This window comes from Jiangella gansuensis DSM 44835 (assembly GCF_000515395.1).
GTDB classification, from domain to species: Bacteria; Actinomycetota; Actinomycetes; order Jiangellales; family Jiangellaceae; genus Jiangella; species Jiangella gansuensis.
In genome coordinates, this window is record NZ_KI911782.1 from 113,868 (window position 1) to 169,700 (window position 55,833).

Here is a 55,833-nt window from a genome sequence, read left to right on the forward strand (position 1 = left end):
TCGAGGCCAGCCACCCGGGCACCACCCTGCCGCAGAATCGGCGGCGCGGGAACCCATGATCGCGTCAGCGCGTTCGAGAACGTGAGTCATCTCCCGAGGTGGACGCTGTTCGCCGGCAATCCTCCGGCGATTAACAACGGCGACACATAACAGCGGTCACGACACCACCTTGTAACCGCCTGCGCCGTCTCACGAAACTCCAGCGGCCCACGCTGTCGGCGTTCGGATGTCGCAATGACGCGGCACGCAGACGGCAGGCCCGGTACGCGGTCACCCACGTGAACCGCGGGTCGGCGCCGTTCTCGGGATGGGAGGGACGGCACTCCATGGATACCGGAGATACCGCCTGGATACTCGTGTCCACGGCACTTGTCATGCTCATGACTCCGGGCCTCGCGCTGTTCTACGGCGGTATGGTCCGCGCCAAGAGCGTCATCAACATGATGATGATGAGCTTCGGCGCGCTCGGTGTCATCAGCGTGCTGTGGGTTCTCTACGGCTACTCGATCGCCTTCGGTGAAGACCTCGGCGGCGGCCTCTTGGGCAACCCGGGCGAGTTCTTCGGCCTCTCCGGGCTGATGGACCCCGAGGCATTGTCCGGCACGATCCCGACGATGCTCTTCGTCGGTTTCCAAGGCATGTTCGCCGTCATCACCGTCGCGCTGGTGTCCGGCTCCATCGCCGACCGGGCGAAGTTCTGGACCTGGCTGCTGTTCGCGACGATCTGGGGCACGATCGTGTACTTCCCCGTCGCGCACTGGGTTTTCGCGTTCGCCGACGGCGACGGCGGCTGGATCGGCGACCGGCTCGGCGCCATCGACTTCGCCGGTGGTACCGCGGTCCACATCAATGCCGGTGCCGCCGGCCTGGCGCTGGCGCTCGTGCTCGGCCGGCGCCGCGACTTCGCCAAGGGCGCGCATCGTCCGCACAACCTGCCGCTGGTCATGCTCGGCGCCGGGCTGCTGTGGTTCGGCTGGTTCGGCTTCAACGCCGGCTCGGCCGTGGGCGCCAACGGTGTGGCGGCGGTGGCCCTGGTCAACACCGTCGCCGCGACGGGTGCGGCCATGCTCGCCTGGATCATCGTCGAGAAGGTCCGTGACGGTCACGCGACGTCGCTGGGTGCCGCGTCCGGCGTGGTGACCGGTCTGGTCGCCATCACCCCGGCGTGCTCCGCGCTGAACCCCGTGGGCTCTCTGGTCCTCGGTGTCGTGGCCGGTGCCATCTGCTCGCTGGTTGTCGACCTGAAGTTCCGGCTGCGCTACGACGACTCGCTCGATGTCGTCGCGGTGCACCTGGTGGGTGGCCTGGTCGGTACCGTCGCCATCGGCTTCCTGGCCACGGCGGACGCTCCGGCGGGCGTGGACGGCCTCTTCTTCGGCGGCGGCCTGGACCAGCTCTGGCGCCAGATCGTCGGTGCCGGCGCGGTGCTGATCTACTCGTTCGTGGTCACCTACGTCATCGGCGTGGTGCTGCAGAGGACGGTCGGCTTCCGTGTCGACGACGACCACGAGATCGTCGGCGTCGACCGCGTCCACCACGGCGAGTCCGGCTACGAGATCGGGGCCGACGAGGTCCCGGACGACGTGCTGGCTCGGGTGTCGGCCGCTCCGGCGGCGCCGGCGAGTGCTCCGGCGGCGGCTCCGGCCGTTACCAAGGAGCGCCCGGTCGCCGGGGGTGACGTCGCGACGGCGTGAGCCGTTCGCGTCGGACGAATCGACGCGCCGCGGCCCGGGAGCGAATCCCGGGCCGCGGCGCGTTTCCACGTGCAGGGGCAGGCCGTCTGCGGTCTGGCACCGCGCCGCCGGGGTCGCTAGTGTGCCTCCGATAAGAGAACCACTGGTCTGCTTGAGGGAGGTGCCCCATGGCCCGGCCGTCGGTGAAGCCGCTCGAGGTGCGCGCCCTGATCGAGCAGCAGTTCATCGCCACCATGCAACCCACCGACGTGCTGCCGTCCGAGCGCAGTCTCGCCGAGCTGTTCAGCGTGTCCCGGGCCACCGTCCGGTCCGCGCTCAAGCTGCTGGAGGACGACGGGCTGCTCCGGTCCGCGCCCGGGGTCGGCACCTTCGTCGCGGCACCGCACCTGTCCAAGGCTCCGGTTCTCACCTCGTTCACGCAGGACGTCGCGGCGCGTGGGTGGACAGCCGGTTCCCGGGTCCTGGAACGGCGGCGGGCCGTGGCCGACACCGCCGTCGCCCACGACCTCGGCATCGAACCGGGCGCGGACTACTACGAGATACGCCGGGTCCGGCTGGCCGACGACGTCCCGCTCAGCGTCGAGCTGGTCCAGTTGCCGGCCGCGTTGGTGCCCGGGCTGATCGACCGGCCGCTCGACGGCTCGCTCTACCAGGAACTGGCCGACCGCTACGGCATCCGGGTCAGCCGGCACGACCGCCGCATCAGCGCCGTCAACCTCGACGCCGATACCGCCGGACTGCTCGGCGTCCCACCGCGCACCGCCGCGCTCTACGTCACGCAGCAGGGCTACGACCAGCACGGACGCCGCATCGAACACGGCAAGTCCCTCTACCGCGGCGATCGCTACGACTTCTCGACCGTCACCTACGCACCTGGAGGCCGGCCGTGACCGTCACCCTCGGAACCCGAGGCACCGCGTGGAGCCCCGAAACCCGCCTCTACTCCGACGGCGTCGTCATCGGCGCCGACGGTGGGCCGCTCGTGGTGCCGCCACACTCCGGCCTGCGTCGGCTACCGGGGACGGGGTACCTCGATCCGTCGTCCGGCGAGCTTCCCGGAGCCGCCGTCCCGACCTCCGACGACGTCGACGCGGCCCGGGCCGCGCTCGCGGCCGCCGAGCTCCCAGGGCGCGGCACCCCGTACGCCGCGATGGCCGAGCACGCACTCGTCGACATCGGTGTCCTGACGTTCCCGAACGGCGCCGTGGTCGCCGCCGGGAGCCCGTACTGGCGATACGTATGGCCCCGCGACGCCGGGTACATGGCGGCGGCCCTCGTCCTGGCCGGCCAGCCGGACCTGGCGTTCTCACAGCTCAGCTACGTCGCCGCGATGCAGGAGAGCGACGGCACCTGGCAGGCGCGTTACCTGCCCGACGGCACCCGCGCCGTCCCCGACGACCGCGGCCTGCAACTGGACGGAATCGGCTGGACGCTGTGGGCGTCGTGGGTGCTGGCGTCGTCGGCGGGCGGCACGCCATCGGGCCGGGAGCGGCTGGCCGAGCTCGCGCCGATGATCCGCGCCGCGGTCACGGCCGCGCTCGACGCCCTGGACCCGCGGACGGCACTGCCCAAGGCGTCGCAGGACTTCTGGGAGATGGACGTCGAGGAGGCGGTGCTCGGCTCGGCGGCGCCGCTGTTGCTGGGCCTGCGGAGCGGCCGCGACCTGCTGCGCCGGCTTGGCAGCGATGGCACCGGCGTCGGCTTGAGCGAGGACGGTGTCCTGAGCGAGGACGGTGTCCTGAGCGAGCGGGCCGCGGACGCCGCGACCCGGCTCGCCGACGCCGTCCGCAGCGGGTTCGGCGCACACGGCTATGCCCGGCGCATCAGCGGGAGCGGCGGCCGGGACGCCTCGATCGCCTTCCTCCTGCCGCCGTTCGCGCCCCACGACGCCGAGGTCGAGCAGGCCTGGCGGGCCGCCGTCGCCGACACCACGGTGGCCAACGGCGGCGTCCGACCCGGCGAGGAATGGACCGACCTCGAGACCGCATGGACCCCGCAGATGTCCCTGCACGCCATGACCGCCGCGTCCATCGGTGACGCCGCGCTCGCCCACCGGCTGCTGAGCTGGCTGGACCTGCGCCGCAGCCGGCTCGGCGCGCTCCCGGAAAAGGTGACCGCCGCCGGCAGGCCGGCCGCCGTCGCGCCCCTAGGACTGACCGGCGCCACCGTCCTGATCGCCCTCGCCGCTCTCGACGGCCGCGCCCTGCCGGTCCCGCTCCCCTGACCCGACGGAAATGATCACGTTCGGCATGGGTACACCCGCGTCACCACGAATGCTTGCCTGGTGAAGCGGTAAGACGCCTGGCCGGGGGTGGCCCAGGACGGACGCCGCGGGTGACAATCGGGGGATGCGACGGTGGCGGATCGGGTTGGGCGCAGCGCTGGGGGTGGTCGTGCTCGCCGGAGGCGCCGTCGCGCTCGCGCGCACCGGTGACGACCAGCCGTCCGGCGGCGGCTCCCCGACGGCCCGCGCCGAGGCGCCGGAGCTCACCGCCACCGCGGAGATCCGCCGGTCGTTCAACCGTCCGGGGCTCGTGGTCATCGCGGTCACGAACCACGGCACCCAGGACGTACGCATCACGGCGGCCGAACTGCTCAGCGACTCGTTCGAAGCCACGGGGCCGCAACCCTTCGACTCCACCATCCCGCCGGGCGCCACCCCGCGTGACCTGCAGCTCGAGTACGGGCCCGCGCGTTGCCCGGACGGCGTGGACTCGACCACCGGCCCGGCCACGGTCGCCCTGGTCGTCGAGGCCGCCGACGGCAGCGAGCACGAGCTGGAGATGGAGCTCCCGCACCCGAACGGCACGCTCGACCGGTTGCTGCGTACCGACTGCGGCGCGGAGATCCTCGATGCGGCGGTCGAGCTGACTCTCGGCCCGCTGGAGACCGGGCCGGACGGTACGGTCAGCGGGCTGCTCAGCGTCACCCGGATCGACGGCTCGGCCGAACGGGTCGCCCTCCACGACGCCCGCGGCAGCGTGCTGTTCACCATGGTTCCCGATCCGGTCACCACTGATCCGACGCAGCGGCTGGTCCGTTTCGACGTGATGCGCTGCGGCGGCCACGCCATCGGAGACGCCAAGCGGCCGTACGGGTTCACTGCGTGGGTCCGGCTGGGCGATGCCGAGCCGATCCCGGCCGTCGTCCCGGTCGACGACGCCCACCGTGCGGTCCTGGACGCGATGCAGGCCGTCCGGTGCGAGGACGCCCCCGGAGTGACCTGACCCGGCAGCTGCTGTCGGCGTCGTGACTGTGCAGCCGCCGGTGGCGGCGTCAGTGCCGGACGTCCAGGTGGAACGCGTCGGTGTGGTAGCCCGGCCAGGCGGTGGCGCGCTGCTCGGCGGGGGTGTCGCCCATCGGGGGTACGGCGGGGAGTTCGCCGTCGACGAGGTAGCGCTCACCGCCCCCGTCGCGGACAGCCCGGACCAGCCGTTCCCGCCAGGCTCCCAGGTCCGCCGCCCCAGCCAGGTCGTGCCGCTCCCCCGGATCGACAGAGAGGTCGAACAGCTGCTCCGCCGGCCCCTCGGGGTACCAGATGTACTTGTGCCGCCCGTCGGTGACGGCGATGTAGTACGGCAGGCCGGGCGGTCCGCCGTCGCCGCCGGCAATGCCCACCACCAGCCGAGACGCCGGCGGCGCGGCCGCAAGGGACACCAGGTCCGACCCGTCGACGTCGGCACCGACGCTGCCGCCGGCGGCTCGGACGAAGGTCGGCAGTACGTCCGCCAGCGTGACCGGGGTGTGCACGACGGTGCCGGCCGGGAAGGTGGCCGCACCGGCCGGGGGTCGGACGATCAGCGGAACCCCGGCGGATGCTTCGTGGAAGAACACCTTGTTGCCGGTGCCGTGGTCGCCGAGGAACTCACCGTGGTCGGACGTGAACACGATCATGGTCCGGCCGAGCTCACCGATGTCCTGCAACGCGGCGAGCACCCGGCCCAGGTTGTAGTCGATCTGGGTGATCAGCCCGTAGTAGGCGGCCCGTGCGGCCCGGATGGTGTCCGCGTCGAGCAGGTCGAACGAACCGCGGTGGCGTTGCCGCCGGAACGCCGCCGGGGCATCGTCGCCGGCCCAGTTCCCCACCACGGGCTCCGGGATCGGCGCCGAACGGTACATCGAGTAGTACGGCTCCGGCGGGTCCAGCGGCGGGTGCGGCTTGGAGTAGGACAGCCACAGGAACATCGGCCGGGTCGGGTCGCGCCGGTGCCGGATGTGCTCGACGGCCTGCTCGGACAGCCACGACGTCAGCGTCTCCGCCTCCGCGACGGTGGCCATGCCGGGGTACAGCTCGTTCTGTCCCAACCCGTGCCGCATGGCCGCGACCGCCGTCCGGCTGGCGTGCCGGTAGTAGTCGTCGGGGAGGATCAGCTCCTCGAAGCCGTGGTGCGCCCGTGGTGGGCTGAAGTGCATCTTGCCGATGCCGACGGTCGCGTAGCCCAGGGCCGCGAGGCGAGCCGGCAGGGTCGGCGCCCCCGGCGGCAGCACGGCGCTGGTGGCACCGTTGTGGATCATGCCGTGCCGCAGGCTCGACTGACCGGTCAACAGCGACACCCGGGCCGGCACACACACCGGGGTGGGCGCGTAGGCGGCGTCGAACCGGGCACCTTCGTGGGCCAGCTGATCCAGGTGCGGCGTGCGCAGGAAGGGCGGCGCACCCGGTCCGAGGGTGTCGCGGCGCTGCTGATCGGTGGTGATCAGCAGCAGGTTCGGCCGCTCGTCGGCGGGAGCGCTGGTCACAGGTACTCGATGGTGCCGTTCTGCCGGGAACGTTCCGCGGCGAACGCCACCCAGTGGCTCTCGAGGCTCTCCTCGAACGCGCTGGGCGCGGCCTCGACCGGCAGGCCGGCCAGCCGCTGCCGAGTCCGCTCGGCGAAGTCGGCCATCAGTCCGGCGTCGCCGCCGGAGTGCCCGCCACGGTCCTCGGGGACCTGTTCCACGAAGCCGACCGCGCCGCTGGCCGGCAGACCCGCCACGTCCGGCGTCGAGTCCCGGAAGCGGACGACCTCGATACGACCGGTCTCCAGGTCGGACCTGATCTCGCCGTGGCTGCCCATGAGCGTGATGACCCGCGTGTTCTGGCTCGTGAACGCGGACACGACCAGCGACGCCGTCACGCCGTTGGCGAACCGCAGCGATGTCGTCTGGTGGTCGACGACGTCGTTGTCCATGCGATAGACGCAGCGACCGTAGTCGGTCTCGCGCATCGCCCGCATCCGGCCGGCCGGCGACGGGTCGTTGGTGATGACGGAGATCGGCCAGGTCTCGACCCCGGCGAGTTGCTCGACGTAGAACCGCTCGGCGTTGTAGGGGCAGCTGTCGGCGACCGCGCAGCCGTCGATGCACCGCTCCGTGGAGCCCGCCGGAGCGTTCTCGAGACGGAAGTGCCGACGGTCGCCGAACGACGAGACCGCGGCGTACGGCGAGTCGACCAGCCAGCGCAGGATGTCGAGGTCGTGACAGGCCTTGGCCAGCAGCATCGGGCTGGACTGCTCCGTACGGTGCCAGTTGCCGCGCACGTAGCTGTGCGCGAAGTGCCAGTAGGCGATGTTCTCCGCGTGTTCCACGCCCTGTAGCTCGCCGATGTGGCCTTCCTGCAGTAACCGGCGCAGCGTCTTGAAGAACGGCGTGTACCGCATGACGTGCGAGACGGTGATGGCGCCCGGGTGGTCCTTGGCCGCGGCCACCAGCCGGTCCAGCTCGTCCGCCGTCGGCGCTATCGGCTTCTCCAACAGCACGTCGTAGCCGAGCTCCAGAGCACGCACGGTGGGGTCGACGTGGAGGCGGTCCGGCGTGGCGACCACCACGGCGTCCCAGGGCCCCGGCTGGGCCAGAGCGGCCCGCCAGTCGGTGTAGCGGTGCTCCGGCGCTACCCCGTGCGCGTCGCCGACGGCGCCCAGCCGCTCGTCGTCGACGTCGGCGATTCCGGTCACCCGCGCCGCTTCGGGGTGGTCCAGGCACCAGCCGGCGTAGGCCTGGCCGCCCCGGCTCCCGGCACCCAGCACCAGCAGACGCACCGGCGCGTCATGGTCGTCGCTCATGGTCATCCCTTCTCGGCTCCGGCCGTCAGGCCCTCGACCAACAGCCGCTCGGCGGCGAAGAACAGCACGACCACCGGCAGTGTGAGCAGGACGGAGCCGGCCATCAGCACCGTCGTGGACACGCTGATGTCGTCGAGCTGTGCCAGTCCGAGCGAGACCGTCCAGTTGTCCCGCCTCTCCAGCAGGAACAACAGCGCGAACAGGTACTCGTTCCACGCAATCATGAAGACGTACAGCGACGTCGCGGCGATCGACGGCATCGCCAGTGGCAGGACGATCCGCCGGATCACCTGGCTGCGGTTGCAGCCGTCCACCATGGCCGCGTCCTCCAGGCCCTGGGGGATGGACCGGAAGTAGTTGCGCAGCATGTACACCGACACCGGGACCGTGGACGCCAGGTAGATGATGATCAGCGCGGGCAGCTCGCCGCGCAGCCCCAGCCGGGAGAACAGCACGAACAGCGGGATCGCCATCACGATGCCGGGGAACATGTAGACGGCGAAGAACGCCGTGTTGATCGTGTTCTTGCCGGGGAAGCGCAGCCTCGTGGCGGCGTACGCGCCCAGCACCGACAGCGTCACCGTCAGCACCACAGACCCCAGCGCCACGATGAGAGAGTTGCCGAAGAACGACAGCAGCCCGTAGCCGCCGTCCTCGGGCGAGGCGATCACCCGCTCGTAGGCGGCCAGGTTCACCTCGCTCGGGCTGGGCACCACGTTCAACGGGTCGGCCAGCACCGCCTGCAGCGGCTGGAGCGACAACAGCACCATGTAGAACAGCGGTACGACGCAGGCGACCAGCACGAAGGCCAGCCAGACCACCCGCGCGACGCCTATGACCCGGGTCTCGACCCGTTCCCGCGAGACCACCTAGACCTCCGACTCCTGCTTCAGCACGCCGTAGCGGTAGTAGACGGCGAACGCGATGATCAGGACGACCGACATCAGCAGGCCCAGCGCGGCCGCGCCGCCGACGTCGTTGCGCGATATCAGGTAGTTGTAGACCTGCACGGACACCACCTCGGTGCCGGCAGCGCCCCTGGTCAGCAGGTAGATGTCGTTGAAGTTCTGGAACGTCCAGATGAAGCGCAACAGGACCAGCAGCGCGATGACACCGGACAGCTGCGGCGCCACGATGTAGCGGAACCGCTGCAGCGGGGTGGCGCCGTCGACCCTGGCGGCCTCCTCGAGGTCACGCGGCAGCCCTTGCAACCGGGCCAGGATGAACAGGAACGCCAGCGGAAATGTCTTCCAGGCCTCGAACACGATGACGGTGATCAGCGCGATCGGCGCGTCGAAGCCGATGCCGAACAGCTCGATGCGATGGAACCGCTCGCTGAGGAACCCGATCGGCTGGTCCCAGCCGAGCACGTCGACGCCGAACACGTTGACCGGGCCGAACTGCGGGTTGAGCAGCGTCCGCCACACCAGCGCCGCGGAGACGACCGGGATGACGTACGGCACGAGCACGAACGCTCGGATGATCATGCGGCCGGGGAACCGCTGCCGCAGCGCCAGCGCCGTCAGCAGGCCGGCACCGACCGACAGCACGGTTCCGCCGATGCTGTAGATCAGCGTGGTGCGGACCATCTCCCACAGGTCCGAACTGCCCAGGACGGTCTCGAAGTTGCGCAGCGTCAGCGTGATGTCGAAGACGTTTTGCAGGTCGATCAGCCGCAGCCGCTGGAACGACATGAGGATCGTCCAGAGGAACGGCAGGACGACGACCAGCAGGACGATCAGCACCGTCGGGCTGACCAGCACCAGACCGTCGCGGGCCTCGCGACGCCGCAGTGACAGGCCGCGGCGGCGGGGCCGCGCCGGCTCCTGGCCGGGAGCCGGCGACGGCGTCCGCTCGGCGTCCGGCAGCGTGCCGGACCGGCCCGCAGGGTCGCCCGCGCCCTGCGGGGTCGTGCGCGATCCGTCTCGGCCCATCCGTCAGCCGAGCGCCGAGGCGAGCTGCGTGGCGCTCTCGTCCATCTGCGCGGCGGCCTCCTCCGCCGTGATGGTGCCGTCGAGGGCGTCGCGCAGGATGTTCGTCAGCTCGAGGTCGCCGTACATCGCCGTGACCAGGGCGCCGTAGCCCTGCGCGAAGCCCCACCGCTCGAAGCCGGTGGCGCCGGTGGCGATGGTCTCGACGGCTTCGTCGCCGTACAGCTCGCCGACGGTCACCGTCTCGGAGCCGCTGCCGACCGCGAGCTCCCGCCAGCCGTCGACGAACGAGGTGTCGCCGGCCTCGGGGCCGTTGCGCATCGGGAACCGGCCCTCGGGTGAGATGGACAGGAAGCCCATGTAGCCGTCCTCGCCGAGCAGGTACCGGACGAGCTCCTTGGCGGACTCGGTGTCGGCGGACGAGGTGATGCCGAGGTTGATGGTCAGGCCGAACTGGGTCGGCTCGTCACCCGACGGCCCCTGGAACAGCGGCAGGATGGTGGTGCGGTCCACCAACCACTGCTGGTCGTTCGCGCACTCGGCACAGGTCAGCGGGGTGTCCGGGAACAGCCCGGCCAGCTCGTCCAGCAAGTGCGGCGACCACGACGTCATGGCGGCCCGCCCGGCCAGGTAGTTCGCCCGGGTGGTGTCGACGTCACCGGCACCGGTCGGCGCGAACTCGTTGAGGTCGACGTAGAACTGGATCGCCTCGACGCACTCCGGGCTGTCGAGGGTGACCTCGCCCTCGTCGTCCACCAGCTGGCAGCCGTTGGCCAGGGCGACGTGCTCGAACACCTGCATGGTGAAGCCGTCGCCGCCGGAGCTGCCCAAGGCGAACCCGGCCGTGCCGTCCTGGCCGTTCAGCTGTTCTGCGGCGGCGAGCGCGTTCTCGTACGTGCTCGGCTCCTCCAGGCCCGCGGCATCGAACAGGTCGGAACGGTAGAAGATCATCTGGCCCCAGCCGTCGGACGGGACCGTGGCGTACTCGCCCTCGGCGTCCTCGACCCGGATGAGATCCAGTGCGCTCTCGTTGAACGTGTCGGTGCCCAGCTCGTCGATGAGTTCGCTGGCGGCGGCAGCATCGAGGATGCCCTCGTTGACCCAGCCGGCGGCCAGCTCGACGCCGTGCACGACGACGTCCGGCAGATCGCCCGCGGCGGCCGCGGACACCATCGCCTGGGACAGGTCCGGAGCGCTGACGCCGACGAGCTCGACGTCGATGCCGCTCTGTTCGGTGAAGGTTTCCAACACCGGCTGCATGGTCGCGATGCGATCCGCGGTGTCGTACACGGTCCACAGGGTGATGCTGCCGTCCCCGCCGCCGCCGGCGGAGTCGCCGTCATCGTCGTTCGAGCAACCCACCGCGACGAGCGCGATCGCCGCCACGGCGCACAGAGGCCGTCGCCACATGAAGCAGTCCTCCTCGGGTGGTCCGGACCGTCGCGCGCCGACCACTGGGCAGCAGCGCGGACGTCCTGCGAATGTGGGGCACCATGGTTCGGCGTGTGATTCAACCTGTCAACGAGTGTGCGTAGAATGCAAGAAACCCACATGCATGGCGGGTGATCTGATGGAATCGGCAACAGCCGATGAACTCGACAGGCTCGTCATCGCGGCCCTGCTGGCACACCCGCGGGCCACCAACGCCACCATCGGCCAGGCGGTGCGCAGCTCCGAGGCCACGGTGTCGCGGCGCATCGCCCGGCTGCGCCGTCAGGGTGCCGTCCGGGTGGTCGGCGCACTGGACTCGCAGCTCAGCCACCGGGCCCGGTCGGTCTTCGTGCGGCTGCGCTGCGCGCCCGGCGCCGCCGACGAGCTCGCCCGGCCGCTGGCGTTGTGGGACGAGACAGGATCGGTCAAGGTGCTCACCGGCAGCGTCGACTGCGTGGCCGAACTCGCCTACACGTCCAACGAGCACCTCTACCGGCTCATGATGCACCGGCTGCCGCAGTTCGACGGCGTCATGTCGACCTTCAGCAACCAGGTGATCCGGCGCTTCTCCACGCCGCACGGCTGGAACCCCGGCATCCTGCCGGACGACGTCGTCGCCGCGCTGCGGGCCGAGCGGCACGACCGCTGGGACGAGCAGCCCGAACCGGCCGAGGTCTCACCGATGTCCCGGCTCGACGAGCGGATCATGCGGGAACTCGTCGTCGACGGGCGGATGAGCTGGCAGGACCTCGCGCACCGCTGCGAGGTCACGCCGAGTACCGCGCGCCGCCGGGCCGAGTCCCTGATGTCCAGGGGCTTCCTGCGGATGCGTACCGTCGTCGAACCCGAGATCCTGGGTCTCACGGTGAACGCCTTCGTCTGGCTGACCATCAACCCCACCAAGATCGGGCTGGCCGGCGAGATGCTCGCCAAGCACCGCAACGTGCTGATGATCGCCGCGACCACCGGAGACCGGAACCTGTGCGGCGAGATCGCCGTCGACAACGACAGTGCCCTCTACGACTTTCTCTCCGAGACCATCGGCCACCTGCCCGGGCTGCTCCACGCCGACGTCGCCGTCGCCCTGCGCACCGTCAAGCGTGCCGGCAAGGTGGTGCCCGACCTCCAGCCCGCCGAGACCGCCACCTGACACCCGCCATCGAGCTGGCTCGCCGGTCCGGATGGTACGTACGGTTGAACACAGCCGGAACTCCGGCCGGATCCTGCGTATCTCGCGCGCCGATAGGGGCTGGCGAGGACTAATCTCGAGTCCATGCACGAAAGCAATGCTGCGCACGATGCCGTGCGCCGCGATCCCATAACCATCGTTCCGTACGACCACACGTGGGCCGAGTCCTTCGAGCAGCAGCGTCAGGCCGTCGAGCCGGCGCTGCGGCCCTGGCTGATCGGCGCCGTCGAGCACGTCGGCAGCACGGCCGTGCCGGGCCTGCCCGCGAAGCCGATCATCGACATGATGGCCATGGTGGCCGACTACGAGCAGGCCCGCGACGCCATTCCCGCCATGGAGGCCATCGGCTGGACCTTCGTGTGGGAGGACGGCGACCACGAGCTGCGGCGCTGGTCGTTCTGCCATCCCGACCCGGCGTGGCGGACCCATCACCTGCACGTCGTCGAGTACGTGTCGCAGTTGGGCCGCGACTGCCTGGCCTTCCGTGACCACCTGCGCCACCACCCCGACGACGCCGCCTCCTACGCGGCGGTGAAGCGGGACCTGGCGGCGCTGCACCATGACGACCGGCCGGCATACCGGGCGGGCAAGGCGCCGTTCATCGAGGACATCATGCGCCGCGCCTCCGTGCAGCACTGACCCGCCGCAACCGCTCACCCCCCCGTGATCATCAACCGCTGGGTGCGCCATGACGCCGCCAACGGTTGATGATCAAGGGAATGCGGCCCGATACTCTGGCGGGCGTGATGGCGACGAGCTCGGCACGGGCGGCGAACGGTGTGCTCCAGGTCGGTCCACTACATCCCACCGTCGAGCGTGAACTGACGACGCTCGGGGCGCGGCGGCTGCCTGACGGCCCCGATGCGGCGCAGTTCCTGGCCGCGCAGGGCGAGCACGTCACGGTCGTCGTCACCAGTGGCGGCACCGGGGTGGACGCCGGACTGATGGCGGCGCTGCCGAAGCTGGCCGCGATCATCAACTTCGGGGTGGGCTATGACGCCACCGACGTCGACGCGGCCAGGGCCCGCGGGGTCGCGCTCAGCAACACCCCGGACGTGCTCACCGACTGCGTCGCCGATATCGCCGTCGGCGGCCTGATCGACGCGGTGCGCGGGCTGTCGGCCGCCGACCGGTTCGTACGCCGCGGTGAGTGGGCCGATGGCGGCCGGTTCCCGCTGATGACGCGGGTGACCGGAATGCGGGTCGGGATCCTGGGCCTGGGCCGCATCGGCCTGGCCGTGGCCCGGCGGCTGGAAGGCTTCGACGCGCGGATCTCGTATCACAGCCGCAACCAGGTGGCCGGGGTCTCGTACGCCTACGCCGCCACCCCGGCCGAGCTGGCCCGCGACGCTGACGCCGTCATCGTGACGACGCCGGGCGGGGCAGCCACCCGCGGGCTGGTGTCGGCGGAGGTGCTCGACGCGCTCGGCCCGCGCGGCTACCTGGTGAACGTGGCCCGCGGCAGCGTCGTCGACGAGCAGGCTCTGGTCGCAGCGCTCTCCGCGGGCCGCATCGCGGGGGCGGCGCTGGACGTCTTCGAGGCCGAGCCACAGGTGCCGGCCGCGCTGATGGATTTCGACTCCGTCGTGCTGCTGCCCCACATCGGCAGCGGAACGCACGAGACGCGCGAGGCGATGGCACAGCTGGTGCTGCGCAACCTCCAGCAGTTCCTGACCGACGGCACACTGGTGACGCCGGTGCGGCTTTAATGGCGGAATGCGGGTAGCACTGGTCCAGCTCGCCGCCGGAACCGACGTCGCGGAGAACGTGGCGGCCGTCCGGCGGCTGACGAAGGACGTCGCGGCCGACCTGATCGTCCTGCCGGAAGCCGTCATGCACGACTTCGGCAAGCCCGACCTGCCGCTGGGTCCGGTCGCCCAGTCGCTGGACGGGCCGTTCGCTGCCGCCCTCGCCGAGCTGGCGCGCGAGCACCGGGCCACCGTCATCGGTGGCATGTTCGAGCGCTCCGACGATCCCGACCGGCCCTACAACACGCTGCTCGCGGTGGGGCCGGACGGCGCACTGCTCGGCAGCTACCGCAAGGTGCAGCTGTACGACTCCTTCGGCTACCGCGAGTCGGAGCGGCTGCGCGCCGGCGAGCCGGTCCCGTCCGTCGTCGACGTCCAGGGTGTCCGACTGGGCCTGCTGACCTGCTACGACCTGCGCTTCCCAGAGCAGAGCAGGGCACTGGTCGATGCCGGTGCCGATGCGTTGGTGGTCCCAGCGGCGTGGCTGCGCGGCCCGCTCAAGGAGGACCACTGGCAGACGCTCCTGCGCGCCCGGGCCATCGAGAACACCGCCTACGTGGTGGCGGCGGCGCAGACCGGCCGGGCCTACTGCGGCCTGAGCATGCTGGTCGACCCGCTCGGCGTGGTGGTGGCGTCCCTCGGCGACGACGAAGGCCACCTGACGGCCGAGCTCGACCCGGCCCGCATCGAATCCGCCCGTGATCGCAACCCGGCGTTGCGGCATCGGCGCCCGTGGCGGTCCGCGCCGTGACACCGTGGGCGGCGGTCGTACTCGCCGGCGGCGCCGGGCGGCGGCTGGGCGGGACCGACAAGCCCGCCCTCGTCATCGGCGGGCGGACGCTGCTCGACCGAGCCGTCGCCGCTTGTGCCGGCGCCGAGCGCGTCGTCGTAGTCGGGCCGCGGCGCCCGACGTCGTCCCCCGTCACATGGACCCGGGAGGAACCGCCCGGAAGTGGGCCGCTGGCCGCACTCGCGGCCGGGCTGGCCGCTCTCGGCCCGCCGGGTGCGCGATCCGGCGTCCTGGTCGTGCTGGCCGCGGACCTGCCGGAGGTGTCGCCGGGCCTGGTCGGCAGACTCATCGGCGCCCTCGAACCGCCGGCCGACGGTGCCGTCGTGGATCCGCTGCCCGACGGTGCCGCCGTCGTCGACCCGGATGGTTGGGTACAGCCGCTGGTGGCGGTCTACAGAGCCGCGCCCCTCGCGGCCGCTCTGGACGCCGTCGGCGACCCGCGGAACCGGCCGCTGCGAGACCTGCTGCCGCACCTGGTACTGCGTACCGTCCCGGACGCGGCCGGCGCATCGGACATCGACACGCCGGACGACCTGGCCCGATGGCAGACGGGCCCGGTAGAGGATGTGGGAACTGCCGCGAAGGAAGGGTGAGCGCGAGATGGACCGCTGGGTGAGCGAGCTGTGCGACCAGCTCGGGGTTCCCGTCGACGACGTCGACGTCGGCGCGATCCTCGACGTCGCCAGGGACGCGGCGCACAACGTCGAACGGCCCGCGGCGCCGGTGACGGCGTTCGTCGCCGGGTACGCCGCGGCCATCAAGGGCGGTGGCGCCGCCCAGGTCGCCGCGGCCCTCGATACTGCGGGCGACCTCGCCCGCGACTGGACCGAGGGCCCCGACGTCACTACGCCGGCGCTGCAGTGAGCCCGGCCCAGCAAGTCGTGGCCGCCCGGGTCCGCTAGCGTCGGCGCTGTGCAGACCAAGAGCGCTGTCCACCTGCCCGCGCCGGCGGAGGTCGTCGACCCGCTGCGGCAGTTCCTGACCCGCGTCGCGCTGGCCTTCGGCATTCTGCTGGCTACGGCGTTCATCGTCTGGCTCGACCGGGACGGCTACACCGACAACACCGACGGCAGCGTCAACCTGCTCGACGCGTTGTACTACACAACCGTCACGCTCTCCACCACCGGCTATGGCGACATCGCGCCGGTCACCGACAGCGCCCGGTTGCTCAACGTCATCCTGATCACGCCGATGCGGGTGATGTTCCTGATCATCCTGATCGGCACCACGCTGGAGACCCTGACCGCGCGGAGCCGCGAGCAGGTGCGGCTCAACCGCTGGAGGAAGAAGTTGCGCGACCACACCGTCGTCATCGGCTACGGCGTCAAGGGCCGCAGCGCGGTGGCCACCATGCTTGCGAACGAGGTGTCGCCGGACTCCCTCGTGGTGGTCGACCCCGACCCCGCCGCCATCGCCGAGGCGAACGAGACCGGCTTGGTGGCTGTCATGGGCGACGCGACCCGCACCGAGGTACTGCGCCGGGCCGGAGTGCCCACCGCCAGCCGCGTCATCATCACCACCGCACGCGACGATGCCACCGTGCTGGCCACGCTCACCTGCCGCCAGCTCAACAAGGACGCGAACATCGTGGTCGCGGTCCGTGAGGCCGACAACGTCGCGCTGGTGAGGCAGGGCGGCGCGAACGAGGTGGTCACGTCGTCCGACGCGGTGGGGCGCATCCTGGGCCTGGCCACCGTGAGCCCGGCGCTCGGCCACGTCCTGGAGGACCTCACGACCTCCGGTACCGGACTGGAGGTCGCCGAGCGGATGGTGACGCCGCGGGAGGAGGGCAAACAGCCCAAGCTGCTGTCCGACCTGGTCGTGGCGATCGTCCGCGACGGCGTCGAGTTGCCGTTCCACTCGCCGGCCATCGGGCACCTGGTCCGCGGTGACCGGCTCATCGTCGTCCGTGCCTCGGAAGAGCTCCCATGGGCCCGGCGCGAAGACATCCACCAGACCCCGGTGGAGGACGAAGCGGAGGACCCGGCGGACCGTCCGCCCGGCGGCGTGTGATCGGAGGATCGAGTGCGTGCGATGGTCATCACGGAAGCCGGCGGCCCTGACGTCTTGTCGTGGGCGGATGTGCCCGACCCGGTCTGCGGGCCCGGCGAGGTCGTCGTCGACATCACCGCGTCCGCCGTCAACCGCGCCGACATCCTGCAGCGCCAGGGGCACTACGCGCCGCCGCCGGGTGTACCGGCCTGGCCTGGCTTGGAGTGCAGCGGCGTCATCAGGGAGGTCGGTGCCGGCGTCTCCGGCTGGCGGGCCGGCGACGAGGTGTGCGCTCTGCTGGGTGGCGGCGGCTACGCCGAACGTGTCGCGGTGCCGGCCGGACAGCTGCTGCCGGTGCCGAGCGGGGTCGACCTGGTGACGGCGGCGGCGCTGCCGGAGGTCGTCTGCACGGTCTGGTCCAACCTGGTGATGGCCGCGGGACTCGGCCGGGACGACGTCCTGCTCGTGCACGGCGGCGCCAGCGGCATCGGCACGGCCGCCATCCAGATCGGTGTGGCACGGGGCGCCCGGGTGGCCGTGACCGCCGGGTCGGCCGACAAGCTGGCCAGGTGCGCTGAGCTCGGCGCGTCCATCCTGGTGAACTACCGCGAGGACGACTTCGTCGACGCCGTGCGCGCGGCCACCGGCGGCCGCGGCGCCGACATCGTGCTCGACATCGTCGGCGCGAAGTACCTGGCGCGGAATCTCGACGTGCTGGCCCCGGACGGCCGGCTGGTCGTCATCGGGCTGCAGGGCGGCCGGACCGCCGAGCTGGACCTGTCCGCGATGATGGCCAAGCGGCTGCAGGTCACCGGTTCCTTGCTGCGAAGCCGGTCGCCGGCCGGCAAGGCGGGCATCGTCGCCGAGGTGTGTGAGCACGTGTGGCCGCTGGTGGAGTCCGGCGCGGTGAAGCCGGTGGTCGACCGGGTGCTGCCGATGCCGGAAGCGGCGGCCGCGCACCGTGCGATCGAGGCCGGCGAGCATGTGGGGAAGGTTGTGCTCACCACCTGAGACGCCGTATTGACAGCCCCTTGCTGACTCAATGCGACGGAGATGGTCACAGGCCGGGCGGGAGCGTACCCTGACGAATGTGGTCATGTCGCTGGAGTCCGAAGTCGACCGTCCGGTCGTCCACCGCCGCACCGCGCGGGTCCTGCTCATCGAGCCCGGCGGCCGCGTGTTGCTGATCGAGGACAGCGATCCCTCCGCACCCGGCGCACCGACGTTCTGGATCACCCCTGGCGGCGGTGTCGACCCGGGCGAGACACTGCTGGCCGCGGCCATCCGTGAAGTGGCCGAGGAGACCGGGCTGCGGCTCGACTCGTCGGCGTTCCGCGGGCCGCTGGCCGAGCGCACCGTCGTGCACGCCTATTCCGACAAGGTCGCCGTCCAGTCCGAGACGTTCTTCATGGCGGCGGCGCCCGGGTCGCAGATCGATCCGGCCGGGCTCACCGAGGACGAGCGGCTGACGGTCGTCGGGCACCGCTGGTGGAGCCTGGAGGAACTGCGCCTCACCGACCGTCCGGTGTGGCCGGTCGGCCTGGTCGACCTCGTGGCGGCGGCCGAGACCCCCGCCGCCTGGCCGGTCGTGCTGAGCGTCGCCGAGGAGTCGACCGTCCCCACCAACCATTTCGCCCGCTGACCGTTCGCCGCCTCGAAAATGATCACGTTCGGCATGGGTCTTCCCGCCTCACCAGGGATGCTTGCCTGCTGACGCGGGAGGACGCCTGGGGGTGTGCGTCCGGCCCCGCACAGGACGCCTCCGGTTGACAGACCATACTGAGTATGCATACTTAGTATCCATGTCGATCCGTCACGGCCTCCTGGCCCTGCTCGAACGTTCCCCGATGTACGGCTACCAGCTACGGCACGAGTTCGAGCGGTCCACCGGGACGACGTGGCCATTGAACATCGGGCAGGTGTACACCACCCTCGCCCGGCTCGAACGCGACGGCATGGTCGAGCAGACCGGCGAGTCCGACGAGGACGGCAAGGTCGTCTACCGGCTCACCGACGCCGGCCACGCCGAGCTCACCGGCTGGTTCGCCACGCCCATCGCCGGCTCCGACCGGCCGCGGGACGAACTGGCCATCAAGGTGGCGCTCGCCGTCACCACGCCAGGCGTCGACGTCCGCGCCGTCTTGCAGACCCAGCGCACCGCGACCCTGCGGCACCTGCAGGAGCTGACCCGGCTCAAGGCCATGGCCGACGACACCGACGACACGGTCTGGTTGCTCGTGCTCGACTCCATGGTGTTCCGCGCGGAGGCCGAGGTGCGCTGGCTCGATCACTCCGAGACCCGGCTGGCCCGGCTCGCTCCCCGCCCGGCCAGCTCGGCGCCGTCGCACCCGCTGCCGCGGGACGTCGCCGGCCCCGTCTCCGTCGACGACGAGTCGGTGTCCCGGTGAGCGCCGACGTCGTGCTCGAACTGCGAGCAGTGAGCCGATCGCACGGCGACGGCGCCACCGAGGTGCACGCGTTGCGAGCCGTCAGTCTCCAACTGCGCGCCGGTGAGCTGGTGGCCGTCATGGGCCCGTCCGGATCGGGCAAGAGCACGCTGCTGCTCCTGGCCGGCGGACTCGACCAGCCGACCGACGGCGCCGTGCTGGTCGAGGGAACCGACCTGTCCACGCTGAACCGCACGCAGCAGGCCGCCATCCGCCGCACCAGCCTCGGCTACGTCTTCCAGGACCTCAACCTCATCCCGGCGCTGACGGCGGCCGAGAACGTCGCACTGCCCCGTGAACTCGACGGCGTGCGCACCCGGACCGCCCGTGCCGAGGCGTTGGCGGCGCTCGACGAGATCGGTGTCGGCGAGCTCGCCGACCGGTTCCCCGACGAGATGTCCGGTGGTCAGCAGCAACGGGTCGCCATCGCCCGCGCGCTGGTCGGACCCCGCCGGCTGGTGCTGGCCGACGAGCCCACCGGAGCGCTCGACTCGCACACCGGCGACGAGGTCCTACGCGTCCTACGCAGTCGATGCGACGGCGGCGCCTCCGGTCTGCTGGTGACGCACGAGGCCCGGCACGCCGCGTGGGCCGACCGCGTGGTCTTCCTCCGTGACGGCGCCATGGTCGACGACACCGGCGTCGCACCTCAGCCCGAGGTCCTGCTCGGCTCGGACGGTGGGGCATGAGCGTGCGGGGACGCGGGTGGCGACCCGCGCTGCGCATCGCCCGTCGCCAGGTCCGTCGCAACCTGGGCCGGTCGGTGCTCGTCGCCGCCCTGGTGGGTCTCCCGGTAGCGGGCGCGACCATCGTCGAGGTCCTGGTCCGCACCGTCGATGCGCCGGAGCGTTGGACGCATCAGCAGATCGGCGACGCCGACGCGGCCATCGAGGTCTCCGCCTGGTTCGAACTACCCATGCAAACCGAGCGCGACGTGCTGGTCGGCTGGGTGCCGGGGGTCACGGAGGAGATCGATCCGCAGCGCGACCCGCGCGCCGTCGATGTCGCGGAGCTGCTGCCGGCCGGCACGGTGCTCGTGCCTCAGGCCCAGACCTACAGCACCGGGGTCAGCTACGACGATCTCACTGTCCGCAGTGAGCTCCAGGTCGCGGTCTTCGATGCGGACCTCACCGACCACGTGGTCCGGCTGGAAGGTGGGCGGTGGCCCGAGTCCGGCGACGAGGTCATGGTGTCGACGGCGCTCGCCGAACGGCTGGACCTGACCGACGACGACGGCGTCCTGCCCGCCGCCACCCTGACGTTCCCGGACGGGCCCGAGGTCCGGGTGACCGGGACCGCGATCGACCCGTTCGGGCTCGACGAGGAGAAGGTCGTGGCCGCGCCTGGGTCACAGGCCGCGACCTTCGCCCAGGCCACGCTCGATGGCTCGCAGGAGTCGCGCGGCACGATGCCCGGTAACGTCACCTACCTGGCCGACCTGCCGGCGGGCGTCGACGCGATGGACCTGGTGATGCCGCTGGCCGGCGAGGGTGTCCGGGTGGCTCCGCGCGACGTCCTGCTCAACCCGGATGACTACATGCCGGACAGCTATACCGTGACGTCGGCCTCGTCGGCCAGCACTGCCGCACTGGTGGCGCTGGTGGTAGGGCTCGGGCTGCTGGAGGTGGTGCTGCTCGCCGGGGCGGCGTTCGCCGTCGGTGCCCGGCGCCAGGTCCGCGACCTGGGGCTGATGGCCGCCGCCGGCGCCACCGCGAACCAGGTCCGCAGGACGGTCCTCGCCCAGGGCATCGTGCTGGGTGGTCTGGGTGCGGCCATGGGCGTCGTGGCGGGCGCGGCCATCGTGGTCGGAGGCCGGCCCGTCTGGGAACGGATCGTCGGTGAGTTCATCGAGAGCTGGCACTTCAACTGGGTGGTGATCGCAGTCGCCGCCGGCGTCGGCGTACTGTCCGGTCTCGCCGCGGCCGTCGTTCCCGCCCGGGGCGCCGCTCGGATGAGGCCGGTCGACGCGCTGGCCCGGCGCTTCCGCACCTCCCGCATCGCGGCCAGGTTGCCCGTGGTCGGTCTTGTGCTGATCCTGGTCGGCGGAAGTGGTGCGCTCCTGGCCAGCCGGATGCTGGCCGGCGGGCTGAGGGAGTACGGCGAAGCCCTGCAACGGCTGGCCGGTACCGGCGTGTCCGTCGAGGCGCCGAACTCGGCGGCCTACGTCATCGCGCAGCTCGCCGGTGCCGTGCTCGTCATCACCGGCCTGCTGATCAGCCTGCCCGGCCTGATCTCGGTGCTGGCCCGCGGCGCGCACCGCTTGGGCATCTCGCCGCGGATGGCGTTGCGCGACGCGGCTCGGCACCGGCACCGCACCGCGCCCGCAGTGGCCGCCATCGTCATCGTGGTGGCCGGTTCGACGGGGATGGCGTTCGGCCTGGGCGGTACCCAGCGAGCCGACGAGCTTCGTTACGTCCCGGCGGTTCCCGACGACGTCATGTACGTCGAGCCCAACGGGTTGAGCGACGCTGACATCGAACGGACGACCGAGGCGGCGGTACAGATCGCACTCGATGTCCTGCCGGATGCCCGGACCGTCGAGTCGCGCGACACCGCGCACGGTGTCGTCTACCCAGGGCCGGCCGATGCCTCGGCGGCCGGCTGTCCGGAGTGTGTGGTCCACGGGTCACTGGGTCTGGCGGTCGCCGACGCCGACGTCATGGAACTGGCGGCCGGGCGGGCTCCGTCGCAGGCAGAACTGGATGCCGTCGCCGCCGGCCAGGTGGTGGTCTACAACGAGTCGTACGTGGACGCCGACGGCAACGCCGTGATCGAGGTGTACAGCGACGACCTGGAGCCCACACGCCTCGTACTGCCCGGTCATGCGGTCACCGGTGGCGGCACCTACGAGCGGCTACCCGGCGCGTTCGCATCCGCCGAAACACTGGCGGCGGCGGACATCCTCGTCGAGGGGACATCGACGTATGTGGTGCACGGCGACGCCGGCCAGGACCAAGTCGACGAGACCATGATCGCGGCGGAGGCGGCGGGCGCACGGCTCGTCGTCGCGGAACCGCCGGAGCAGGGTGGCCACCCCGCCGCGCTGGGGCTGACGGTGGCCTCCGGGTTCGTCACCCTGGTCGGCGTGGCCATCGCCGTGTCGCTGGCGGCGGCCGAGGGTCGCGCCGACCTGGCAACGCTCGCCGCGGTCGGTGCCCCGCCCCGCCGCCGTCGCAGCCTGGCCGGCGCGCAGGCGTTCGTCGTCGGCGGCATCGGGGTGGTGCTCGGCTCGGGGCTGGGGGTCTATTTCGCGTACCTGGCGTGGCCGGCCCTGGGTCTACCCCATTTCGTCTGGTCCTGGGAGACGCTCGTGGTCACCGGGGTCGTGGTGCCGGTCCTGGCCGTGCTCGTCGCGGTGGCCTGCACCCCGAGCCGGTTGCCGATGGCGCGGAGGCTGGAATGAGCGACATCGTTGTGCGCCGCGCCCGGCAGGTAGCGCGGCGGCGGACCCTGCAGGTCTTGGCGCTGCGACGCGCGGAAGCCGCCTCCCGGCCCGAGGGGCGGCGACCACCACGACGGCCGTCCGGACGGTCCGGCGGAGGCTGATCTCGACCCGGGTGCCGTGAGACGGGCTCCGAGGGGTGAAGATGGTCCCATGACAGAGCCGAACGAGAACACCGAACGCCGAGAGTCCGCCAACGGTGGCGAGCAGCGCGTCGTGGTGGTCGGGCCTGAGGGCATGGCTGTCGAGGGTCCCACGGGCGACCAGGACGAACAACGCTCGCTCACCGACCTGGTCGAGCAGCCCGCGAAAGTCATGCGCATCGGCAGCATGATCAAGCAGCTGCTGGACGAGGTGAAGGCCGCTCCGTTGGACGAGGCGAGCCGGCGCCGGCTGGGCGAGATCCACCGCGCCTCGCTCGACGAGCTGGAGGACGGGCTGGCGCCGGAGCTCGTCGACGAGCTCGAGCGTCTCGCGTTGCCGTTCGGCGACGACACCGTCCCCACCGACGCGGAACTGCGGGTGGCGCAGGCGCAGCTGGTCGGCTGGCTGGAGGGCCTGTTCCACGGCATCCAGACCACGCTGTTCGCTCAGCAGATGGCGGCGCGGGCACAGCTGGAGCAGATGCGCCGGGCACTCCCGCCGGGGGTGCAGATGGCTCCGGGCCAGATGCCCGGTGCTGGTGGGCCGGCCGAGCAGCCGGACGACCGCGAGCGCGGCAGCGGCATGTACCTCTGACAGTCGCGGCCGGGTGGCGCGCCTGACCGAGCGGCTCGGCGACGACGGTCGCGAGCCGGCTCGGTCAGGTGGCTGAGATCATCCGGGGTGACCGTCAGGCGGTGGCGCGGGCGTGGCTCTCGATGACGGTGGCCAGCCGCGGCAGCGCCTCCTCGACGTGCTTCTGCCCTTGCGGGCGCAGCTTGCTGTAGACCTTCTTGACGCTGTCGCGCTGCGACGCCGCGGCGCGGGCGTCGGTAACACCGAGCAGCGCGTCGGCGACCTCGGCGCGCCGGCCCTCGAAGTAGTCGGCCAGCGAACCGCCGCCGGTGGCCTGGAAGTCGGCGTAGAACGGCTCGGCGCGCTCGACGAAGGAGTCGAGCATGCTGTCGATGGCCTCGGGGACGAAGCTCGCGTTGATCTTCTTCAGGACCGCGTAACCCCCCTTGACCGCCATACCGGAGACGCCGCTCTTGTCCGAGACCTCGGCGTCGACGAGCTGGTGGAGGTCCTTCACGACGGCCGGCCGGCGGCTGGGGTCGAGGAGGATCTCGCGGAGAGTGTCAGCCATGTGGATGTGCCCTTCACTATTGAAATGATCATGCTCTGGTGCCGTGCTCCGCCACTGTAGAACACGAAGATCGAGCGAGCGAAAAGCGGCTTTGGTCGCGCTTGTCGGTGCACGCTACGGGCGGTCGAAGAGACAACGCCCGGCCGTCGGCCACCGGTTCCGCCGAGCGCCACGCGGCATGATCATTCCGATGCGGCGAAGTGGGTGTCCAGGAGGGCGGCGAGGCCGTCGTCCTCGACATCGCCGCAGACCTCGTCGGCCGCAGCCTTGACGTCGTCGGGAGCCTGGCCCATCGCCACGCCGAGCCGGGCCCAGCGCAGCATCTCGAGGTCGTTGTGGCCGTCGCCGACCGCCATGGCGTCGGCAGCGGACAGGCCCAGGTGCGACGCCACCAGGCTCAGTCCGGACGCCTTCGAGACACCTTCGGGCATGATGTCCAGCCAGGCGGTGTAGCCGATGGCGTAGTCGACACTGGGCAGGCCGGAGTCGCGGGCGATCTCGCGCAGCCGCTCGCGGTCGCCGTTGGGCCACCTCACCACCAGGCGGGTGACCGGCCGGGCGATCAGTTCGTCGTGCTCGACCACGACGACCTCACCGTCGAGGTCGCCGGTGGGGAACTCACCGGTGACGCGGTATCCGCGGCCGAGTTCCTCGACCGCCAGGACGGCGTCCGGGATCTGCTCGGTGAAGTACCGCACCGGGTCGCTGACGTCGAACGTGACGACGTCGGCCGGCGTGCGGGTGGCGACGTCGACCACCACGGCACCGTTCGAACAGACCGCGTATCCGTCCTTCAACCCGAGGTGGTCGAAGAGCGCCACCGTGGAGTGCAGCGACCGGCCGGTTGCGATGACGATGTGCGAGCCGGCGTCGCGGACCCGCCGCACCGCGTCGGCCACCGCCGGGCGCGGCGGGTCGTGGAACTCCGCGTACGTGACCAGGGTGCCGTCGACGTCCAGCGCGACGAGTCCTGGCCGCCAGCCGTTTCCGGCCGTCACCGGGTGACCGGTTCGAGGACGTCGCGGCCACCGAGGTAAGGACGCAGGGCGGCGGGAACACGCACCGAGCCGTCGGGCTGCTGGTGGTTCTCGAGGATGGCCACGATCCACCGGGTGGTACCGAGGGTGCCGTTCAGGGTGGCCACCGGGCGGGTGCCGGTGTCGGTGCGTTCCCGTACCCCCAGCCGGCGGGCCTGGAACGTCGTGCAGTTGGACGTGGACGACAGCTCCAGCCAGCGCGACTGCGACGGCAGCCAGGCCTCGCAGTCGAACTTGCGCGCGGCGCTGGACCCGAGGTCGCCGGCGGCGACGTCGATCACGCGGTACGGAACCTCGATGGCGGCCAGCATCTGCTCCTCCCAACCCAGCAGACGCGCGTGCTCGTCGGCCGCGTCCTCCTGCCGGCAATAGGAGAACATCTCCACCTTCTGGAACTGGTGAACGCGGATGATCCCGCGGGTGTCCTTTCCGTAAGAACCCGCCTCGCGCCGGTAGCAGGCCGACCAGCCGGCGTAACGCAGCGGCCCGTCGGACAGATCGACGATCTCGTCCGAGTGGTATCCGGCCAACGCGACCTCGCTGGTGCCGACGAGGTAGAGGTCGTCGGCCTCCAGGCGGTAGACCTCGTCGGCGTGCGCGCCGAGGAAGCCGGTACCGCGCATGACCTCGGGCCGGACCAGCGTCGGCGTGATGACCGGCGTGAACCCGGCCGCGGCCGCCGTGCTCATGGCCAGGTTGAGGATGCCGAGTTCCAGCTGCGCGCCGACGCCGGTGAGGAAGTAGAACCGGGCACCGGACACCTTCGCGCCGCGCTCGGTGTCGATGGCGCGCAGCCCCTCCCCCAATTCCAGGTGGTCGCGGACGGTCTCCAGCGACGGCTTCTCACCGACCTCGCGCAGCACGACGTAGTCGTCCTCGCCGCCGGCGGGCACACCGTCGAGAACGAGGTTGGACGGCACCAGCGACAGCTCGTCGAGCTGCTGCTGCGCCGCGGCGGCTGCGGCCTCGGCGGCCTTCACGGCGGCGGACAGCTCGCGGGTTTTGGCCAGCAGTGCCTGCTTCTCGTCACCGGACGCCTGCGGGATCAGCTTGCCGAGGCTCTTCTGCTCCGCACGCAGCCGCTCGAACTCGCTCAGCGAGGAGCGCCGGGACTCGTCGGCGGCGAACAGCTGGTCGACGACGTCGACGCTTTCGCCGCGGGCGCGTTGCGAGGCACGGACACGGTCGGGATCCTCACGGATCAGGCGCAGATCTAGCACGCCCCTGAGGGTATCCGCCGGGCAGCTGCGAGCGCTCGCCGGTTTCCGCCACTACCAGGCGTCCTCCCGCTTCAGCAGGCAAGCATTCCTGGTGGAGCGGGAACACCCATGCCGAGCGTGATCATTTCCGGGGTCAGCCGCGCAGGTGGTCCAGCCAGGATGCGGCGTCGGCGAAGTCCGCGTTGGAGGTTCCGGGCCGGACCGGCGGCCGGATACCGTCGGCGCGCGGGTACGACCCGAGGAAGCGCACCGTGCCACAGACCCGCTTCAGCCCCATCATCGCCTCACCGACCCGGGCGTCGGCCACGTGACCCTCGACGTCGATGGCGAAGCAGTAGCGGCCCATGCCGTTGCCGGTGGGCCGTGACTCGATGCGGGTGAGGTTGACGCCCCGGGTGGCGAACTGCTCGAGGATCTCCAGCAGCGCGCCGGGGTGGTCGTCGCGGATGAAGGCCACCAGTGTGGTCTTGTCCGAGCCGGTCGGGCGGGCCGGCTTGCCCGGCGCTGTGACGAGCACGAAGCGGGTGACCGCGTCGGAATCCTCGCCGATGTCGGATGCCAGCGCGGTGAGGCCGTAACGTTCACCCGCCAGCGGCGCGGCGATGGCGGCGTCGTAGGGCGCTCCGTCCGGGCCGGGGGTGCGTGCGGCGACCGCCGAGGCGGCGGCGGCCGTGGACGGGCCTAGCGAGATCGTGGCCTCCGGCAGCTTGGCGCTGACCCATGCCCGGCACTGTGCCTCGGCCACCGGGTGGGTGAGGATGCGGCGGACCTCGGCGAGGTCGAGGCCGGGCCGTGCCAGCAGGGTGAACGTCACCGGCAGCAGGACCTCGGCGGTGATGGAGACCGGCTCACCGCGGATCAGCTCGTCCAGGGTGGCGTTGACCGAGCCCTCCACCGAGTTCTCGACCGGGACGACGGCCCCGGTGACCTCGCCGGCGCGGGCGGCGTTGATGGCCGCGTGCACGCTCGGGAAGGGCTCGAGCTCCGCACCGGCCAGCGCGGGGAAACGCAGCGCGGCTGCCTCGGTGAACGTCGCCTCCGGCCCCAGGTAGGCGTAGCGGTGGGTCATTCCAGCAGCCTAGTGTGTCGACCTGGCCACAATTCATGCCGTCGGCGCTTGTCGATCCGGCCGGTGCGGATACGGTCAACCTTGATGGACGCAGATCACACCGGCCGCATTGCAACGCTCGGCGCCACCAGCCGGCGCGGAGCGCTCGCGGTTCGGGCTCGTCTGGTCGGCGCCTTGGTCGCCGGGCTGGCGGTGCTGCCGCTGCTGCTGGCCGGCGCGGCCGCACCGGCCACGGCCTCGATGGCGCCGGAGACCCCGGCAGCCACGCCCGCGTCCACGCCAGGTGACCCAACGCCGGCCGCCGCGGTCGACCAGCCGAACGTCGTGTTCCTCGGCATCGCAGGACTGTCCTGGCCCGATGTCACCGCCGCAGACACCCCCACGCTCTACGAGATGGCCGGATCCGACGCCGCCGGCTCGCTCACCGTGCGCACTGTCCGCCCGCGCACCTGCGTCATCGACGGCTGGCTGACGGTCAACTCCGGCCGGCGCTCCACCGACCTCATGGACACCGACGCCGACGGCGAGGGCGACCGGTTCTGCCGGCAGGTCCCCGACCCGCAGCCCGACGGAGCCGGCGGCGCCACGGTGCCGGGATGGGAGGCCCTGGCCCAGCAGCAGGACGACAACTCCTACAACGCGCAGATCGGGCTGCTGGGCGACCGGCTCGCCGAGGCCGGCATCTGCGCCACCGCCATCGGCCCCGGCGCCGGCATGGCGCTGGCCACCTCGACCGGCCATCTCGCGTCGTACCTGCCGTTCTCCAGCGAGATCGACCGCCAGCTGCTGAGCCGGTGTCCGGTCACCGTCATCGACCTGGGCGGCCTGCCGCCCCCGGCTCCGGCCGGCAGCGACGAGGCCACCGTCGAGGCCGCGTTGGAGACCCGTCGGCAGGTCGCGGCCGGCGTCGACCAGCTGGTGGCGCGCGTCCTCGACGAACTCCCTCCCGACACCGCGCTGATGATCGCCGGGCTGTCCGACAGCGCGCCGACGGCCGTCCCGCTGCCCGACGAGCCGACCCCCGTCCCGCCGGCCGGCCTGCGCGCGGCGTTCGCCACCGGGCCGGTGCCCGAAGGCGACGGTACATTCGGCGCGAACTGGCTGACGTCGTCGTCGACGCGGTGGTCCGGGCTGGTGCAGCTGACCGACGTCGCGCCCACCCTGCTCACGTACGCCGGCGTGGAGGATCCTGCCCGCGACGTCGCCGGCCGGCACTGGGGCCCAGGGGACCCGCATCCCGGCACGGCGGCGGGCACGGTCTCCGAACTGAACGGCGTCGACCGGGCCGCGCAGATCTACCGGGTGCAGTCCGGACCGTTCTTCCAGGTGCTGGGCATCGTGCAGGTCATCGTGTTCGCCGCCGCGATGCTGGCGCTGCGCCGGCGCTCCTCCTATGGGTCGACGGTCCTGCGGGTGGTGCAGGTGGTCGCGGTCGCTGCCGCGGCCGCTCCCGTGGCGTCCTACCTGGCCAACATCACCCGCTGGTGGAAGTACGACCAGCCGAACCTCGTGCTGTGGACGGCCATCGTGGTGTCCACGATGGCCCTGACCGTCGTGGCTCTCGCCGGGCCGTGGCGGAAGCGCGCCTACGGTCCCCCGGGCGTCGTCGCCGGTGTCACCGCCACCGTGCTGGCCGCTGACGTCGCCAGCGGGTCGACCCTGCAACAGTCCAGCCTGCTGGGGCTGTCGCCGCTCGTGGCTGGGCGCTTCTACGGCTTCGGCAATATCCCGTTCGCCATCTTCGTGGTGGCCAGCCTGGTCGCCGCCGCCGCACTGGGCCAGTACCTCATCGACAGCGGGCGGTCGCGCCGGTTCGCCGCCACCGCCGTCGGCCTCATCGGACTGATCGCGGTGGTCGTCGACGGCGCCCCGCAGGCCGGCGCCGACGTCGGCGGCATCCTGGCGGCCATCCCCGGGTTCGCCGTGCTCGTACTGGGCACGCTGGGCGCCCGGGTCACGGTGGCCCGGGTAGCGCTGGCCGGGCTCGGCGCGGCGGTGCTGTTCGGGCTGTTCGCGTTCGCCGACTGGTTGCGGCCGGCCGGTTCCCGCACCCACTTCGGCACGTTCTTCGACGACGTGCTGACCGGCGACGCGCTCACCGTCATCCTGCGTAAGGCCGAGGCGTCCATCGGCACGCTGGAGCGCTGGCCGATCTACGGCCTGCTGGTGCCGTTGGCGTACGTCCTCATTCTGTGGCTGACCCGCCCCGGCGGGGTGGCCGCCATGACGGCGACGCTGCGGCACTTCTCGCTGATGCGGTACATGGTGTGGTCGGCGCTGCTCGCCGGGGCGGCCGGCTTCGCGGCCAACGACTCCGGCATCATCATCCCGGCGCTCCTGCTGACGGCCGGCGTCCCGCTGGGGGTGGCCGCGGTGGCGGCGGCGCAGCGACTGTCTCCGGTGCCGGCGCGCGACGACGCCGACCTGGTCGCCCCGACCCGCTGATCATCAACGATTCCCGAGCCGGTGGACAGGCTCTCGTGGGCTTGCAACGAGCAGCTGGTTGAGCCGCTGGACTGGAGACCGGGTGGTGTTCTCGTAGTGGCCGCGCGGCCACGGGCTGTGGGGTCGCGGCGGGCCTTTGCAATGCACACCTATACGCAACACCGCTGGCTCAGCCTGGCACGGCCGCTCTGCCGGCAACACTCCGCCCGTGAGCCGGGGCGTCGGCGTGCGCCGGTTGGGCGATCCACCGGGCCCGGCGGTCCGACCCTCGACGGGCGCGGCTTTGGCGGGTGGTTTGGTGGCGTTCTGGGCCCACCAGACCACCCGCCATCGTCATCGGAAGGTCGCCGCGCGCCTTGCCCAGGCTGGGCGCGAATCGGCCGGACGGTGTGCCGGGCCCGCAGGTGTTGCGTATAGGTGTGCATTGCAAAGGCGCCGGCACCGAACGGAAGACCCGGTGATCATCAACGGTGTCCGGCGCCATACAAGCCCCCGAACCGTTTATGCTCACGGCTGCGCTCAGCGGGTGCGGAACCGCGCCGGCGCCGCCGGCCGGATCCCTCGCGTCACCAGCGCCCTCATGACGTGCGCATACTGCTTGCCACGGTGGACCTGAGCCTTGAGGTCGGTGCCGGTGACGCGGTGATGGAACTCCACGTCCACCTCGGTCACCCGGAAGCCCTGCCGCAGCAGGTCGATGGTGAGGCCCGTTTCGACGCCGAACCCCTGCGCCAGCGGGAGTGCCGCCTCGAACGCGGCGCGGGTGAGGCAGCGCTGGCCGGACAGCGGCTGGGTGGCGGTCCAGCCGGTGGCGCGCTCGATGCCCGTGCGCGCGAGGTCGACCACCAGCCCGCGGCCGCCACCCTCGGTGCGCTGTGCCGGCAGGATGCCGATGGTCATGTCGGCCTCGTCGGCGAGGATCGGCTCGACCAGGGGCTGCGCGCCGGCGGCCGTGTCCTCCAGGTCGGCGTCCAGGAACAGCAGCGCCCGGGGTCCAGTGCGGGACGACTCCCTCGACTCGATGGCGCTCAGCGCGGTAGCGCCGGTTTCCATCGCGGCCGCCTTGCCCCGGTTGCGCGCGTGCCCGACGACGACGGCGCCGGCGGCCTGTGCCGTCGCCGTCGTGCGGTCGGTGGAGCCGTCGTCGACCACGATGACGACGTCGACGCCCGGGATCCCGCGGGTGGCCTGCACCGTGGCCGCGATCCGGTCCTGTTCGTCCTTGGCGGGGATGATCGCGGCGACACCGTCCACGCGACGCTCCAGGTTCGTCATGCCCGCCAGCTTAGAGACCACGCGGCGGGTCGGCGTCCCGTACCGCCCGACCGCCCCGCCGGACGCGTAGCCTCTGCTCTCGATGACTGCGTCCACACTGCCCGCCGACGGCGCCGACTCCGAGGTCGGCCGGCTGCGCTCGGTCCTGCTGCACCGGCCGGGACCGGAGCTGAAGCGGCTCACGCCGCGCAACAACGACACGCTGCTGTTCGACGGCATCCCCTGGGTCGGCCGGGCGCAGGACGAGCACGACGCGTTCGCCGACACGCTGCGCGCGCACGACGTCGAGGTCGTGTACCTGGCCGAGCTGCTGACGGCCACGCTGGAGATCGAGGAAGCCCGCCAGGAGTGCATCGAGTCGGTGCTGGCCGACCCGCGGCACGGCGACACGCTCCGCGGCGTCCTGCGCGCCCAGCTGGCCGGTCTGCACCCCGACGACCTCGCGCAGGTGCTGATCGCCGGCCTCGCGCACGAGGAGGTGCGGTCCGGTCGCGGGCTGCCCTACCGGCTCATGGACCGGCACGGCTTCGTCATCGACCCGCTGCCCAACCTGCTGTTCACCCGCGACTCCAGCGTGTGGATCGGCGACCGCGTCGCGATCACGAGCCTGGCCATGACCGCCCGGCGCCGCGAGACCAGCCTGACCGCGGCGATCTACCGCTACCACCCCCGGTTCGCCGGCGTCGGCACCGTCTACGGGCCGCAACTCGAGGACCTCGAGGGTGGCGACGTGCTGCTCCTGGCACCCGGTGTGGTGGCGGTGGGCACCGGCGAGCGCACCACCCCGGCCGGCGTCGAGCGGCTGGCCCGCAACATCCTGGAACCGGGCCTCGCGCACACCGTGCTGGCGGTCCCCATCGCCCAGGATCGCGCCACCATGCACCTCGACACCGTCTGCACCATGGTCGACGAGGATTCCGTGGTCATGTACCCGAACGTCGCCGACGAGCTGACGGCGGTGACGTTGCGCTGGGTGGACGGCGACATCGTCGTCGACGACGACCAGGCGCCGTTCGTCGAGGCAGCCGCCCGCGCCATGGGCATCGACGCGCTGCGCACCATCGAGACCGGCCTGGACCCCGTCACCGCGGAGCGTGAGCAGTGGGACGACGGCAACAACACGCTGGCCGTCGGGCCGCGGTTGGCGGTGGCCTATGAGCGCAACATCGAGACCAACGCCCGGCTCGAGGAAGCCGGCATCGAGGTGCTCCGCATCGCGGGCAGCGAGCTGGGCTCCGGCCGGGGTGGGCCTCGGTGCATGTCATGCCCGCTGCGCCGTGACCCGTTGCCGGCCACGTCCGGCCACTGACGCCGGCTGGCCTGACAGGGGCGCAGACCGGTCGAGACCTGGCCGTAACGGTATGAATATGAAGAAGTTCTCATTCATTCGAACTTCTTCGCCCAGAACACGGTACTCTGAGTAGAGACCCCGATCGCTCGTGTTCCCCCGTCGTGAGCGGTCGGGGTCTTTTCATGCCCCGCCAGGGCGACACCGAACGCCGTCAGCGAATGGTCACCTGGCGATTCGCGAGACCGGCTCGGGCGCGACGCTGGTCGTGGTCGAGCGGCGTCTTGTCGGCGACGGCGTCGGTCAGGCGTGCGGCGAACGTAGCGGCCGGCTCTTCGACTTCGTCCGCGGTGGTGCCGTCGACGAGATCCCACACCGGAACCAGCAATCCACTGGCCCGGAAGGTGCCGAGCAGCCGCGTGCCCTCCCCCAGGGTGTCCGCGCCGGCGGCGTGCAGACGCGCCAATCCGTCCAGCAGCGGCTCTTCGTCGTACGGGAGCACCCACCGAACCTGGTCGCGGTCGCCCAGGCTGCACCAATAGGCGGCGGAGACGGAGGTGAGGCGGGCGGCCGGAACGATCGCGGAATTCGCCTCCTCGAGGGCGGCTCGGGCCTCGGAGCCGGCGTCCGACTCGGGGTCCAACCAGTAGTCGAATCCGTCGTGAACCGTCACCGGGAATTCCGCGTCGGCGTCGACGAGGTCCTGCAGCCGTGGCGCGTCGGCCGGTCGTGGTCCGGGGTTCACGGTGCTGCCGGGCTCGGCGTCGAGGGCCGCGGCGAGGGTGTGGCCGAGATCGGCCGCGGGGTCGCCGGTGGACGTGACGGTCTGCAGCGCCAGCATGATCTCGCCGTTCTGCCGGACCAGGGCAGGCAGCGCGCCGGGCAGCAGCGTGCAGACGACGACGGTGCGGTCGGCGGCGTCGCCGGTGAGTCGTAGCGGCGCCGTGGCCGCGGAGACGATCTCGCGCATGGCGACCCAGTCGCATTCGCCGGGCAGGCCGGCGAACGGCCGGGCGATGTACTGACGTTCGGCCTCGCGGGCGCGTTTGCCGTGGCACGCCTTGTAGCGCTTGCCCGAACCGCAGGGGCATGGCTGGCGTGGGCCGACGGCGGGGATCTCAGTTGTTGCGCTCACGACAGCCGAGGGTAGCCGGTCCGGGCGGCCGGGTGTGAGCCGGACGGGTGGTGGCGTGAACGGCGGGTCTGGAGCGGGTCAGGCCGACTTCCACGGGCCGACGATGGCATGGACGGTGACCCGGCCCGGTTCGGCTCGCACCCGCCACTCGCGCGCGATGGCGTCGACGATGGACAGCCCGCGGCCCTGGTCCTCGGTCCACGTGGGCTGGCGGATCTGCGGCCGGTCGGCGCCGCCGCCGTCGGTGACCTCGATCAGGACGTCATCGCCGAAAACCGACCACTGCAGCAGGACGCCGTTGCGGGTGCCGCTCAGGGTCAGCGGCTGGGCATGCAGGACGGCGTTCGTCACCAGCTCGGTGACGACGATGAGGACGTTCTCGACCACGGACGGGGGGACATTGGAGGTGCGGAGGTCTTCGGCAACCAGGTGGCGGGCATGTGGGACGTTGCTGACCTCGCCGGTCAACTCCACGACGCGAGCGCTGTCGGATCGGGCCTCACGCCTCGTGGCCACGACTCGGCCCACAGGTTGCTCTCCCTTCACCAGACCCCTGTCCACACCCGCATCCAGTGGTGCCCACTCCGCGACACTGTCAAACCTCTCGACAGTGAACCATTCACCATTGGATCATGTCCATATGTTGAGATGAGAGTTTGCGAGATCTCCGTCTCCACGCACGGCGGCCGCGCGCTCGGGGCTCGTCTCCGTCCACCATTGGTCACCAGCGGATTTGCGTGATTTCCGGTGGCAGGGGCGGTGCCGGGCGTAGCGTGTGCGATGCCCTCATCGCACACGTATGTCCGACCGTGACTTTTCCTTCCGTGCCGAAGTGGCGGGCGGACCGCTAGGTTAGAGCGGGGCGGAGAGGATGACGATGTGGACTCACTCCCGGTCGTCGGGACGACGCGGGGCGGAAGGCGGTCGAGCCGGGGGCGCGGCGAGCGATGCTGTCATCGACGCCGCCGGTGTCGACGCTCCTGCCGGAGCCGACGCTGATGCGCATGACGGTGGTTCGTGGTTCGAGACCGGCCGTCGTGACGGTGGCGTGGACCCGGCGCCGATGCGGCGCAACGGCAATTCAGCTAACCTGCCGACGGTCACCGACGACGGAGTGAACGGGCAGCTGTCGGGTCGCGTGGCCGACGGCGCGTCAGGAGCGCACGCGGGGGCACGACACGAGGTAGAGCCGGAGCCAGCACTGGAACCTCAGCCGCGCAACACGACCGGCCTCGACAGCGAAGCCCTGCGACAGAGCATGGAGCTGGTCGAGGAGCGCCTGGACGCTATCGGTACGGACTTCTACTCCCAGCTCTTCATGATGGCGCCCGAGACGCGCGAGCTCTTCGGCGCCGGCATGGAGGTGCAACGCTCCCGCTTGGTCGGGGCGCTCGTGCGCATCGTGGGCTGCGCCGACGACCGCGAAGCGCTCGAGCCCTACCTCGAGGGGCTCGGCCGCGACCACCGCAAGTTCGGGGTCATCGACCAGCACTACGCGCCGGTGGGTACCGCGCTCATCCTGGCCATCCGGCGGGCCCTCGGCGAGCGTTGGACCCCGCGATACGAGAAGGCGTGGGTCGAGGCGTACGACCACATCGCCCAGATCATGGTGAGCGCGGCCCGGCGCGACTCCGTCATCTCGCCGCCGTGGTGGGACGCCGAGGTCGTGTACCACCGGCGCATCCTCGACGATCTCGCGATCATCCAGGTGCGCCCGCACACCGACTACCCGTACCGGCCAGGTCAGTACGCCTACCTGACGACGCCGCGCCGGCCGAAGATCTGGCGTGCCTACTCCATGGCGTCGGCCCCGCGTGACGACGGCCTGCTCGAGTTCCACGTGCGCACCGTCGGTGCCGGCTGGGTGAGCAGCGCGCTGGTCTGGCGTACCGAGCCCGGCGATGTGCTGCACCTCGGCGCGCCGCAGGGTCACGACGTCGCCACGCCGCGCTCCGAGCACGACCTGCTGTGCATCACCGGCGGCACCGGTATCGCCCCGGTGCTGGCGACGCTGCAGGAGCTCGAGCAGCGGCAGGACGGCCGCCGGGTGCACGTGTTCTACGCCGGACGCGACCGCGACCACCTGTACGCACTGCCGCATCTGGAGTCCATCGGGGTGCGGTACCGCCGGCTGACGGTGGTCCCGGTGGTCTCGCCCGACGGCCCCACCGACCGCAGCCCCGACCTGATGGGCAACATCGTCTCGGCCTATGGCGACTGGCGCAAACACCGCGTCTACGTGGCCGGCCCGACGTCCATGGTGTCCACGAGCCTCGAGCGGCTCCGCGAGCAGGGTGTCCCGGACGAGCAGGTCGTCGTCGACGATTACGGTCTCTGGTGACCTCTAGCGTTGTCTAGCGCTGGACCTAGAAATCCGTAGACGGCCCGATGCTCCACTAGCGGCGGCTCAGACGGTGGCGTGCTGGCGCAGGTAGATGCCGAAGTGCGGGACGGTGAAGGCGATCGTGCCGCGTTCGGCGGAGTACACCAGGCCCTTCTTGATCAGTGAGTCGCGCGCCGGCGACAGGGACGACGGTTTCCGGCCTAGATAGGTGGCGACGTCCGAGGTGGGGACGGCGCCGTGGGTGTCGTCGGACAGTGCGGCCATGGCCCGGAGGTATTCGCGTTCGGCGGGGGTGGCCCGCTCGTAGCGGGAGCCGAAGAAGCCGACGGCCAGTTCGGCCTGCGCCTCGGGCGCGGCCATCCGCACGTCGTCGGCGCCGATGGGGTCGGTCGGGGCGTTGTCCCATGTCACCTTGCCGTAGGCCTGGACGAAGTAGGGGTAGCCCTCCGTGGCCGCGTACAGCGCGTCGAGTGCCGCCGCGTCGTAGGTGACACCCTCCTCAGCGGCCGGCGCGGCCAGCGCCCGGTCGGCGGCGTCTCGGTCGAGGCGGTCGATTCGCACGTACCGGAACAGCCGCTCGGAGTAGGACTTCGACGCCGACAGCACCGCCGGCAGGTGCGGGAGACCCGCCCCGACCACCACGAGCGGCAGGCCCTGCTGCGACAGTTCGTGACACGCCGCGCACAACGCCGACACGTCCGGCGCCGGGATGTCCTGCATCTCGTCGACGAACAGTGCGATCCCGACGCCGACGTCGCGGGCGACCCCGGCCGCGTCGACGAGCAGCTCCACGAGATCGACCTCGATGTCGCCGGTGTCGGCGCGCCCGGTGGCCGTGGGCACGTCGATGCCCGGCTGCCAGCGGTCGCGCAGCTTGGCGTCGTCGCCGGCGGCGCGCAGCGCGAACGCCTTGAGCACGCCGAGGAACCCGTCGACCCGGTCGGGGTCGCGATGCCGCGGCGACAGTTCCCGCACGGCCATGTGCAGGGCACTGGCCAGCGGCCGGCGCAGCGACTGGTCCGGGCGTGCCTCGATCTTGCCGGTGCCCCACATCCGGCTGATCGCCTGCGAGCGCAGCGCGTTCAGCAGAACGGTCTTGCCGACCCCACGCAGGCCGGTCAGTACGAGAGAACGTTCCGGGCGGCCACGCGCGATGCGTTCGAGCACGACGTCGAACTGCTGGAGCTCCCGGTCGCGGCCGGCCAGCTCGGGCGGGCGCTGACCGGCGCCGGGGGCGTACGGGTTGCGGACCGGGTCCATGATCGGACTCTATGGTGTCGTATAGGCGGAACCGTAGATTTCGCTAGACGACGCCATAGGCGTGTCGCGCCCACGCCGCGGTCCGGGACGAGGCTGTCGGTGGCCGGTCCTAGGCTGAACACATGTCCTGGTATCGGCCGGTGGCGGTGGCGCCGGAGCTGCGCACAGCGTTGGTGTGCGGCTGGACGGCGCGGGTGGGCGGCGGCCACGTGCTCGTCCCCGACGGCTGTGTCGATGTCATGTGGCTGGCCGACGGCCGGGTGGTCGTGTGCGGGCCCGAGACGGCGGCCTGGCCGGTCGCAACGCCGCCGGGTACCGAATGCGTCGGCGTCCGGTTCCGGCCGGGCGTTGCCCCGGACGTGCTGGCGACGCCGGCGCACGTCATGGTCGACCTCCGGGTGGGTCTCGACGACGTGCTGGGCGCTGCGCCCGCACGTGCGCTCGCCGGTCGCATTGCCGACGCCGCGTCGCCGGCGCGGCGGCTCGCGGTGCTGATGGGCGCGGCTCGCCGCTGGCTCGGCGACCGCGGCGGTATCGATCCTCTTGTCACCTGGACTGCGCGGGAGCTGAGCCGGCGGTCCTGGACCATCGGCGAGCTGGCCGACGTCGCCGGCCTCACCGACCGCCACCTGCAGCGGCGCTGCCGCACGGCGTTCGGCTACCCGCCGTCCACCCTGCGCGGCATCCTGCGGCTGCAGCGGTTCATGGCACTGGCGCGCGCGCCACACAACGCCGCGCTCGGGCTGGCCGAGCTGGCGCACCTGGCCGGGTATGCCGACCAAGCGCATCTCTCGCACGATTGCCGGCGCATCGCCACCATGACACCGAGCGAACTCCTGGCCGGCCAGGCGCCCGACTGGCACGGCCCGGCCACCGTCGTCGAGGTCGACGACGGTACGTCGCGCGGGTGGTGTCGCATTCGTACAAGCGCCACCGGCACCGGTGCCGCGACCCTGGTCGCATGACCGACATCACTCACCGTTACCGGCAGCTCGCTGCCGCGTTGACCGGCCGCATCGAGGCTGTACCTGCGAACCGCTGGGATTCGCCGTCGCCGTGCGAGGGCTGGAGCGCTCGCGACGTCGTGCGGCACCTGATCCAGGTGCGCCACGACATGCCCGCGATGGTGGGTCTCACCCTGCCGGCCGGGCCATCTCCCGACGACGACCCGGCGGCCGCGTGGGCGGCCGCGCGCGACGCGATGCAGGAGATCCTCGACGACCCCGCACGGGCCGGGCTCGAGTACGACGGCATGTCCGGCCGCACCACTCTCGCCGCCACCATCGGCAGCTTCGTCTGCTTCGACCTCGTCGTCCACGGCTGGGACATCGCTCGTGCCACCGGCACCGACGAAACCCTCTCGGCGCAGGAGCTGCAGGTGGGATGGGAACTTGCCCGGGCGGTGGGAGACAACCTGCGCCGGCCCGGCGTCTGCGGCCCGGAGGTTCCAGCACCGGCCGACGCCGACGAGCAGACCCGGCTGCTCGCCTTCTTGGGTAGAACCGCCTGAAACCGGACGGGGTCACAATGGAGGGGTGATCTCCGTCGAGCTGGCCCGCAAACTCCGTGAGGCCGGTCTGCGCTGGGAGCCGCAGCCCGGCGACCGGTTCGTCATCCCGGACCGCGGTATGGACGACGACGTCTTCGTCGTCAGCCAGATGGTGGTCGACGTGCACGAGTTCCCCACCGGCGGCCGGGTGCTCGGGTTCAACGGCACCGTCGAGTGGGCACTCGACAGCGTCGAGCAGGACTCCGCGCTGTGGCTGCCGGGCGAGAGCAAGCTGCGTGAGCTGCTCGGTGGCACGTTCGTCCGGCTGGACCGGGTGAACGACGGCTACCAGGTGACGTTGGACGTCTCCGGCCGTACGGTCGAGATCCGTGACGAACAGGCCGAGGAGGCGTACGGCAAGGCGCTGCTGTACCTCGCGACCGGCTGACGCGGCGCGCCGCTTGTCGGCATTGGTCTGGACCAGTACCCTCCCGGACAACTGACCAGGGAGACCGCGCAGCCGACCACGAGGAGCCACCGCCGTGGACGCTCTCGAGTTCATCGCACTGAACCTCTTCAACGAGGTGTCGATCCTCATCGGGCTCATCACGGCCATCGGCTTGATCCTGCAGCGCAAGCCGGTCGAGGACGTCGTCGGCGGGGCCATCCGGGCCACCGTCGGCATCATCATCCTGTTCATCGGCGTCGAGGTGTTCACCGGCGGGCTGGCGTCGTTCCAGGCCATCGTCGCCAGCGCCGTCGGTCTCGACCCACCGGAGTCGACCAACAGTCTCGACGGCTTCCTCGGCGAGCGCGGCAGCGACGTCGCGCTGGTCATCACGCTGGGGTTCGTCGCGCACCTGCTGCTCGTCCGGCTGCTGCGCACCCGGTACGTGTACCTCACCGGCCACCTGCTGTTCTGGATGGCGCTGGTCATCACGGCCAGCCTGGTGCAGGTGTTCGGCGACCTCGAGCGCTGGCAGCTGGTGCTCGTCGGCTCGGTGGTGGCCGCCTGCTACTGGACCGTGCAGCCGCTGTTCATCGCGCCGATGATGCGCAAGGTCATCAAGTCCGACGACTGGGGCTACGCGCACACCAGCTCGTCCGTGGCGTGGCTCGGCGGGAAGCTCGCACCGCTGGTCGGAGACCCGGCGCGGCACGACGTCGAACAGGTCCGGATGCCGCGCCGGCTGTCGTTCTTCAAAGACGTCACGGTGTCGACGGCGCTGGTCATCGGGCTCATCATGGTGGTGGGCGTCGCGTTCGCCGACTCGCAGGTGGCCGAGGCACAGGCCGACGCCTACAACCCGGACGTGAACCCGTGGGTCTGGGCGGTCATCGCGGCGCTGCGGTTCGCGGCCGGTATCGCGATCCTGCTGTACGGCGTGCGGATGTTCCTGGCCGAGATCGTGCCCGCGTTCACGGGCATCAGTGAGAAGGCGATTCCCGGTTCCCGGCCGGCACTCGACGCACCCACCGTCTTCCCGGTCGCGCCCAGCGCCGTCATGCTCGGCTTCGTCTCGACCACGGCGACGTTCCTGATCCTCATGGGCGTGTTCGCCGCGGCGGGGTGGTTCGTCCTGGTGCCACCGATGATCATGCTGTTCTTCGTCGGCGGTGGCGCGGCCGTCTTCGGCAACGCGTTCGGTGGCTGGCGCGGCGCGGTGCTGGCGGGCGCCATCACCGGGGTCACGCTGGCGTTCGGGCAGTGGCTGGGTTGGAACCTGCTGTCCGACACGGCGCCCGAGCTGGCCACGCTCGCCGACCCGGACTGGTACCTCATGATCCTGCTGCTGCTCGGCCTGGGCGAGCTGTTCTCCGGGCTGGGCGACAACGCGGTGCTGCTGACCGGTGCCGTCGTGGTCGCGATCTTCGGTGTCTGGGTGTGGCTGTTGAAGCGGCTACAGGGCAGGGCCGGCGACGGCATGGCAGAGTCGGAGACGGATGAGTCCGCATCCGATGCGCCGAGAGAACGGTGAGTGACCGATGTCGCCAGCTCCGAACCGCCCGCTGACCGTGCTGACGGTGTGCGGCGTGGGCATGGGCAGCAGCCTGATCCTGAAGATGAACGCCGAGAAGGCCCTGAAATCCCTGGGCGTGGACGCATCGGTGGAGCACACCGACGTGTCGTCGGCCCGGGGGATGAAAGCCGACGTCGCCATCGCACAGGGCCTGCACACCGACGAGCTCGGCAGCGTCGCGCCCGTCGTGCTGTCCATCTCGAACTTCATGGACGTCGACGGGCTGCGGCGCCAGCTCGACGAGGCATTGCGCGCCCAGGGCTGGTTGGAGTGAGCAAGCCGGTCGTCGACGCCGTGGTCGGTGCGGTCGCGACCGACTGGCGCGGAGCCGTGCACGCGGCGTGTGCTCCGCTGGTCACGGCCGGTGCCGTGGAGGCTCGGTACCCGGACCGTTGCATTGGGATCGCCGAGGAGCACGGGCCCTACATGGTGCTCGCCCCCGGCATCGCGCTGGCGCATGCCCGCCCGGAGGACGGCGCCGTCCGGCTCTGTCTGTCCGCGGCGGTGCTGAGCCGGCCGGTCGAGTTCGGCCACGACCAGAACGACCCCGTCGACCTCGTGCTGGCCTTCGGTTCACCCGACGACGCCAGCCACCTGGAACTGCTGCAGTCGCTGGCCGAGCACCTCGTGGACGGTATCGCCGACGAGCTGCGGCTGGCCCCGAACCGCGCGGCCGCGGTCCAGGTGCTGCAACGAGTCCGCTGACGCTGGAGTCCGGGCCCCCACCTAGGCGTTCTCCCGCTTCACCAGGCAAGCATTCATGGTGAAGCGGGAGCACCCATGCCGAACGTGATCACTTGTGGCTCTCCGACCCGATCGGTGGGCGGTCATCGGCCGGGGATAGCCGGCCGGTTCTCCGGCCGGCCCGACGACCGGTGACTACGTCCCGCCGTCGTCAGCCAGCCCGAGCCGACTGAGCAGGTCGGGAATCCGCGACCCGAGCGCGGAGAAGACGAGACGATCGTCGACCTTGTCGTAGTGGCGGGCGATCAGATTGCGCATGCGGGCGATCGCCACCCATTCGATGTCGCCGTGGGCGTCTTTGAACGAGTCCGGCAACTTCTCGACCACCGTGGCCACCTGAATCAGGATGTGCCTGCCGTTGTTGCGCAGAACCCTGCCCTGCGGGCCGTCGTCCAGGTAGGCCTTGATGCCCAAACTCACCGTGTATGCAGCGTCGGCGCCCATGTCGGCAAGATCCTGCAGCCGACGTCTGACCCGCTCACCGTCCGACCGTGCGTCGGCTGGCGTCATAGCCCCACTGCCTCCGCCCGCGCCTGCAGTGTGACTCGGCTGTCAGCTCGCGCGTCGACGACGTCCACGCCAACGGTCAGCAGCTCCTCCAGTTCGTGCACCAGAGCGAGCAGATCCACGATGTCGTGCCGATCGGTGAACTCGACGATCAGGTCCAGATCCGACGACGCATCGTCATCACCACGCGCTACTGAACCGAAGACCCGCGGCTGAGGCAGACCAGCCTGGACGAACAGCTCCCGCACCTGCTCGCGACGTGCCGCCAGCGCCGCCGACGGCCGGATCGCCAACGCCTTGTCCAGAGCAGCGCGAGCGGCCCTCGACGGCTGGCGCCGCCCGCTTTCGATCACCGCGACGAGGGGCTGCTTCACCCCGGCCCGCTCCGCGAGCTCGCGCTGCGAGAACCTCAGGAGGTTTCGGCGAGCCCGAACGAAGTCACCGTATGCTCCAGCCATACCTCAATGATAACGAAAGATGTTATCGACCGACGGTCAGAAGCCCTGGGCGAGGCGGTGGTACGCCTGGTTCCAGCGCAGCTCCTTGGTGAACTGCCGGGTGGTGGTGTCGGCGTCGATGACCACCAGCTCGGTGTGGACCATGTCGGCGAAGTCGCCGAGCACCTCGGCGCCGATCGCCTGCGACAGCACGGTGTGGTGCGGGCCGCCGGCGGTCAGCCAGGCCTCCGCCGACGTCGACAGGCTCGGCCGCGGCTTCCAGACGGCGCGCGCCACCGGCAGCCGAGGTAGCGGCTCGTCCGGCGGCACGACGTCGATCTCGTTGGCCACCAGGCGGAAGCGGTCACCGACGTCGGCCATGCCGATCACCACGGCCGGGCCGGATGCGGCGTCGAACACCAGCCGCACCGGGTCCTCGCGGTCGCCGATGCCCAGCGGGTGGATCTCGCACGACGGCGTGCCGGCCGCGATGGTGGGGCACACCTCGAGCATGTGAGCGCCGAGGATCTTCGGCTCGCCGGGCCCGAAGTGGTACGTGTAGTCCTCCATGAACGACGTGCCGCCGGGCAGTCCGGCCGCCATCGTCTTCAGGGTGCGCAGCAGCACCGACGTCTTCCAGTCGCCCTCGCCGCCGAAGCCGTAGCCGTCGGCCATCAGCCGCTGCACGGCCAGGCCGGGCAGCTGACGCAGGCCGCCGAGATCCTCGAAGTTCGTGGTGAACGCGCGGAAGCCGCCGTCGTCGAGGAAGGTGCGCAGTCCCGCCTCGATGCGGGCGGCGTAGCGCAGCGACTCGCGCCGGTCGCCGTCCTTGCGCAGCTCCGGGACCAGGTCGTAGGTGTCGTCGTACTGCGCGACCAGCTCGTCCACCGCGGCGTCGCTGGCCGCGTCGACCACCGCGACCAGGTCGTTGACGCCGTAGGTGTTGACCGACACGCCGAAGCGCAGCTGTGCCTCGACCTTGTCGCCCTCGGTGACCGCGACGTCGCGCATGTTGTCGCCGAACCGGGCCAGCTTCAGCGCGCGGATCTCCGCGAACCCGACGGCAGCGCGCACCCACGCGCCGACGCGGGCCGTGACCGCGGGGTCGCTGACATGACCGGCGACGGTGGTGCGCGCGACACCCAGCCGGGACTGGATGTACCCGAACTCCCGGTCGCCGTGGGCGGCCTGGTTGAGGTTCATGAAGTCCATGTCGAGCTCGGCCCACGGCAGAGACCGGTTCGCCTGCGTGTGCAGGTGCAGGAGCGGAGTGTCCAGCGCTGTCAGTCCACGGATCCACATCTTGGCCGGCGAGAACGTGTGCATCCACGCGATCAGACCGACGCAGGAGTCGTCGGCGTTGGCCTCCAGCGCCACCCGCCGGATGGCGTCGGCGTCGGTGAGGACCGGCTTCCAGACCACCCGCACCGGGATGTCTCCGGCCGCGTCGAGCGCCCGGGCGATCTCCTGTGACTGCTGCGCGACCTGGCGCAGGGTGTCGTCTCCGTAGAGTCCCTGGCTCCCGGTCAGGAACCAGACCTCACGCTCCTCGAACATGCTGCTCTCCTCGGTGGTCACTGGCCGTAGGCGTTCTGGTACCGGTCGTACAGGCGGTCGATGTCGTCGGCCGGGATCGGCTTCGGCTCACCGAGCTGCCGAGCGATGTGCACCGTCCGGGCGACGTCCTCGCACATCACCGCGGCCTTCACCGCGGCCCGGGCGTCCTTGCCGATGCTGAAGACACCGTGGTTCTTCATGATCACCGCGGGTGACCGATGCCCGGCCAGCGTCTCGACGATGCCGCGGCCGATGGAGTCGTCGCCGATCAGCGCGAACGGGCCGACCGGGATCTCACCGCCGAACTCGTCGGCCATGGCGGTCAGCACGCACGGGATCGGTTCGTCGCGGGCCGCCCATGCGGTGGCGTAGGTCGAGTGAGTGTGCACGACGCCGCCGACATCCGCCCGGTGCCGGTACACGTAGGCGTGCGCGTCGGTGTCGCTGGACGGGGAGAGGTCGCCCGCGACGAGCTTGCCGTCCAGGTCGCAGACGACGATGGACTCCGCGGTGAGGTCGTCGTAGGAGACGCCGCTGGGCTTGATGACGAACAGGTCCTCGCCCGGCACCCGGCCGGAGACGTTACCGGAGGTCCAGGTGACCAGGTTGTACCGGGTCAGTTCGGCGTGCAGATCGCACACCGTGCGCTGCAGCTCGCGGATGGCGTCGGTCAGGATGGTCATCGGCTCACCGCCGTCCGCTTGATGGCCCGCAGCCGCCGCATGACGTCGTTGCCGCCGCGGCCGAAATAGTCGTGCAGGGTGACGTACTCGGCGTAGAGCGCGTCGTAGGCCTTGGCCCGGTCAGGATCGGGCTGGTAGACGGCGCGTTCGACGTTGCCCATGGCGGCCGCCGCGGCGCGCACGTCCGGGTACGCACCCGCGGCGACCGCGGCGTGGACGGCCGAGCCCAGTGCCGGGCCCTGGTCGGAGCCGATGATGCTCAACGGCAACCCGGTGACGTCGGCATAGATCTGCATGATCAGCGGGTTCTTGAGCAGTCCGCCGGCGATGATCAGCTCGGTGACTTCGACACCGGAGGTGTTGAACGTCTCGATGATGGTGCGGGTGCCGAACGCAGTGGCCTCCAGCAGCGCCCGGTAGGTGTCCTCGGGTTTGGTGGCGAGCGTCTGGCCGACGATGACGCCGGACAGCTCGTGATCGACCAGCACCGACCGGTTGCCGCTGTGCCAGTCCAGCGCGATCAGCCCGTGTTCGCCGACCTCCTGCGCCGCGGCCAGCTCGGTGAGGTAGGCGTGCACGGAGATGCCGCGGCGGGCGGCCTCCTCGGTGTAGGACGGCGGCACCGAGGAGTCGACGAACCAGCCGAAGATGTCACCGACGCCGCTCTGCCCGGCCTCGTAACCCCAGGTGCCGGCCACGATGCCCCCGTCGACCACGCCGCACATGCCGGGCACCTCGCGCAGCACGTCGCCGTTCATGACGTGACAGGTGGAGGTGCCCATGATCGCGACCATCTGGCCGGGCTCCACGGCCTGCGCGGCGGGCGCGGTGACATGGGCGTCGACGTTCCCGACGGCGACGGCGATCCCCTCGGGCAGGCCGGTCCAGGCAGCGGCCTGGGCGGTCAGCCCGCCGGCCCGATCGCCCAGCTGGCCGATCGGCTGCTCGAGCTTGTCGGTGACGAAGTCGGCGAAGCCGGGGTTCAGCGCCGCGAGGTAATCGCGCGACGGGTAGGCGCCGTCCTGGCGGATGCCCTTGTAGCCGGCGGTGCAGGCGTTGCGGACGTAGCTGCCGCAGAGGCGCCAGACGATCCAGTCGGCGGCCTCGACCCAGCGATCCATGGCGGCGTAGAGCTCGGGATCCTCCTCCAGGATCTGCAGGCCCTTGGCGAACTCCCACTCCGACGAGATCAGCCCGCCGTAACGTGGCAGCCATGGCTCCGCGCGTTCGGCGGCGAGGGCGTTGATGCGGTCGGCATGCGGCTGAGCGGCGTGGTGCTTCCACAGCTTCACATAGGCGTGCTTGCGGCCCGCGTACTCCGGCACGTCACACAGCGGGGTGCCGTCGGCCAGGGTCGGCACCATGGTGCAGGCGGTGAAGTCGGTGGCTACGCCGATGACGTCGTCCGGGTCGACACCGGCGGCGGCGACGGCCCGCGGTACGGCGTTCTTGAGCACGTCGATGTAGTCCGACGGCACCTGCAAGGCCCAGTCCGGCGGCAGCCGCTCACCGGTGCCGGGCAGCTCATGGTCGACGACGCCGTGCGAGAACTCGTGGACGGCGCTGCCGAGCTCGGTGCCGTCGGCGACCCGGACCACCACCGCCCGGCCGGACAGTGTCCCGAAGTCGATACCGACGACGACCGCGTCGCGGGTGTTATCGCTCACAATCTCTCCCTGGGCTGCTCTCTGCCTGCGTGCCTCGGCGTGGGCTCGATGGCGTCACGCCGTAGCCGGTGGTGCGGTGCTCTGCCTGGTGACGAGCGTGGGTGGGACGACGATGCGCTGCGGGTGGTCGCGTCCGTTGGAACCGGACTCGATGAGCTGCAGCACCAGGCCGATGCTCTTGCGGCCGACCTCGGCGAAATCCTGCCGGACGGTGGTGAGCGGCGGGCCGAAGAACTCGGCCTCGGGGATGTCGTCGAAGCCGACGACGCTGATGTCGCCGGGCACCCGGATCCCGGCCTCGGCGAACGCGCGCAGCAGGCCCAGGGCCATCTGGTCGTTGCCGACGAACACGGCGGTGGCGTCGCGGTCGGCCGCGATGGCCCGGCCGGCCTCGTACCCGGACAGCGGGCTCCAGTCGCCGCGGATCAGCTGCGGGGCGGCGACACCGGCTCGCTCGAGCGTGGCCCGCCAGCCCTTGGCGCGTCCGTCGGCTTCCAGCCAGTCGGCCGGCCCGGCGACGTGCCAGACCGTCCGGTGCCCCAGGTCGAGCAGGTGCTGGGTGGCCAGCTCCGCTCCCGCGACCTGATCGACGGCGACGACGGGGGTGGCACCGGCCTCGCCGCCCTCGACCGCGACCACCGGGACGTGTGAGGGTAGCCGGGAAACCGCGGCTGCGGCCTCCACCTGGGGCGCGATGGCGATCATGCCGTCGACCGCCTGGGCGGTCAGGTAGTCCAGTGCCTCGTCGACGGACGTGCGGGTGATGGTCTTCAGGCTGACGATGCTGACGAAGTACCCGGCGTCGCGGGCGGCCTGCTCGATGCCGAAGAGGGTGCTGGCCGGGCCGTACAGCGTGGTGTCGAATGCGACCACGCCGAGGGTGTTGGTGCGCCGCGTGACCAGGGCCCGAGCCGACAGGTTGCGGCGGTAGCCCAGTTGGTCGATGGCGGCCAGCACGCGCTCACGGGTGGCGGTGCGGACGTTCGGGTGGTCGTTGAGCACCCGCGAGACGGTCTGGTGCGACACGCCCGCCACCCGGGCGACGTCGGCCATCACCGGACTGCGGTTGGCCGTGCCCTCCGTCATGCTCACACCGTACCCCCGTCACTGTGTCGAGTGTGAACGCTAACAAAGTGTTCCGATCCGCGCCAGATGGGGTCCAAATGATCACGTCCACCATGGGTCCTCCCGCCTCACCATGGATGCTTGCCTGCTGGAGCGGGAGTTCGCCTGCCGTTGGCCGCCTGCGACGGTTGCCCGGCTGGAGTGTTGCCGTTGGGGGACCGATCGCGCGGCTTGCGCCTTGGTGCGCAATATCGCTCTCCGAACCGGCTCAAACCGGACTCTCGAGCGGTGAGTTCGCGTGCCAAGGCGCCGATATCGCGTGCCAAGGTGCGCGAGCGACTCCACCCCAGTGCATGGAGGACGCCTGCAGGAGTCCCCGGCCAGCCAGCCACCCCGCCCACCTGCGTTGTCGCCGGGTCACGTAGCGGCCCTTCAGGTCACGTCACTCGCCTCGGAGGCCGTACCGGACGGTGAAATCGCCAGAGTTCGACCGCGTGGCGAGTGACGTGACCCGAAACGTTGGGGTGCTCCCGCCGCACCATGGACGCTTGCCTGCCGGAGCGGGAGAACCCCTGCCGTTGGCCGCAGTGGTCGAGCTCGCGGCGGCTCACGCGGACAGCGCGGTGACGGCACGAACGGCCTCGCGGGTGCGCTCCGGGCCGACCTCGTCCACCATGGCGCGCAGGTGCTCGGCGGCCAGTGGCGCCAGCAGTGCGTGGGCGAGGGCCACCGGGTCGAGCGCTCGCCCGTCGTCGGTCCGATCCCGATCCGCCGCGAGCAGAAGCGTGACGTGCCGGTGCCAGAAGCGGTAGGCCCCGATCCGGTACCGCGCGCCCGGTGCTGCGGTTTCCGACAGACGCACGAGGTCCAGGTGGGCGAGCGCATAGCCGAGGTACGCGTCCACGAAAGCGGCCAGGCGTTCGCGCGGCGCCACGGCCTCGTCGAAGGGGCCGGGGCCCAGCGGTGCCGGCCCGAACAGGATGGCCTCCTGGAGCCGCCGCTCCCGCTCGTCCAGCAGGGCTACCGCGAGCCCGGCCTTGTCGCCGAACCGCCGGAACACGGTGCCCTTGCCGACGCCCGCCGCTGCGGCGACGGCGTCCATGGTCACGTGCTCGACGCCGTCCCGAGCGAACAGCTCGGCGGCCGCGTCGAGGACGGCCGCGCGGTTGCGTGCCGCGTCGGCGCGAACCGCGGGTGGTGACGAGCGCAGCTCCAGGAGCTCAGCGGGCAGGGAATAACCGGACCGGGGTCCGGTATTGTCATTCGACATAACCGGACTGTAGTCCAGATGCACACGAAGGGACGCCCACACATGCCCACACTCCTGCACATCTCGGCCTCGCCGCGCGGCACCGCGTCGGAATCGCTGGCACTCGCCGACGACTTCGTCACCGCCTATCGGCAGGCTTACCCGCACCACGAGGTGGCCCGCTGGGACCTCTGGGACGGCTCACTGCCCGAGTTCGGGCCGGTGGCGGCCCATGCCAAGATGGCCGTCTTCGCCGGGCAGGACCTCGATGAGGACCAGCGCCTGGTCTGGAAGCGGATCACTGCCGCGTTCGCCCGCTTCGACGCGGCCGACCACTACCTGTTCAGCGTGCCGATGTGGAACGCCGGCGTGCCCTACGTGCTGAAGCAGTTCATCGACGTGGTGAGTCAGCCGGGCATGGTGTTCGAGTTCCATCCGGAACGGGGCTACCGCGGCCTGCTCCACGGCAAGAAGGCGGCCGTCATCTACGCCAGCGGTGTCTACGCACCGGGGCGTGGCCCCGCGTTCGGGTCGGACTTCCAGAGCTCCTACCTGGAGGACTGGTTGCGGTGGGCCGGCATCACGGACCTGCGGACGGTGTCGTCGCGGCCGGACTCGGTGCCGAGCCCGCACGTGGATCCGGAGGCCGGCCGACGCGCCGCCCGGGCCGCGGCGGCAGCCGCCGCGGCCACGTTCTGACGGCTACTTCAGCAGCTTCGACAGCCGCCGGTCGGCCAGGACCTTTCCACCGGTCTGGCAGGTGGCGCAGTACTGCAGGCTGGAGTCCGCGAAGGACACCTCCCGGACGACGTCGCCACAGACCGGGCACGTCTCACCGGTGCGGCCGTGCACCCGCATGGACGAGCGCTTGGAGTCCTTGAGGTCCTTCGCGGCCAGTCCCTCGGCGCGCGTCAACGCGCTGGTGAGCTCGTCGACGATGACGGCGTGCAAGCCGGTCAGTTCATCGTCGTCGAGGCTGTTCGCCGGCCGGAACGGCGACAGCTTGGCCGCGTGCAGGACCTCGTCGGAGTACGCGTTGCCGATGCCGGCGATGACGGCTTGGTCGCGCAGCACACCCTTGATCTGGGCGCGCTTCGCGTCGTCGAGGACGGCACGCAGCCGATCGACGGTGAACTCGTCGGACAGGGGGTCGACGCCGAGCCGGGCGATCCCGGGTACCTCGTCGACATCGCGGGCGACGTAGACGGCCAGCCGCTTGCGGGTGCCGGCCTCGGTGAGGTCGAAGCCGGAGCCGTCGTCGAGGTGGAGGCGCAGCGCGAGCGGGCCGCTGCCGGGCTTGGGCGGCTTCGGCGACAGCGCGTCGCTCCAGCGCAGCCAGCCGGCCCGAGCCAGGTGGATGATCAGGTGCACGCCGTCGCAGTCGAGGTCGAGGAACTTGCCGTGGCGGGAGACGCCGGTGACGGTCAGCCCGCCCAGTGCAGTGACTGGCGGGTCGAACGTCTTGAGCACGTTGATGGCGGCGACGTCCACGCGCGCCACGACTCGGCCGACCGCCTTCTCACGCAGGAAGGCGGCCAGGGCTTCGACCTCCGGTAACTCCGGCATGGTGTCAGTGTGCCTCGTTCGGGGCTCGCTCGGCGAACACCGCCGGCAGCGGCAGCTCGAGCGCGCGGCGCAGCCTGCTGAGGTACTCCGCGCGGGGGATCTCGACGACGCCCAGGCTCTCCAGGTGCCGGGTGCCCCACTGCACGTCGAGCAGTCGGCCCACGTGCCCGTCCGCACCCAGCATCTCGACCAGGGCGACCAGCGCGACCTTGGAGGCGTCGCGGCCCCAGCGCTGGCGGGCGTGGAACATGGACTCGCCGGCGAACAGCCCGCCGATGGCCACGCCGTACAGCCCGCCGGCCAGTCGACCGTCCGGTGTCCAGGCTTCGACGGAGTGCGCCCAGCCCAGCCGGTGCAGCCGCTCATAGGCCCGGCGGATGTCGGGGGTGATCCAGGCGCCGGGGCGGGACGGGTCGGCGCACGCGTCGATGACTTGGTCGAAGCTGGTGTCGACCCGTACGTCGAACCGCCGGGACGACTGCCGCAGTGACCGTGACACCCGTAGGCCGCCCAGCGGCAGCACGCCACGCGGGTTCGGCGACCACCAGGCCAGGTCGGTGGCCCGCCCGAGGAGGTGATCGACTGGCATCGGGAACAGGCCGTTGCGGTACGCCGCCAGCAGTGTTCCCGGCTCCAGGTCGGCACCGAACGCGACGAGATCGTCGTCGCCGGATGTGCTGGGCAGGTCCCACCGGGTCGGCGGCGGCTCGACGGGCACTACGGACTCCCTCCGGCGCGATGCGACGTCTCCGGCCTCATCGACAGGGTAGTCCGCCGGGCGACGGATCCCCGGCTACGTGGCGCGGCACGTAGCATGAAGACATGGGTGTGCGTCGGACTGTAGGCACGTGGGCCGGAACCGTCGCCGCGCGGCGCGCGGCTCCGGTGATGGCCGCACGCGGTGCACAGCAGTTCATGAACCGGGCCATCGAGGGGTTTCCGGGTTTCCCCGGTGCTCGTGAGGTGGCCCGTCGCCACCTGGACAGGCGCGGTGACGTGGAGCGGGCCATCCGCGACGTCATCGAGCAGCACGTCCGGCTCGCCGGAGTCCAGGGCTTCGTCACGAACGTCGGCGGTGTCGTCACCATGCCGGTGACGGTGCCGGCCAACATGGCCGGAATCGCCGTGCTGCACCTGCGCATGGCGGCCACCATCGCCCACCTGCGTGGGCACGACATCTCGGATCCGCGGGTGCGTACCGCCGCCCTGATGACGCTGCTGGGCAAGGACGGCGTCGAGGAGGCGCTGCGTGGGCGCGATCTCCCCGCCCGCCCGTTCGATGTCGCCACCGGCCTGCACGAGCCTGACCCGGCCGTCGTCGAGCGCACCGTCGCGGCGGTCACGTCGCAGCTGGTCGCCCGCATTGGCGGCAAGCACGCCACGCTGGCCATGGTGCGCAGGGTGCCGGTCCTGGGCGGTGCGGTCAGCGCCGGCGTCGACGCGTTCTCCACCTATGCGATCGGCCGGTTCGCCGACGGGGAGTTCCCGGCCAACGTCACCGTCGAGCGGGCCTGAGCCGCCCCGTCGCCGGCGGCCCGCCACAGGACGACGGCCAGCCAGAGGCAGCCGGCGGCCAGCACAGCCCCGTGCGCGATTCGCGCCGGCCCGGGCGTGAAGAACTGCGGGATGAACAGCCCGAACCCGGCGCCGAGGAGTACGCCGGAGTGCCGCGGCAGCACGCCGGATCGCCGTACGGCCAGCGCCGCCAGCACGCCACCGGCGCCGAGCGCCAGCAGGCCGAGAGCGAACGTGGTGACGGCCACTGCGCCGAACCGGACCGCTTCGGCGAGGTCGACGATGTCCAGCGGGTGGCCGTCCGCTGCCCGGCCGGCGATCGCGTGCAGCGCGAAGTTCTCCGCGCCGTAGTAGGGCAGGGTCAGCCCGGCGCCGATCCAGAAGACGACGACGGCCGCGAACGCCCGCGGTTCGGCCGCGGTGTCGCGGACCACGGAGCGCAGGGCGAGCAGCCCGAACGGCACGAGCACGAAGCCGATCATGGCGAACAGGTGTGAGGCCACCCAGGCGCCGGAGCCCATGGACGCGACGGCGCCTGCCTGCGTGGTCTCGTCGTGCCACGGGCGTGCGACGGGGTAGAGCAGGAACATCGCGCCGGCGACGGCGAGCGCGGCGGCACCGAGACGGGTACGTCGCTCGGACATGGTGGTCTCCTTCGGGGTGCTGGCGTCAGGTGCGGGGGAGGCTGGTGAGGTACAGGTCGATCAGTTGGGCGTAGGTCTCGTCGAGGTTCTCGGGCAGTCCGAACCCGCCGGCCGCTTCCAGCGAGACGAAGCCGTGGACGATGGTTCGTAGGCGCCGGATGGCGTGAACGGCGTCCGAGCCCTCGAGTCCGTAGCCGCGCATTACGGCGAGAAACACCTCGAGCAGCGCGGAACCTGCCGCCGCATAGGCAGGGTCGCTGAGTGGGTCGGCCGGCATCGCCGCGTAGCGCTGCGGGTGGTCGCGAACGTAGCCGCGGGCCGCGTGCATCAGGGCCTTGACGGCGTCGTCACGGCTGCGGCCCATGACCTCGCGGGTGAGCCGCTCGGCGGTCTCCTCCATGGCCCGCACCCCCACCCGCACCCGCAGCTCGCCGAGGCTGCGGACGTGCTTGTACAGCGACGGGGCGGCGACGCCTGCACGGGCGGCGACGGCGGCCAGGGTCAGCGCGTCCGTGCCCTGCTCGTCGACGATGGCGACGGCAGTGTCGACGACCGTGTTCGCCGACAGCCCGGCTCTAGGCATGGTGGAGGCGGCGCGGCGCGCGGATCGGCATAGCCATAAAGCTAATGGCATTAGCTTCAGCGGGTCCAGGCCCTCAGTGGCCAGCGGCGGCCCTCAGGCCGGACGCGGCTGGCAGGTAGGGCACCAGTAGGTGAGCCGCGCCTGCGGCGGGGCGCCGATCTCCGCGGCTCGGACGGGTGTGCCGCACCGTCGGCATGGCCGCCGGCCGCGCCCGTACACCCAGTGCTGGCGGCCCGGTCTCGGGTCGCCGGTGGTGACCTGCCGCCCGGTCTCGACGCCCAGCCGCAGCAGCCGGTGGGCGTCGTCGACGATCGCGCGCAGGTCGGGCACGGCGGCGACCGGTGTCCACGGCGAGACGCCGGCCAGGAAACACAGCTCGGTCATGTACATGTTGCCGATGCCGGCGAGGTTGCGCTGGTCGAGCAGCGCGTCGCCGAGTTCGCGATCCGGGTCGGCGCGGAGCCGTCGCTCGGCTTCGTCGGCGGACCAGTCGTCACCGAGGAGGTCCGGGCCGAGGTGACCGACCACGCGGGCCTCGTCGGCGGTGCGCACCAGCTCCACCACCGGCAGCCGGTAGCCGACCGCGTCGTACCGGGCCGTCGACAACACCACCCGGATCTGGAACGCCGGCCCGCCACGCCACGGCTGGCCCGTGGGAAAGACCCGCCACGCCCCGTCCATGCGCAAGTGCGTGTGGAGCGTGAGCCCGCCGCTGATCCTGGTGAGCAGGTGCTTGCCGCGAGCGATCGATTCGGTGACGGTGCGACCGGTGAGGTCCGCCGTGGCCAGCCGCGGTACCCGGAAGTCGGAGCGAACCAGTTCGGCGCCGGCCAGGGCATCGTGCAGACGCTTCGTCGCCAGCCACACGGTGTCGCCTTCGGGCATGCCCAGTCACCTCCGGCCCCACGCACCAGCAGCCTTGCCCGGCCCAAGCCTTGCACACCGGTGCTGGAAAACCCCTCGTCAAGGGCGTCGTGGGTGGCTAGGCTGCTGGTCAGGAGTCCACGATGGAATCGCCTTTCCACGACATCGCGAAGGTCTTCCGGCGCCGTCGCTCCGGTGGCCGGAATGCTCAGTGCGTCCTGCCCGATCCGTTCGAGGCGCTCAACGTCCAGCTCCGGCTCACCCGGGTGGTCGGCGAGATCCGCCGCCTCGAATGCGACCAGGGTCGCTGGGCTCGCGCCCACCACCTGGCCGCGGCCACCGGCGCCTACGACGACCTGCTGGTCGACGCCGCGCGGCTGGCCGGGGTGCCGGTGCCGGACGCGCCGGCGCCGGTCCGCCGGGTGATGCTCGAGAGCGCCCTACGCCACGACGGCTGGAGCTGGTAGCCGTACCTGGCCCGTGGTGCCGATCTCCAGGTCCAGTAGCGACCGCTTGCGGTCCAGGCCCCAGGCGTACCCCGTCAGGACGCCGGACGTACCGACCACCCGATGGCACGGCACGATGATCGAGATGGGGTTGCGTCCGTTCGCCGCACCGACCGCGCGGGACGCTGTGGGGCGGCCGATCTGCTCGGCGATCTCCCGGTACGAGCGCGTCTCGCCGTACGGAATGGCACGCAGCGCGGCCCACACCTCCAGCTGGAACGGCGTGCCGGCCGGGTTGAGCTCGACGTCGAACTCGCGCAGTTCGCCGGCGAAGTAGCCGTCCAACTGGTCGCGTGCGGCCGTGAACGGCGAGTCGTCCTCGACCCAGCCGGCGCCGTCCAGCGTCGGCGGCCGGCCCATGTACAGGCCGGTCAGGCCGGCGTCGCCGGCGGTGAGCCACAGCGGGCCCAGCGGGCTGTCGATGGTGGTCCAGTAGGCGGTGCTCATGGTTGCTCCCTCGGTGGTACTCGTGATTGGGTCATGCAGCTGTCGGCATGCGGGTGTCAGAGCGTCGACCAGACGTGCAGCAGCGCGTAGGAGCGCCACGGTCGCCAGTTCTCCGCCAGCTCGGCGACGGCCCTGGGCGCGGTGGGCAGGCCCAGGGCGGCCAAGGCGTGCTTGACGCCCAGGTCGGTGGGAAGGAAGACGTCGGGGTCGGCCAGCGCGCGCATCCGGACGTACCGCGCCGTCCACGGCCCGATACCGGGCACGTCGAGCAGCCGGCGTTCCGCGTCGTCGCGGTCCACGCCCGGATCGAGCCGCAGACTGCCGTCGGCCAGCCGGGTGGTCAGCTCGTGCAGCGTGCGCCGCCGGCTGCGTGGCATCGGGAACGTCGCGGGGTCGGCCCCGGCCAGCACGGACGCCGCCGGAAACGTGTGCGTGACGCTACCGACCGGTGCGTCCAGCGGTTTGCCGTGCGCCGCCACCAGCCGGCCGGCGACGGTGCGTGCCGCGGCGACCGAGACCTGCTGTCCGATCACCGCGCGCACCGCGAGCTCGTCGCCGTCGACGGTGCCGGGCACGCGGCGCCCGGGGTGTGCGGCCACCAGTGGCCCGAGTACCGGGTCCGCGCCGAGCAGGTCATCCACCGCCTGCGGATCGGCGTCGAGGTCGAGCACGCGGCGGCACCGCGCCACCGCTGCGGTCAGGTCACGCGGGTCAGCCAGCCGGAGCGTGGCCCGCACCCATCCGTCCCGCGGCGTCAGCTCGGCGACGCCGGTGCCGTGCGGCAGCGACAGGCTGCGCCGGTACGTGCCGCCGACGACCTCCTCGACGCCGGGGACGGCCCGCATGGCCAGGAACTCGAGCACACCGTCGAGGTCCGCGGGCTGCCGGTACGCCAGCCGCAGCTCGACCGTGCCGGCGACGCGGTCCCGGCCGGCCCGGCGGGCGCGGCCGCGCAGCTCGCTCGGCGTCATCGCGTAGATCTCACGGACCGTGGCGTTGAACTGGCGGATGCTGGCGAATCCGGCCGCGAACGCCGCCTCGGTGACGGGCAGGTCCGTGGTCTCCAGCAGCACTCGCGCGGTGTGAGCGCGCTGCGAGCGAGCTAGCCGCAACGGTCCGGCGCCGACCTCTTCCAGCAGTGTCCGGTGCACCTGGCGCTCGCTGTAACCGAGCTGACCGGCCAGGCCGGCGACGCCGCCGCGGTCCACCACGCCGTCCGCGAT

56 protein-coding genes (1 of these 56 cut by a window edge) are annotated in these 55,833 nt (G+C 71.4%); 29 read left to right on the forward strand and 27 right to left on the reverse strand.

The features are described from left to right. The first annotated feature begins 326 nt into the window (after positions 1-326). From JIAGA_RS0100535 to JIAGA_RS0100550, 4 genes are all read left to right on the forward strand, one after another. A complete protein-coding gene (locus tag JIAGA_RS0100535) occupies positions 327-1,694 on the forward strand; it encodes an ammonium transporter (protein ID WP_026874166.1) in 1,368 nt (455 codons plus the stop codon). A gap of 167 nt (positions 1,695-1,861) precedes the next feature. Then, positions 1,862-2,584 (forward strand): GntR family transcriptional regulator, encoded by a 723-nt coding sequence (locus tag JIAGA_RS0100540; RefSeq protein ID WP_026874167.1) that lies wholly within the window; start codon positions 1,862-1,864, stop codon positions 2,582-2,584. Continuing rightward, positions 2,581-3,918, forward strand: coding sequence for a glycoside hydrolase family 15 protein (locus tag JIAGA_RS0100545; RefSeq protein WP_026874168.1), 1,338 nt, complete (start codon positions 2,581-2,583; stop codon positions 3,916-3,918). The genes JIAGA_RS0100540 and JIAGA_RS0100545 overlap by 4 nt, the downstream gene beginning before the upstream one ends. A gap of 124 nt (positions 3,919-4,042) precedes the next feature. Further along, positions 4,043-4,921 carry a hypothetical protein gene (locus JIAGA_RS0100550; RefSeq protein WP_026874169.1) on the forward strand — a complete coding sequence of 293 codons (879 nt, stop codon included), beginning with the start codon at positions 4,043-4,045 and terminating at the stop codon, positions 4,919-4,921. Positions 4,922-4,970: 49 nt separating this feature from the next. Here the strand turns inward: JIAGA_RS0100550 and JIAGA_RS26600 are convergent, their stop codons facing one another. The 5 genes from JIAGA_RS26600 to JIAGA_RS26605 are packed head-to-tail and all read right to left on the reverse strand — an operon-like array spanning position 4,971 to position 11,076. Continuing rightward, entirely contained in the window at positions 4,971-6,434 is a 1,464-nt protein-coding gene (locus tag JIAGA_RS26600) for a sulfatase-like hydrolase/transferase (RefSeq protein ID WP_051425506.1), read from the reverse strand. After that, positions 6,431-7,735 (reverse strand): Gfo/Idh/MocA family protein, encoded by a 1,305-nt coding sequence (locus JIAGA_RS0100560; protein WP_026874170.1) that lies wholly within the window; start codon positions 7,733-7,735, stop codon positions 6,431-6,433. The genes JIAGA_RS26600 and JIAGA_RS0100560 overlap by 4 nt, the downstream gene beginning before the upstream one ends. Positions 7,736-7,737: 2 nt before the next feature. Then, a complete protein-coding gene (locus tag JIAGA_RS0100565; protein WP_026874171.1) occupies positions 7,738-8,604 on the reverse strand; it encodes a carbohydrate ABC transporter permease in 867 nt (288 codons plus the stop codon). Then, complete coding sequence (locus JIAGA_RS0100570; RefSeq protein ID WP_084469370.1) at positions 8,605-9,669, reverse strand: carbohydrate ABC transporter permease; 1,065 nt, start codon at positions 9,667-9,669, stop codon at positions 8,605-8,607. 3 nt (positions 9,670-9,672) lie between these two features. Next, a complete protein-coding gene (locus JIAGA_RS26605; protein WP_084469371.1) occupies positions 9,673-11,076 on the reverse strand; it encodes an ABC transporter substrate-binding protein in 1,404 nt (467 codons plus the stop codon). 160 nt (positions 11,077-11,236) lie between these two features. Here JIAGA_RS26605 and JIAGA_RS34165 point away from each other — a divergent pair, with 160 nt between their 5' ends. The 13 genes from JIAGA_RS34165 to JIAGA_RS0100635 all read left to right on the forward strand — a co-directional run bounded on the left by JIAGA_RS34165 (position 11,237) and on the right by JIAGA_RS0100635 (position 23,443). Beyond that, positions 11,237-12,247 (forward strand): Lrp/AsnC family transcriptional regulator, encoded by a 1,011-nt coding sequence (locus tag JIAGA_RS34165; RefSeq protein WP_169738786.1) that lies wholly within the window; start codon positions 11,237-11,239, stop codon positions 12,245-12,247. Between the two features lie 123 nt (positions 12,248-12,370). Continuing rightward, positions 12,371-12,925, forward strand: a complete 555-nt coding sequence (locus tag JIAGA_RS0100585) for a GrpB family protein (protein WP_211239453.1) — start codon at positions 12,371-12,373, stop codon at positions 12,923-12,925. A 107-nt stretch (positions 12,926-13,032) separates the two neighbouring features. After that, positions 13,033-13,995: a 2-hydroxyacid dehydrogenase gene (locus JIAGA_RS0100590; protein ID WP_026874175.1), complete on the forward strand. Its 963-nt coding sequence runs from the start codon at positions 13,033-13,035 to the stop codon at positions 13,993-13,995. A 7-nt stretch (positions 13,996-14,002) separates the two neighbouring features. Then, complete coding sequence (locus JIAGA_RS0100595) at positions 14,003-14,785, forward strand: carbon-nitrogen hydrolase family protein (protein ID WP_026874176.1); 783 nt, start codon at positions 14,003-14,005, stop codon at positions 14,783-14,785. Next, positions 14,767-15,417: a molybdenum cofactor guanylyltransferase gene (gene mobA, locus JIAGA_RS26610; protein WP_051425508.1), complete on the forward strand. Its 651-nt coding sequence runs from the start codon at positions 14,767-14,769 to the stop codon at positions 15,415-15,417. Before JIAGA_RS0100595 ends, mobA begins: the two co-directional genes overlap by 19 nt. Before the next feature lie 7 nt (positions 15,418-15,424). After that, positions 15,425-15,688 carry a DUF6457 domain-containing protein gene (locus JIAGA_RS35140; RefSeq protein ID WP_051425509.1) on the forward strand — a complete coding sequence of 88 codons (264 nt, stop codon included), beginning with the start codon at positions 15,425-15,427 and terminating at the stop codon, positions 15,686-15,688. Positions 15,689-15,736: 48 nt separating this feature from the next. Continuing rightward, a complete protein-coding gene (locus JIAGA_RS26615) occupies positions 15,737-16,837 on the forward strand; it encodes a potassium channel family protein (protein WP_084469372.1) in 1,101 nt (366 codons plus the stop codon). Between the two features lie 12 nt (positions 16,838-16,849). After that, the gene (locus JIAGA_RS0100610; protein WP_026874177.1) at positions 16,850-17,827 is read left to right on the forward strand and encodes a zinc-binding dehydrogenase; all 978 of its coding nucleotides are present in this window, start codon (positions 16,850-16,852) and stop codon (positions 17,825-17,827) included. 85 nt (positions 17,828-17,912) lie between these two features. Continuing rightward, positions 17,913-18,458, forward strand: a complete 546-nt coding sequence (locus tag JIAGA_RS0100615) for an NUDIX hydrolase (RefSeq protein ID WP_026874178.1) — start codon at positions 17,913-17,915, stop codon at positions 18,456-18,458. Positions 18,459-18,618: 160 nt separating this feature from the next. Then, entirely contained in the window at positions 18,619-19,224 is a 606-nt protein-coding gene (locus tag JIAGA_RS26620; protein ID WP_051425510.1) for a PadR family transcriptional regulator, read from the forward strand. Beyond that, the gene (locus JIAGA_RS0100625; RefSeq protein ID WP_026874179.1) at positions 19,221-19,952 is read left to right on the forward strand and encodes an ABC transporter ATP-binding protein; all 732 of its coding nucleotides are present in this window, start codon (positions 19,221-19,223) and stop codon (positions 19,950-19,952) included. Before JIAGA_RS26620 ends, JIAGA_RS0100625 begins: the two co-directional genes overlap by 4 nt. Beyond that, positions 19,949-22,666 (forward strand): ABC transporter permease, encoded by a 2,718-nt coding sequence (locus JIAGA_RS0100630; RefSeq protein ID WP_026874180.1) that lies wholly within the window; start codon positions 19,949-19,951, stop codon positions 22,664-22,666. The genes JIAGA_RS0100625 and JIAGA_RS0100630 overlap by 4 nt, the downstream gene beginning before the upstream one ends. Positions 22,667-22,858: 192 nt before the next feature. Further along, positions 22,859-23,443: a bacterial proteasome activator family protein gene (locus JIAGA_RS0100635; protein ID WP_026874181.1), complete on the forward strand. Its 585-nt coding sequence runs from the start codon at positions 22,859-22,861 to the stop codon at positions 23,441-23,443. Positions 23,444-23,537: 94 nt separating this feature from the next. Here JIAGA_RS0100635 and JIAGA_RS0100640 read toward each other — a convergent pair whose 3' ends face one another. The 4 genes from JIAGA_RS0100640 to pheA all read right to left on the reverse strand — a co-directional run bounded on the left by JIAGA_RS0100640 (position 23,538) and on the right by pheA (position 27,319). Continuing rightward, complete coding sequence (locus tag JIAGA_RS0100640; RefSeq protein ID WP_026874182.1) at positions 23,538-23,993, reverse strand: DUF6918 family protein; 456 nt, start codon at positions 23,991-23,993, stop codon at positions 23,538-23,540. 182 nt (positions 23,994-24,175) lie between these two features. Beyond that, positions 24,176-24,991 (reverse strand): HAD-IIB family hydrolase, encoded by an 816-nt coding sequence (locus JIAGA_RS0100645; protein ID WP_026874183.1) that lies wholly within the window; start codon positions 24,989-24,991, stop codon positions 24,176-24,178. After that, positions 24,988-26,250 carry a serine--tRNA ligase gene (gene serS / locus JIAGA_RS0100650; protein WP_026874184.1) on the reverse strand — a complete coding sequence of 421 codons (1,263 nt, stop codon included), beginning with the start codon at positions 26,248-26,250 and terminating at the stop codon, positions 24,988-24,990. The genes JIAGA_RS0100645 and serS overlap by 4 nt, the downstream gene beginning before the upstream one ends. Before the next feature lie 133 nt (positions 26,251-26,383). Further along, positions 26,384-27,319 (reverse strand): prephenate dehydratase, encoded by a 936-nt coding sequence (pheA, locus tag JIAGA_RS0100655; protein WP_026874185.1) that lies wholly within the window; start codon positions 27,317-27,319, stop codon positions 26,384-26,386. Between the two features lie 84 nt (positions 27,320-27,403). Between pheA and JIAGA_RS0100660 the strand changes: the two genes are divergently transcribed. Beyond that, complete coding sequence (locus JIAGA_RS0100660; protein ID WP_026874186.1) at positions 27,404-29,764, forward strand: hypothetical protein; 2,361 nt, start codon at positions 27,404-27,406, stop codon at positions 29,762-29,764. 519 nt (positions 29,765-30,283) lie between these two features. On the opposite strand, the gene JIAGA_RS26625 is transcribed toward JIAGA_RS0100660, so the two are convergent. Next, positions 30,284-31,039 carry a glycosyltransferase family 2 protein gene (locus JIAGA_RS26625; RefSeq protein ID WP_051426550.1) on the reverse strand — a complete coding sequence of 252 codons (756 nt, stop codon included), beginning with the start codon at positions 31,037-31,039 and terminating at the stop codon, positions 30,284-30,286. 82 nt (positions 31,040-31,121) lie between these two features. Between JIAGA_RS26625 and JIAGA_RS0100670 the strand changes: the two genes are divergently transcribed. Next, positions 31,122-32,348 carry an arginine deiminase gene (locus tag JIAGA_RS0100670; protein WP_035811916.1) on the forward strand — a complete coding sequence of 409 codons (1,227 nt, stop codon included), beginning with the start codon at positions 31,122-31,124 and terminating at the stop codon, positions 32,346-32,348. Positions 32,349-32,541: 193 nt separating this feature from the next. Here JIAGA_RS0100670 and JIAGA_RS26630 read toward each other — a convergent pair whose 3' ends face one another. Together JIAGA_RS26630 and JIAGA_RS26635 are read right to left on the reverse strand one after the other, a co-directional pair. Then, entirely contained in the window at positions 32,542-33,462 is a 921-nt protein-coding gene (locus JIAGA_RS26630) for a DUF5926 family protein (RefSeq protein ID WP_051425511.1), read from the reverse strand. A gap of 78 nt (positions 33,463-33,540) precedes the next feature. Continuing rightward, on the reverse strand, positions 33,541-33,990 hold the full coding sequence (locus JIAGA_RS26635; RefSeq protein ID WP_169738788.1) for an ATP-binding protein: 450 nt from the start codon (positions 33,988-33,990) through the stop codon (positions 33,541-33,543). 520 nt (positions 33,991-34,510) lie between these two features. Between JIAGA_RS26635 and JIAGA_RS0100685 the strand changes: the two genes are divergently transcribed. After that, a complete protein-coding gene (locus tag JIAGA_RS0100685; RefSeq protein ID WP_169738789.1) occupies positions 34,511-35,803 on the forward strand; it encodes a globin domain-containing protein in 1,293 nt (430 codons plus the stop codon). 66 nt (positions 35,804-35,869) lie between these two features. On the opposite strand, the gene JIAGA_RS0100690 is transcribed toward JIAGA_RS0100685, so the two are convergent. Next, positions 35,870-37,066, reverse strand: coding sequence for an ATP-binding protein (locus JIAGA_RS0100690; RefSeq protein WP_026874189.1), 1,197 nt, complete (start codon positions 37,064-37,066; stop codon positions 35,870-35,872). Positions 37,067-37,188: 122 nt separating this feature from the next. Here JIAGA_RS0100690 and JIAGA_RS0100695 point away from each other — a divergent pair, with 122 nt between their 5' ends. The 6 genes from JIAGA_RS0100695 (at position 37,189) to JIAGA_RS34850 (ending at position 41,281) form a co-directional block, all read left to right on the forward strand. Beyond that, positions 37,189-38,031, forward strand: coding sequence for a helix-turn-helix transcriptional regulator (locus JIAGA_RS0100695; RefSeq protein WP_026874190.1), 843 nt, complete (start codon positions 37,189-37,191; stop codon positions 38,029-38,031). Then, entirely contained in the window at positions 38,028-38,576 is a 549-nt protein-coding gene (locus JIAGA_RS0100700) for a TIGR03086 family metal-binding protein (protein WP_026874191.1), read from the forward strand. Before JIAGA_RS0100695 ends, JIAGA_RS0100700 begins: the two co-directional genes overlap by 4 nt. 25 nt (positions 38,577-38,601) lie before the next feature. Further along, positions 38,602-39,003, forward strand: a complete 402-nt coding sequence (locus tag JIAGA_RS0100705) for a hypothetical protein (RefSeq protein ID WP_026874192.1) — start codon at positions 38,602-38,604, stop codon at positions 39,001-39,003. Between the two features lie 94 nt (positions 39,004-39,097). Then, positions 39,098-40,534 carry a PTS ascorbate transporter subunit IIC gene (locus JIAGA_RS26640; RefSeq protein ID WP_035811919.1) on the forward strand — a complete coding sequence of 479 codons (1,437 nt, stop codon included), beginning with the start codon at positions 39,098-39,100 and terminating at the stop codon, positions 40,532-40,534. A gap of 7 nt (positions 40,535-40,541) precedes the next feature. Next, positions 40,542-40,850, forward strand: coding sequence for a PTS sugar transporter subunit IIB (locus JIAGA_RS34845; RefSeq protein ID WP_084469375.1), 309 nt, complete (start codon positions 40,542-40,544; stop codon positions 40,848-40,850). Next, positions 40,847-41,281: a PTS sugar transporter subunit IIA gene (locus JIAGA_RS34850; RefSeq protein WP_051425514.1), complete on the forward strand. Its 435-nt coding sequence runs from the start codon at positions 40,847-40,849 to the stop codon at positions 41,279-41,281. Before JIAGA_RS34845 ends, JIAGA_RS34850 begins: the two co-directional genes overlap by 4 nt. Positions 41,282-41,455: 174 nt before the next feature. Here JIAGA_RS34850 and JIAGA_RS0100730 read toward each other — a convergent pair whose 3' ends face one another. From JIAGA_RS0100730 to JIAGA_RS0100760, 7 genes are all read right to left on the reverse strand, one after another. Next, complete coding sequence (locus tag JIAGA_RS0100730) at positions 41,456-41,764, reverse strand: HepT-like ribonuclease domain-containing protein (RefSeq protein ID WP_211239454.1); 309 nt, start codon at positions 41,762-41,764, stop codon at positions 41,456-41,458. 62 nt (positions 41,765-41,826) lie between these two features. Further along, entirely contained in the window at positions 41,827-42,285 is a 459-nt protein-coding gene (locus tag JIAGA_RS0100735; RefSeq protein ID WP_026874195.1) for an XRE family transcriptional regulator, read from the reverse strand. Positions 42,286-42,321: 36 nt separating this feature from the next. Then, positions 42,322-43,821, reverse strand: coding sequence for an L-arabinose isomerase (gene araA, locus JIAGA_RS0100740; protein ID WP_026874196.1), 1,500 nt, complete (start codon positions 43,819-43,821; stop codon positions 42,322-42,324). Positions 43,822-43,838: 17 nt separating this feature from the next. Continuing rightward, positions 43,839-44,504 (reverse strand): L-ribulose-5-phosphate 4-epimerase, encoded by a 666-nt coding sequence (locus JIAGA_RS0100745; RefSeq protein ID WP_035811920.1) that lies wholly within the window; start codon positions 44,502-44,504, stop codon positions 43,839-43,841. After that, complete coding sequence (gene araB, locus JIAGA_RS0100750) at positions 44,501-46,171, reverse strand: ribulokinase (RefSeq protein ID WP_035811923.1); 1,671 nt, start codon at positions 46,169-46,171, stop codon at positions 44,501-44,503. Before araB ends, JIAGA_RS0100745 begins: the two co-directional genes overlap by 4 nt. A gap of 54 nt (positions 46,172-46,225) precedes the next feature. Continuing rightward, positions 46,226-47,257, reverse strand: a complete 1,032-nt coding sequence (locus JIAGA_RS0100755) for a LacI family DNA-binding transcriptional regulator (protein WP_026874199.1) — start codon at positions 47,255-47,257, stop codon at positions 46,226-46,228. Between the two features lie 586 nt (positions 47,258-47,843). Next, positions 47,844-48,506, reverse strand: a complete 663-nt coding sequence (locus JIAGA_RS0100760) for a TetR/AcrR family transcriptional regulator (RefSeq protein ID WP_026874200.1) — start codon at positions 48,504-48,506, stop codon at positions 47,844-47,846. Between the two features lie 42 nt (positions 48,507-48,548). On the opposite strand from JIAGA_RS0100760, the gene JIAGA_RS0100765 reads away from it, so the two are divergent. Continuing rightward, the gene (locus JIAGA_RS0100765; RefSeq protein WP_026874201.1) at positions 48,549-49,184 is read left to right on the forward strand and encodes an FMN-dependent NADH-azoreductase; all 636 of its coding nucleotides are present in this window, start codon (positions 48,549-48,551) and stop codon (positions 49,182-49,184) included. A 3-nt stretch (positions 49,185-49,187) separates the two neighbouring features. Here the strand turns inward: JIAGA_RS0100765 and JIAGA_RS0100770 are convergent, their stop codons facing one another. Both JIAGA_RS0100770 and aat read right to left on the reverse strand, forming a co-directional pair. Then, positions 49,188-50,051, reverse strand: a complete 864-nt coding sequence (locus JIAGA_RS0100770) for an Fpg/Nei family DNA glycosylase (RefSeq protein WP_026874202.1) — start codon at positions 50,049-50,051, stop codon at positions 49,188-49,190. 4 nt (positions 50,052-50,055) lie between these two features. After that, positions 50,056-50,769 carry a leucyl/phenylalanyl-tRNA--protein transferase gene (gene aat, locus JIAGA_RS0100775; RefSeq protein ID WP_026874203.1) on the reverse strand — a complete coding sequence of 238 codons (714 nt, stop codon included), beginning with the start codon at positions 50,767-50,769 and terminating at the stop codon, positions 50,056-50,058. A 104-nt stretch (positions 50,770-50,873) separates the two neighbouring features. On the opposite strand from aat, the gene JIAGA_RS0100780 reads away from it, so the two are divergent. Further along, positions 50,874-51,566: an EcsC family protein gene (locus JIAGA_RS0100780; protein ID WP_026874204.1), complete on the forward strand. Its 693-nt coding sequence runs from the start codon at positions 50,874-50,876 to the stop codon at positions 51,564-51,566. On the opposite strand, the gene JIAGA_RS26650 is transcribed toward JIAGA_RS0100780, so the two are convergent. The 3 genes from JIAGA_RS26650 to JIAGA_RS0100795 all read right to left on the reverse strand — a co-directional run bounded on the left by JIAGA_RS26650 (position 51,503) and on the right by JIAGA_RS0100795 (position 53,678). Further along, positions 51,503-52,210 carry a hypothetical protein gene (locus JIAGA_RS26650; RefSeq protein WP_051425515.1) on the reverse strand — a complete coding sequence of 236 codons (708 nt, stop codon included), beginning with the start codon at positions 52,208-52,210 and terminating at the stop codon, positions 51,503-51,505. The two genes, JIAGA_RS0100780 and JIAGA_RS26650, sit on opposite strands and share 64 nt — an antisense overlap. A 25-nt stretch (positions 52,211-52,235) precedes the next feature. Next, a complete protein-coding gene (locus tag JIAGA_RS0100790) occupies positions 52,236-52,793 on the reverse strand; it encodes a TetR/AcrR family transcriptional regulator (protein ID WP_026874205.1) in 558 nt (185 codons plus the stop codon). A gap of 93 nt (positions 52,794-52,886) precedes the next feature. Next, entirely contained in the window at positions 52,887-53,678 is a 792-nt protein-coding gene (locus JIAGA_RS0100795; RefSeq protein WP_026874206.1) for a DNA-formamidopyrimidine glycosylase family protein, read from the reverse strand. 122 nt (positions 53,679-53,800) lie between these two features. Here JIAGA_RS0100795 and JIAGA_RS26655 point away from each other — a divergent pair, with 122 nt between their 5' ends. Continuing rightward, positions 53,801-54,124, forward strand: a complete 324-nt coding sequence (locus JIAGA_RS26655) for a hypothetical protein (protein ID WP_035811926.1) — start codon at positions 53,801-53,803, stop codon at positions 54,122-54,124. On the opposite strand, the gene JIAGA_RS26660 is transcribed toward JIAGA_RS26655, so the two are convergent. Further along, a complete protein-coding gene (locus JIAGA_RS26660) occupies positions 54,098-54,610 on the reverse strand; it encodes a methylated-DNA--[protein]-cysteine S-methyltransferase (protein ID WP_157552482.1) in 513 nt (170 codons plus the stop codon). The two genes, JIAGA_RS26655 and JIAGA_RS26660, sit on opposite strands and share 27 nt — an antisense overlap. 56 nt (positions 54,611-54,666) lie before the next feature. After that, a protein-coding gene (locus JIAGA_RS0100810; RefSeq protein WP_026874207.1) for a DNA-3-methyladenine glycosylase 2 family protein crosses the window boundary here: on the reverse strand, positions 54,667-55,833 show its 3' portion. Its footprint extends 273 nt past the window's final position; 1,167 of the gene's 1,440 nt are visible here — the last part of the coding sequence; its start codon lies beyond the right edge, outside the window; it ends in the stop codon at positions 54,667-54,669.

Bases quoted from the DNA above. Each gene is read 5' to 3' on its own strand.
- JIAGA_RS0100550 (WP_026874169.1), top strand. From the start codon at position 4,043: ATGCGACGGTGGCGGATCGGGTTGGGCGCAGCGCTGGGGGTGGTCGTG.
- JIAGA_RS34165 (WP_169738786.1), top strand. From the start codon at position 11,237: ATGGAATCGGCAACAGCCGATGAACTCGACAGGCTCGTCATCGCGGCC.
- JIAGA_RS0100560 (WP_026874170.1), bottom strand. From the start codon at position 7,735: ATGAGCGACGACCATGACGCGCCGGTGCGTCTGCTGGTGCTGGGTGCC.
- JIAGA_RS34845 (WP_084469375.1), top strand. From the start codon at position 40,542: ATGTCGCCAGCTCCGAACCGCCCGCTGACCGTGCTGACGGTGTGCGGC.
- JIAGA_RS0100595 (WP_026874176.1), top strand. From the start codon at position 14,003: ATGCGGGTAGCACTGGTCCAGCTCGCCGCCGGAACCGACGTCGCGGAG.
- JIAGA_RS0100535 (WP_026874166.1), top strand. From the start codon at position 327: ATGGATACCGGAGATACCGCCTGGATACTCGTGTCCACGGCACTTGTC.
- JIAGA_RS0100790 (WP_026874205.1), bottom strand. From the start codon at position 52,793: ATGCCTAGAGCCGGGCTGTCGGCGAACACGGTCGTCGACACTGCCGTC.
- pheA (WP_026874185.1), bottom strand. From the start codon at position 27,319: ATGACCCACCGCTACGCCTACCTGGGGCCGGAGGCGACGTTCACCGAG.
- JIAGA_RS0100735 (WP_026874195.1), bottom strand. From the start codon at position 42,285: ATGGCTGGAGCATACGGTGACTTCGTTCGGGCTCGCCGAAACCTCCTG.
- JIAGA_RS0100760 (WP_026874200.1), bottom strand. From the start codon at position 48,506: ATGTCGAATGACAATACCGGACCCCGGTCCGGTTATTCCCTGCCCGCT.
- JIAGA_RS0100700 (WP_026874191.1), top strand. From the start codon at position 38,028: ATGACCGACATCACTCACCGTTACCGGCAGCTCGCTGCCGCGTTGACC.
- JIAGA_RS0100670 (WP_035811916.1), top strand. From the start codon at position 31,122: ATGACTGCGTCCACACTGCCCGCCGACGGCGCCGACTCCGAGGTCGGC.
- JIAGA_RS0100745 (WP_035811920.1), bottom strand. From the start codon at position 44,504: ATGACCATCCTGACCGACGCCATCCGCGAGCTGCAGCGCACGGTGTGC.
- JIAGA_RS26620 (WP_051425510.1), top strand. From the start codon at position 18,619: ATGTCGATCCGTCACGGCCTCCTGGCCCTGCTCGAACGTTCCCCGATG.
- JIAGA_RS0100585 (WP_211239453.1), top strand. From the start codon at position 12,371: ATGCACGAAAGCAATGCTGCGCACGATGCCGTGCGCCGCGATCCCATA.
- JIAGA_RS0100770 (WP_026874202.1), bottom strand. From the start codon at position 50,051: ATGCCGGAGTTACCGGAGGTCGAAGCCCTGGCCGCCTTCCTGCGTGAG.
- JIAGA_RS0100795 (WP_026874206.1), bottom strand. From the start codon at position 53,678: ATGCCCGAAGGCGACACCGTGTGGCTGGCGACGAAGCGTCTGCACGAT.
- JIAGA_RS0100755 (WP_026874199.1), bottom strand. From the start codon at position 47,257: ATGACGGAGGGCACGGCCAACCGCAGTCCGGTGATGGCCGACGTCGCC.
- araA (WP_026874196.1), bottom strand. From the start codon at position 43,821: ATGTTCGAGGAGCGTGAGGTCTGGTTCCTGACCGGGAGCCAGGGACTC.
- JIAGA_RS0100660 (WP_026874186.1), top strand. From the start codon at position 27,404: ATGGACGCAGATCACACCGGCCGCATTGCAACGCTCGGCGCCACCAGC.
- JIAGA_RS26660 (WP_157552482.1), bottom strand. From the start codon at position 54,610: ATGAGCACCGCCTACTGGACCACCATCGACAGCCCGCTGGGCCCGCTG.
- JIAGA_RS0100780 (WP_026874204.1), top strand. From the start codon at position 50,874: ATGGGTGTGCGTCGGACTGTAGGCACGTGGGCCGGAACCGTCGCCGCG.
- JIAGA_RS0100695 (WP_026874190.1), top strand. From the start codon at position 37,189: ATGTCCTGGTATCGGCCGGTGGCGGTGGCGCCGGAGCTGCGCACAGCG.
- JIAGA_RS26625 (WP_051426550.1), bottom strand. From the start codon at position 31,039: ATGACGAACCTGGAGCGTCGCGTGGACGGTGTCGCCGCGATCATCCCC.
- JIAGA_RS35140 (WP_051425509.1), top strand. From the start codon at position 15,425: ATGGACCGCTGGGTGAGCGAGCTGTGCGACCAGCTCGGGGTTCCCGTC.
- JIAGA_RS0100635 (WP_026874181.1), top strand. From the start codon at position 22,859: ATGACAGAGCCGAACGAGAACACCGAACGCCGAGAGTCCGCCAACGGT.
- JIAGA_RS26650 (WP_051425515.1), bottom strand. From the start codon at position 52,210: ATGTCCGAGCGACGTACCCGTCTCGGTGCCGCCGCGCTCGCCGTCGCC.
- JIAGA_RS0100640 (WP_026874182.1), bottom strand. From the start codon at position 23,993: ATGGCTGACACTCTCCGCGAGATCCTCCTCGACCCCAGCCGCCGGCCG.
- JIAGA_RS26605 (WP_084469371.1), bottom strand. From the start codon at position 11,076: ATGTGGCGACGGCCTCTGTGCGCCGTGGCGGCGATCGCGCTCGTCGCG.
- JIAGA_RS0100730 (WP_211239454.1), bottom strand. From the start codon at position 41,764: ATGGGCGCCGACGCTGCATACACGGTGAGTTTGGGCATCAAGGCCTAC.
- JIAGA_RS0100690 (WP_026874189.1), bottom strand. From the start codon at position 37,066: ATGGACCCGGTCCGCAACCCGTACGCCCCCGGCGCCGGTCAGCGCCCG.
- JIAGA_RS0100540 (WP_026874167.1), top strand. From the start codon at position 1,862: ATGGCCCGGCCGTCGGTGAAGCCGCTCGAGGTGCGCGCCCTGATCGAG.
- JIAGA_RS0100765 (WP_026874201.1), top strand. From the start codon at position 48,549: ATGCCCACACTCCTGCACATCTCGGCCTCGCCGCGCGGCACCGCGTCG.
- JIAGA_RS0100590 (WP_026874175.1), top strand. From the start codon at position 13,033: ATGGCGACGAGCTCGGCACGGGCGGCGAACGGTGTGCTCCAGGTCGGT.
- JIAGA_RS0100570 (WP_084469370.1), bottom strand. From the start codon at position 9,669: ATGGGCCGAGACGGATCGCGCACGACCCCGCAGGGCGCGGGCGACCCT.
- JIAGA_RS26655 (WP_035811926.1), top strand. From the start codon at position 53,801: ATGGAATCGCCTTTCCACGACATCGCGAAGGTCTTCCGGCGCCGTCGC.
- JIAGA_RS0100630 (WP_026874180.1), top strand. From the start codon at position 19,949: ATGAGCGTGCGGGGACGCGGGTGGCGACCCGCGCTGCGCATCGCCCGT.
- JIAGA_RS0100615 (WP_026874178.1), top strand. From the start codon at position 17,913: ATGTCGCTGGAGTCCGAAGTCGACCGTCCGGTCGTCCACCGCCGCACC.